Below are 56335 nucleotides of genomic sequence, written 5' to 3'. Positions count from 1 at the left end.
CCGACCGCGTGCGCGGCGACGCGGTCGCGGTCGTCGTCGCGCTGGCCGTCAGCACCACGCTCGCGATCGCGGTGACGGCGCTCGTCACGCGTGCGTTGCTGCGACGCCAGCGCCGCGCGAGCGGCACCGCGGAGGGTGCGCAATGACGGCCTTCCCGAAGCTCGGCGCGATCTGGGTCTATCTCGCCGCGAGCCCGCTGCTCGGCCTGACCATCACGCTGGTCGCGTATCTGTTCGCCCAGGCCGTCTATGCGCGGGCGCGCTTCAACCCGCTCGCGAATCCGGTGCTGATCGCGGTCGCGGTGATCGTCGTGCTGCTGACGCTCACGCATACGCCGTATCCGACGTATTTCGAAGGCGCGCAGTTCGTCCATTTCCTGCTCGGCCCCGCGACCGTCGCGCTCGCGTTGCCGCTGTACCGCCAGTGGTCGAAGCTGCGGCGCACCGCGCTGCCGTTGCTCGTCGGCCTGCTCGCGGGCTCGCTGACCGCGATCGTGTCGGCGGTCGGTATCGCCGCGCTGTTCGGGGCGTCGCACCAGACGATCGCGTCGCTCGCGCCGAAATCGGCGACGACGCCGATCGCGATGGCCGTCGCCGCCGAGATCGGCGGCATTCCGTCGCTCACGGCCGTGCTCGTGATCTCGACTGGGATCTTCGGCGCGGTGTGCGCGCGCGGGATCCTCAATCTGCTGCGGGTCGACGAGCCGGCCGTGCGCGGCTTCGCGCTCGGCGTCGCGTCGCACGGGATCGGCACCGCGCGCGCGTTCCAGGTGAGCGAGGAGGCCGGCGCGTTTGCCGGGCTCGGGATGGGGTTGAACGGCGTGCTGACGGCGTTCGTCGTGCCGATCCTGCTGCCGGTGCTGTCGCGCTGGATCTGAGCGCGCGGCCGCCGGGGTATCGGTTTCCCCGATGGCGCGGACGACAGGCCGACGGGATGGCGCTCGCGGCGCGCATGTATCGTCGGCGTTATCAGGAGAATTCAGGAACGCCCAAGGACATTTGCGCAGCGATCGGCTAACGTTGCATCGGCGCCGTTGTCGCAAGCCGTCGCGTGCACGCCGGTGTCCGACCCACACTCAACAATCGACAAGGAGATCGGCCATGAAGCAGTCTCGCGTGGTTTCGGTGGCAGTAGCGGTAGCGGCGTCGTTCGGTCTGTTGTTGACCGCCGTGCCGACGGCATACGCGCAGGATCCGGCGTCCGCGCCGGCGCAGAAGCAGCTCGACAAGGCGCAGAAGAAAGCGGCACGCAAGGCGGCCCGCGCGCGGCACGCGTCGGACCTGAAGGCGATCGGCACCGGCAGCGGCTACCGGTTGACCAACGACCAGAGCAACTATCCGCAGAACGCCGTGCAAAAGGCGCCCGCGACGAACGCGGCGCCGGCCGCACCGGCTTCGGGCCAGTAACGGTCGAAAGCGTTGCACAGGACGAACGGCGCCGGCCGACCCGGCGCCGTTCGTTCATGTGCGGAACTGCGGGGCCGCGGAGCCGCCGCGTTACGACGCGAGCTTGCTCGCGAGTTCCGCCACGTGCTTGCCCTGGTAGCGCGCGATGTCGAGTTCGTTCGCGCTCGGCTGGCGGCTGCCGTCCGCACCCGCGAGCGTGGTCGCGCCGTACGGCGTGCCGCCGGTGATTTCGTTCATGTTGACGAGCCCGCTGCACGCATACGGCACGCCCACGATCACCATCCCGTGATGCAGCAGCGTCGTGTGGAACGACGTGATCGTCGTTTCCTGGCCGCCGTGCTGGGTGCCGGTCGACGCGAACACGCTGCCGATCTTGCCGACGAGTGCGCCTTTCATCCACAGGCCGCCCGTCTGGTCGAGGAACGTGCGCATCTGGCCGGCCATGTTGCCGAAGCGGGTCGGCGTGCCGAAGATGATCGCATCGTAGTCGGCGAGTTCGTCCACCGTGGCGACCGGCGCGGCCTGGTCGACCTTCACGCCGATCGCGCGGGCCTGGTCGACGGGGATCGTTTCCGGCACGCGCTTGAGCGTGACCTCGACGCCGGGCACCGATTTCGCGCCCTCCACGACGTGCTGCGCCATCGTTTCGACGTGCCCGTAGGACGAGTAGTAAAGAACGAGAACCTTGGCCATGTTGCGAATCTCCGATTAAAGGGGCCCCGCGGTCAGCGGAGCCCGGTTTCCCGAACGGGCATCACGCCCATTCGGCCGTCACTTCGACCGGACGCAGGTCGAACACCAGCACTTCGGCATCCTTGCCGTTCGCGATCGTCAGCGCCTGCTCGCCGCGGATGCGCGCGCCGTCGCCTTCGCCGAGCGTCACGCCGTTGACCGTCACGCTGCCGCGCGCCACATGCACGTAAGCGAAGCGGTTCGGATCAAGTTCCAGCGTAGTGCTTTCGTCGCCGTCGAACAGGCCCGCGTAAATCCGCGTGTCCTGGCGGATCTTCAGCGAACCGGCGTCGCCGTTCGGCGACACGACGAGGGCGAGCTTGCCGCGCTTGTCGTCGGCCGCGACATTCGTCTGCTGATAACGCGGCTCGGCGCCCTTTTCGGCCGGCCCGACCCAGATCTGCAGGAAGTGGACCGGCGCATCCGGCGAATGATTGAACTCGCTGTGGCGCACGCCCGTGCCCGCGCTCATCAGTTGCACGTCGCCCGGCACGATCACCGAACCGGTGCCCATCGAGTCCTTGTGTTCGAGCGCGCCTTCGAGCACGTACGACAGGATTTCCATGTCGCGGTGCGGGTGCGTGCCGAAGCCGCGGCCCGGGGCGACGCGGTCGTCGTTGATCACGAGCAGATCGGAGAAGCCGACTTGCTTCGGATCGTAGTAATTCGCGAACGAAAACGTATGACGGGAGCTGAGCCAGCCATGCTCCGCACGGCCACGTTGGTTTGCTGCACGGATGTCGATCATGATTTTTCCTTCAAGTCGCCGGGCCTCGGAAGTGGGCCCGGCCGTTCGTTGAGATGAATCTTAGGTCAATCGATTTGACAAATAAATCGCTGTAGAGATAATGACTGTCGCTATGGAGTGGACAATATGGAACTCAACGACCTGAGGATCTTCGTCGCGACCGTCGACGCAGGCAGTTTCACGGCGGCGGCCGACCAGCTGATGCTGTCCAAGCAGTTCGTCAGTCGCCGCACGATGGCGCTGGAGGCGTCGCTCGGCGTGCGGCTTCTGCATCGCAATACCCGCAATCTCGCGGTGACCGAGTCGGGGCAGGAGTTTTATGTGCGCGCGCAGCGCATCCTCGCGGAGATCGCCGACGCCGAGCAGGCAATGTCGGTGCGCAGCACCGAGCTGCATGGCTCGCTGAAGATCAGCGCGCCGCTGTCGTTCGGGATCACGCACGTGTCACCGCTGATCGCCGAATTCCTGTCCGCGCACCCTGCCGTGCGGCTGAACCTCGACCTGACCGACCGGCGCGTCGACCTGATCGGCGAAGGCTTCGACCTCGTGCTGCGGATCGGCTCGCTCGAGGATTCGACGCTGATCGCACGACCGCTCGGCGCGTGGCGGATGATCGCGTGCGCGAGCCCCGCCTACCTGAAGCGGCATGGCGCGCCGCAGACGCCGACCGATCTGGCCGGCCATACGTGCGTGCTGTACGGACGCGAGCGGCGGGTCGGCTGGGAATTCCGCGTCGACGGCGCGGCGCGCACGTTCGACGTGCAGGGGCCGCTCGTCGCGAACAACGGCGAAGTGGTGCGCGACGCCGCGATCGCGGGGCTCGGCATCGCGCTGCTGCCGCACTTCATCGTCGGCGCGGCGCTCGACAGCGGCGAGCTCGTGCCGGTGCTCGACGCGTACGCGCCGCCGCCGATCACGCTCAATGCCGTGTTTCCGCAGCACCGGGAGGGGTTCGTCACGCTGCGCACGTTCATCGGGTTTCTCGCGGAGCGGCTCGGGCAGCCGGCGCCGACGGGCGCGAGCGGGGCGGGCCGGGCACGGTAGCCGGCCGCTTTGCGGTGAATGAGGCGATTAATCTCCGTAAAATCTGCGGAGATTGTTGAGTCGTGCGGTGTATCGGTGGATAATCTCCGCATCATGAGCGGAGATTACACCTATATCTGGGAATCGGCCGACTGGCCGGCATGGCGCTTCGATCTTCCGACCCTCGCCACGCCGCTCGCCGACGTCAGCCGTGCGCAAGGCATGCTGGCCGGCCGACTGGCGGATGTCGGCCTGGCGTTGCGCGACGAAGCGAGCTTGGCCGCGCTGACGGACGACGTCGTCAAGACCAGCGCGATCGAAGGCGAGAACCTGAATGTCGCGTCGGTCCGGTCGTCGATCGCGCGCCGGCTCGGCGTCGACATCGGCGCGCTCGCGCCGGTCGATCGCCATGTCGAAGGCGTCGTCGACATGGTGCTGGATGCGACGACCCATGCGGCCGCACCGGTCACAGAAGCGCGGTTATTCGGATGGCATGCCGCGCTGTTCCCGACCGGCTATTCAGGGCTGTCGCGGATCACGGTCGGCGGGTGGCGCTCGGATGCGAGCGGGCCGATGCAGGTCGTCTCCGGGCCGATCGGCCGGCAGCGCGTGCATTTCGAGGCGCCGCCGGCCACCCGCCTGACGCACGAGATCGAGCGCTTTCTCGCGTGGTTCAACGCGCCGCCGGCCGAGCCCTTGCTGATCCGGGCCGGTCTGGCCCACCTGTGGTTCGTCACGCTGCACCCGTTCGACGACGGCAACGGTCGCATCGCGCGCGCGCTCGGCGATCTGGTTCTGGCACGCGCGGACCGAAGCCCGCAGCGTTTCTACAGCCTGTCCGCGCAGATCCAGCGCGAGCGCAACGCATATTACGACGCGCTGGAGCGCACGCAGCGCGGTTCGCTCGACGTCACGGAGTGGCTTGCGTGGTTTCTGAACACGCTGGGCCAGGCCATCGATCACGCGCACACGACACTCGATGCGGTGCTGATCAAGGCGCGCTTCTGGCAGCGATGCGCGGGCGTCGCGATGAACGAACGCCAGGTCAAGGTCATGAATCGCCTGCTCGACGGCTTCGAAGGGAAGCTGACGACCACCAAGTGGGCCGCTCTCGCGAAATGCTCGCAAGACACCGCGCTGCGCGATATCACGGAGCTCGTGGAGCAGGGCATGTTGCGTCGCTCGGCGTCCGGTGGGCGGAGCACGAGTTACGAGCTGGTGCCGTTCGACGGCTGACGTCATTGCCGGCTCGTCTCGTCCTGCGCGCGAAGGCGCCGTGTATGGCCGATGCGGCGAGTGCGATTGCGGCACGCGTGGGGCAGGTCGCCGCGCGGCGCATCCGGCTCCGGTCGATGGAAGACGACGGGCCGACCGGGCGTGACGGCGCTCGGGCGATCGTGTTCATCGGGATCGTCGGTTGCGCGACGAAAGCTGCGTTGCGCGACGGTATCGTGCACCGCGGCACCGCCGCCGACATGGTTGCGACGACATCGAACGTCGATTGATCGGCGTCGGGCATCCGGGTTACGCTTCGGCGGGCGGCGGCATGCGCTGCATGCCGGGCCGGGCGTTTTTACCTCGAATGTCGCGTGCAGGTCGCTTCTACAGGCGCGCGACGCAGCGACGATCAAGCCGATGACCACCGAGAATCGACCGAATGCGCGCGGGCAAGCCGCGATGTCCGCATGTGAAACGTCGCGCACGCAGTTGCCGTCCATCGCGGCGGCCGCGCTGCTGATGCTGGTGCCGGTCGCCGCGCTGGCGGCCGGCTTCGACTGCGGGAAGGCCGCATCGCCCACCGAGAAGACGATCTGCGCGAACCCCGTACTCTCGAAGCTCGACGGCGATCTGTCGGCCGCGTGGAAGAGGACGCTCGCGAAGGGCGGCGATACGGCCGCGCCGAAGGCCGCGCAGTTGAAGTGGCTCAAGCAGCGCGACCAGTGCGGCAGCGATGCGTCATGCCTGGGCGATCGCTACCGCGAACGGCTCGCGAGCCTGAACGGCACGCCGCTCGCTGCCGATCGCTGGCAGCAGACGTGGTACCTGACGAGCGACAACCCGTCGGTCGGCGGCGTGCTGACGTTCACCGGCACGGTGCCGCGCCTGCATTTCGAGCTGAGCGCCAACAACGGCGCGAATACCGGCGGCCTCGACGGCGACATCGTGCTGCACGGCGACAGCGGCATCTACCGCCAGAACCAATGCCGGCTCGACTTCGACCGGAAGGGCGGGCGCATCCGCGTTACGCAACAGGGTGCCGATTTCGATTGCGGCGCCGGTGCGGGCGTCACGTACGCGGGCAACTACGTGGCCGCCGCGCAGTCGCAGGCCAACCCGAAAGCCGACCTGCTGAGCCTCAAGGTCGTCGCCGACGCACGGCAGAACGCGATTGCGCACAAGCTGCTCGGCGCCGATTATCAGACGCTCGTCGACATGGTCAACGTCAGCGCCGACGAGAAGGATCTCGACGGCCTCGGCGCGCACGTGACGTCGTACTGGGTGCGCGGTATCGCGACGACGAACGCGGCGATGGTGATGCGCCGCGGCACCGATCTGTGGATCGGGCTGCTCGTGTTCGATGCAAAGAACCACGTCCGGATGCGTTACTACTCGAACGTGCCCGCGTGGAAGAAAACCGTGCCGAAGACGATCAACGCGTGGCACGACACGCTCGACAAGACGCTGCCGGTCGACGTGATGCAGTAAGCGGAGCGCTGGCCCGCTATTTCTTGCGCGCCGCGTGCGCCTGCGTCCGCGTGGGCGGCGCCGCCGATTCCCGTATGCGCAGCTCGGGCAGGACGGCATGGCCGGGCCCCGTTGCGCCGTTCTCGAGCGCGTTAAGCAATGCACGCGCGGCCTGGCGGCCGATCGCGTCGGTGTCGACCCACATCGTCGTCAGCGACGGCCGGATCTCGCGCGCGAGCGCGACGTCGTCGAAGCCGGTGATCGACAACTGCGTGGGCACGCCGATACCGAGCGCCTGCGCTTCGAGCAACGCGCCGAGCGCGAGCGCGTCGTTGCCGCAGATCACGGCGGTCGGCCGCGTCGCCGCATCGCTGCCGACGATCGCCCGCAGGCTCGCCCGCCCGAACGCGATCGTGGCCGCGCCTTCGTGCTGATGCACGGGACGCACCGCGAGCCCGTGCGCGGCCAGCGTGTCGTGAATGCCGCGCAGGCGGGCCTGCACGCGGTCGTTGTCCGTCGACGGCTGCATGACGATCGCGAAATCGCGGTGGCCGAGGTCGAGCAGGTGCGTGGTGAGCCGTGCGAACGCCGCGCGGTTGTCGAAGCCGATGCAGCAATGCGGGCTGTCGTCGCGGTACGCATACGTGACGACGTACGGCACGCGATGCATCGCGAGGAGTTCGAACAATTCCGGCGGATACGCTTCGCCGACCAGCGACACGGCTTCCACGCCGCGCGACAGCATCGCGCGTACCTGCGCGAGCGCTTGCGCGGGATCGTAGTTCGAGCAGCCGAGGAACAGCGTGATGCCGTGCTCGGCCATGACCGTCTGCATGCCGGCGACCTGCGACGCGAACACCTGGTCGTCGAGGGTCGGAATGATCGCGCCCGTGATGTGAGTGCGCGTGGATGCGAGCGCGCGACCGGCCGCATTCGGGATCCAGTTCAGTGCGAGCGCCGCGTCGCGCACGCGCTGCTGCACGTCGGCCGATACCTTGCCGGGATCGTTGTACACGCGCGAGACGGTCGCGGTCGATACGCCGGCCAGTTTCGCGACGTCGCCGAGCACCGAGCGGCCGCTGCCGCGGCGTGCCCGGGACGTGCTCATCGGCCGTCTCCGCGCGTGGCGGCCGTGCCGCTGCCGTGTGCCGTCAAAAGCGTCATTGTTTACCCTCGATTCGTGATGGCCCCGCTTGCATTCTCGAGCGAGCCTGCGAGAATGTAAGCGCTATCTTGCTGCAGCCTTCCTATTATGTCAGACACCTTCTCGATCCGTATGGCCAAATTTTCCGAGACGACGACCTATCCGGTCATTTTGTCGACCGCGAATGTAAGCGATTACATCAAGCCATGAACGGTCTCCGGTCACCGCATATCGCCGTCGTCGGCAGCGTCAACATCGATCTCGTCACGCGCGCGCCGCGCCTGCCGGTGCCGGGCGAGACGCTGCTCGGTACGACGTTCGAGACCGTTCACGGCGGCAAGGGCGCGAACCAGGCAGTCGCGGCCGCGCGCCTCGGCGCATCGGTCGCGATGATCGGCTGCGTCGGCGACGACGCGTTCGGTGCGCGCCTGCACGGCGCGCTGGCGGCAGAGCGCATCGACGTGACGCACCTGCACCGGATCGGCGGCACGGCGACCGGAGTCGCGACGATCACGGTCGACGACGGCGGCGCCAACAGCATCGTCGTCGTGCCCGGCGCGAATGCGTGCGTCGACGCCGACCGGATCGACGCGGCGCGCGACACGATCGTCGGAGCCGCGCTGCTCGTGTGCCAGCTCGAAATACCGATCGCCAGCGTGGCGCGCGCGATTGCCTGCGCCAGCGCGCACCACACGCCGGTGTTGCTCAATCCCGCACCCGCACAGCCGCTCTTCGATGCGCTGCTGGCGCGGGTCGACTATCTCGTCGTCAACGAAACCGAGGCCGAGTCGCTGACCGGCATCGCCGTGGGCGACGATGCATCGGCCGCGCGCGCCGCCGATGCGCTGTGCGCGAAAGGCGTCGGCAACGTGCTGGTCACGCTCGGCGCGCGCGGCGTTTGCTGGCGCGGCAGCGCAGGGAGCGGCCGCCATCGTGCGATGGCGGTGGTGGCCGTCGATACGACCGCGGCCGGCGACACGTTCGTCGGCGGGTTCGCGGCCGCGCGGGCCGGCGGCGCGTCGATGGACGACGCGATCGGCTTCGGCCAGCGTGCGGCCGCGATCAGCGTCACGCGTCACGGCGCGCAGACGTCGATTCCGACGCTCGACGAAGTAAACCGTATGGATGCCTGAATTCCGCACACGACGGAACGGCCGAACCCGGCCGAGACCAGTGACATGGAGACAATCGACATGAACGACAACCAACCTGTTTCGCACGCGCCGCCACGGATTCGGCGCGGTCAACGCATCGCGCTCGCGCTGTTGATGGCGAGCGGGATCGTCAACTATCTCGATCGCGGCACGCTGGCCGTCGCGAGTTCGGCGATCCGCGGCGATCTCGGCCTGTCGCTCGCGCAGATGGGGCTGCTGTTGTCGGCATTCTCATGGAGCTATGCGCTGTGCCAGTTTCCGGTCGGCGGGCTGGTCGACCGCATCGGCCCGCGCCGGCTGCTCGGTATCGGGCTGATCGTCTGGTCGTTCGCGCAGGCGGCCGGCGGCGTCGTGTCCAGCTTCGGCTGGTTCATCGTCGCGCGCATCGTGCTCGGCATCGGCGAGGCGCCGCAATTCCCGTCGGCCGCGCGCGTGGTGAGCAACTGGTTTCCGCTACGCGCGCGCGGCACGCCGACGGGCATTTTCAATGCCGCGTCGCCGCTCGGTACCGCGCTTGCGCCGCTGCTGCTGTCGGTTCTCGTTGCGTCGTTCAACTGGCGCTGGGCGTTCATCGTGACCGGGGCGCTCGGCCTCGTCGTCGCCGTCGTATGGTTCGCGCTGTATCGCGATCCGGTGCGCGCGCAACTGTCCGCCGCCGAACGCGGTTACCTCGATGCCGATGCGCAAAGCGTCGTCGCGGCGCCGAAGTTGACCTTCGCCGACTGGCGCAGCCTGTTCTCGCACGGCACGACGTGGGGGATGCTGATCGGCTTCTTCGGATCCGTGTACCTGAACTGGGTCTACCTGACCTGGTTGCCCGGCTACCTGACGATGGAGCGGCACATGAGCCTGATCCGAACGGGGTTTGCCGCATCGGTGCCGTTCCTGTGCGGGTTCGTCGGTTCGCTGGCCGCCGGCTGGCTGTCGGATTTCGTCACGCGCCGCAGCCGGTCGCCGGTCGTGAGCCGGCGCAATGCGGTGGTGGCCGCGATGCTCGGGATGGTCGCGTTCACGATTCCGGCCGCACTCGTGCAGAGTAATACGATTGCGCTCGCATGCATTTCGGTGGTGATCTTTCTCGCCAACGCGGCATCGGCATGCTCGTGGGCACTCGCGACGGCGGCCGCGCCGCCGAGCCGCATCGCGTCGCTCGGCGCGATCCAGAATTTCGGCGGCTTTATCGGCGGCGCGCTTGCCCCGATCCTGACCGGCGTCATTGCGCAGAAGTGGTCGTTCGTGCCCGCGCTGCTCACCGCGGCGGCGATCGCGTTCGCCGGTGCGATGGCCTACCTGCTGCTCGTGCGCAAGCCGATTCCCGAACAGGCCGCGAACGCCGCGCCCGGACCGTTGCCGGCGTAATCGTGCAGCCTGCATTCGCATTCACTGAAGGAAGGAGAAACCGATGCAACACTCGCAGCAATCGAACGTGACCATCGAGGGGATCGTGCCGGTGATGCTGACGCCGTTCGACGACGCCGGCTCGATCGACTACGCGGGGCTCGAGCGGCTCATCGAATGGTATCTGGCGCACGGCTCGGATGCGTTGTTCGCGGTCGCGCAATCGAGCGAGATGCAATTCCTGAGTCTGGCCGAACGCGCGGAACTCGCGCGCTTCGTGGTCGAGCGGGTGGCCGGGCGCGTACCGGTCGTCGCGTCGGGCCACATCAGCGACGATATCGACGCGCAGGTCGTCGAACTGTGCGCGGCGGCCGAATCGGGCGCGCAGGGCGTCGTGCTCGTGACCAATCGTCTCGATCCGCAACGCAAGGGCAGCGCCGCGTTGCTCGATCATCTCCGCAGGCTGCTCGCGCGACTGCCGTCGGATCTCCCGCTCGGCCTGTACGAATGCCCGGCGCCTTACCGGCGGCTTCTCTCGGACGACGAGCTGCGCGCGTGCATCGATACCGGCCGGTTCGTGATGCTCAAGGACGTGAGCTGCGATCTCGCCACGGTGAAGCGGCGCGTCGCGCTTGCCGCGGGGTCGCCGCTGAAGATCCTGAACGCGAACGCCGCGATTGCGTGGGACGCGATGAAGGCCGGGTCCGCCGGTTTCAACGGCGTGTTCACGAACTTCCATCCCGATCTCTATCTATGGCTGCGTACGCGAGGCGAGTCGAATCCGGCGCTCGCCGACGAACTGTCGACGTTCCTGGTCGTCTCGGCGGTATCGGAGGCGCTGGGCTACCCGGCGCTCGCGAAGCTCTATCACCAGCGGATCGGCACATTCGGATCGATCAAATGCCGTGCGATCGACTACGACGTGCGCGAACGATTCTGGGCGCTCGACGCGGTGCTCGACAAGATCGTGGCGGGCACCGAACATTTCCGCCGGCGGATCGCTGCGTCGTGACGGAGGACGCGCGCCGCGCCGGCAGCGCGGCGCGTGATCGCATCGCGTGCCGTGCGTGCGGCCGGCACGCCGGTTTCTGCTGAAACGATCCACGTTGCGCGACGCATGCGATTGCGGCGAAATCGTCGCGACGCCCGATCCCGTCGATGGCGGCAACACGTGCCGCCGCGCCGTCCGGCCGTCATCCGGCGGCCATTCACTACGTCACGAACTCGAACCGCCCGCGGTCGGCGAGCGCGGTATCGACGCTCGTCCGGCCATCCTGCCGCGCGTCGCATCGACGATGTCTGGCGGACCGTCGACATGTTTTCTCACACGGCGAGAAAAGCGCACAAATCTGCGCAATTCCGCGCCCGTCCGTCGTAGCGGTTCGTAATACCATGCCGCGGAGTGATTTTTACCGACGAACCGCTGAAGCCGCATTCGCCCATGCAACACGTGACGACGACAAGCCAGCCGCCGATCCTGGCGGCGCCGGTTGATGCCATGCTGCGCGCCGTGATCGACGAGGTCGTCCATCGGAGCGTGTCGGAGGCGACGACGCGCAGCGGCTACATGCGCTGCGCCGACTATGCGATCGTCGGCGCGCAGGTGCTGACGCTGCTGACCGGGAAGCCTTATCGGCCGTTCGCGGGCGGCGAGGTGATGGATTTCGGCGGCGGCAACCTGTATGCGCTGTGCACGACGCGCGCGCGGCGCCGCACCGCGCGGCATCTGTCGCAACTCGCGCGGTATCACTGCTGGGTCGAGGCGCGCCACGACGACGTGGGCGGGCGCACGCGCAAGGAGATCGTCGACTTCACGCTGCGCCACGACGAGACCGTCGCGAACCAGCTGGGCATGCCGTTCGCCCGTGCCTACCAGGCTTATTTCTGGGGCTGGGAAGACGAGCACACGGTACCTGCCGAGTTGCACGACCATCCGGTATTCGCCAAGCGGGGCCCGGTGTGGCGCTGGGCCGAGCGCGAATGCACGTCGCTGCTGCGCGCGTACGAGCACGAACGCCCCGGCTATTTCGGGCGTCAGGTATCGCGTGCAATCGAATTGTTTGCCGACCGTGTCGAAGGTCTCGGCTGACGCGTGCCTGTTTCAAGGACGACTGCGGGCCGGTTGCCGGCCGCGACGAGGCGAAGCCGGCGGGCGCTGGCGCGCTGCCGGGCGTGAACGATGTCGCCGGGCCGCGCACACCGCGCGACCCGCTCACTTCCTGGACAGCGTGCCGCTACTATTCGCACCGCCAAACAATCGCGTCAGGTATTGCGAGTGGGTGTTCATCCGGGTCATCAGCGTGTTGAGCGCGGTGAATTGCGCCTGATACTGCCTGGTCAGTTGCACGGCATAGTCGGACAGATCCGACTGTTGTTGCGCGACACGTTTCAGATCGGCGCTCAGTGCGGTCGTGCGCACGTCGATCATCCCGTTCTTCTTCGTGAACTGCGTGACCTGCTCGGCCAGGCGCGTGCCGATCCCGTTCTCCGGATTGAACAGGCGCGCGACCCCGGACGGATTGGCGGACAGCGCGCTGTCGAGCTTCGCGCCGTCGACGTTCAGCGTGCCGTCTCGCTCGAGCTTGATGCCGATCGACAACAGGTTCGCGTGTCCGTTGCCCTTCTCGGCGACGCCGCCGCTGTCCACCCCGCGCGCGACGATCGACGCCAGCGCGTTGCGGATCGTGTTCAGCGTCGAATCGCCGATCAGCGTGCCCTGCGAGCTTGCGCCTGCCGTGTAGCTCGACAGCGCGCCCATCGTCTTGACGACCGTGTTGTACAGACTCACGAAATGCGTGATCGTCGCGGCCTGCGACTTCGTGTCGGTGCTGATCGTCAGCGTCTGTGTATCGGTCGCGCCGACCGCGGCCGCCGACAGGTTCAGCGTGATGCCGGTCAGCACGCCCGACACGGCGTTGCTCGCGCTGGTCGATGCGATCCCGTTGAGCGTGAACTTCGCATCCTGCGCGACGGCGCTCTGCCGCCAGGCGGCCGCACTGTTCGCCGAATCGATCGTCGACGCGCCGCCGGACGGGGCGACCGTCGACGTGACGCCGAGATTCGACAGGCCGGCGTCGTTGGACACGTTGCCGACCGCGACGCTGATCGCATTCGCCGCGCCCGTCTTCGACGACGCGAGCACGAGGTGCGCGCCGTCCGTGCCGTTGATGACCGTCGCACTGATCCCCGGGTTGCCCGACGCGCCGTTGATCGCCGCCGCGATGCCCGCCAGCGTGTTGTTGGCGTTGCCGATTTCGACCTTGAACGACTGGCTGCCGAGCGACAGCGTCAGCGTGCCGGTGCCGAGCGCCTTGCTGCCGTTGAAGCCGGCGGACGACAGCGCCTGCGCGGTCGCGATCTGTGTGACGCCGACCGTGTAGGTGCCGGCGACCGCGCCCGCGCCGGCTGTCGCCGTCAGGCCCTTGCCGCTCGCGACGGCGTTGAACGTCGACTGCAGTGCGCCATTCTTCAGCGGCGTCAAACCTGCCTCCAGCGCGCCGAGCGCCGACGACAACGCGCCGAACGCGGAAATCCGCGTGTTGCCGTTCGTTTGCGAAGCGGCGAGCATCGCGGCCCGCCCGGCCGTTTTCGCGTTCACGAGCGTCTTGACGAGCGAGCCGACGTCCATCGCCGGATTGCCGGTCGAGCCGTTGATGATCGATTGCGCCGCCTGTTGCATCAGGCTGTTCGCGTTCGCGCCGCTGTTGACGGGCGTGTTCGTTGGCATGGGTGAGCTCCGGTTGAAAGACGATTCAGTGGCGAACGGCGGTCGAGTCGGCCCGCGGCGATCGGGCGGGACGCATGGCGATTCGCGTGCATGCCGCTTTCTCGTATGGCGCGGGGCGTGGGTCGCGGACGTGTCGGGAAAACGGGCGAGCGAATCGGTGCGCTATCGTATTCTCAAATCGGTATTAATTAGTCGTTTTTTGTAAAGATTCCTGGGAGGATCGTGAATGGATGAGTGGAAAGTGCGGAGCGTGCTGTAAATGCGTGCCGTTTCCTCTCAGCACATAATATTTGTCGTATTTATTAAGGAATTTTAGGCGGAGTAGAAGTTTGCGAAGGCAGGAATGTTTGGCGACATGCTCTTTCGTCGATTTCGCTGAACGGCAGGTGGACGAGACGTGTGATGGTGGATTCCAGGCGTTTCTGTCGGGAAGAGAATTTCGGGTGCCATGTTCTTGAACTCGAAAAATGAAACGAGGGGTGCGGGTAAAACGGGCGATTAACAGGAATGACGGATGAATTGAGGCGTTGCGTGCTATCGGACGCGGATGAATCACTGGCGCAATGCGCCGTTTTGATGACTGCGTTCCAGTTCAATTCGAAAATATCGCCGATTCCCGTAACGTAAAGAAACGAGCATCTTTCGTGTTGCCGAAACAGGGAGGCCGGCGGTTTGCATGGCCGCCCAGGCATCGCATAACGGGGCGGCCTTCCGTGATTGTCAACTCATTCGAGACAGCGAATCATATTTGGACGGATTGATGATTTGCGACGGGACAGTAGACTGCACCCGTGCTTCGCGGGAACCGATCCCGAACCCGCCGCCACTCGCGGCGTTACCGGACGGATGTTGCGGCGGCAGGTCACGCGGCTTGCCGTCCGATCGAGCGAAGAGTGGTCCGTAGCCGGCATGGCGTGCCGATTGGGCGCGTCGCGGCACCGGATGCATCGAACCGTCAATTCAAGGGTGATTGCTATGCGTTACGTTTCGCTGGAGTCGAAGAAGGACGAGCTGCTGCTGGCGGCTCGCGTACTGATGATGATCCTGTTCGTGCTGTTCGGCTGGCAGAAGCTGAACGGTTTCTCGGGCACGGTCGCGTATATGGCGTCGACGGGGAACCCGGCGCCCGAGCTGGCGGCCGCCATCGCGGTGGCGGTCGAACTGGTGGGCGGCGTGCTGATCGCGATCGGTTTCTATACGCGTCCGCTCGCACTGGCGTTCGCCGCTTATACGCTCGCGACCGCGCTGATCGGCCATCGCTACTGGGCGCTGCAGGGGATGGAGCAGTACATGGCGATGATCAACTTCTACAAGAACGTGAGCATCATCGGCGGGCTGTTGTTGCTCGCGTTGATCGGGCCGGGGCGGTATTCCGTTGACCGGAAGTAACGCGGAACGGCGTTTCCGTTCGGTATTGGGAGCCCGGTGCGCGTACGCGTGCCGGGTTTTGTTTTTGCGGGCGACGGTGGAGTGAGGGCGTGTGCCGAAGCGCAGCACGCGGCGCAGCCGGTCGCGGCCGGAATCCTCATCGTCGATCGCGTACTGCACGAAGCCGTTGGTCGGCGCGATATGGACGACGAACTGGGCGAAGAACGGAGTCGATCCTGTTCCCGACCCGACGCGAGCCGCTCATGTCATCCAATAAGCCCGATAATCCACGCGTTTCCGTGATTCATCGCCACCATGCCAAATCGATCGTCGGTACGCAAAACCATCCTCCTCATCGGCGCTTCGGGCCTGCTGGGCCGCGCGGTCGCCGCGTCTTTGTTCCGCGAACCGTCGCTGACGTTGCTCGCCACCATCCGGAACCCGCAAACCGCCGGCGCGAAGCTGCTCGCATTGCCAGCCGAGAACATCGCCGAACTCGATGTTCTCGACCAGCCGTCGCTCGAACGCGTTTTTGAAACCCACCGGCCCGCAGCGGTGATTCTCTGCGCCGCCGAGCGCCGCCCCGACGTCTGCGAACGCGACCCGGCCGCGGCCCGCGCGATCAACGTCACCGCACCGGCCCGCATCGGCGCGCTCGCCGCGCGATACGGCGCCTGGACGCTCGGCATCTCGACCGACTACGTCTTCGACGGCCGGGCCGCCCCCTACCGCGAAGACGCGATCCCGAATCCGCTGAACATCTACGGCCGTACCAAGCTGGAAGGCGAGGCCGCGCTCCTCGTCGCGTCGCCGCTGTCGTGCGTGCTGCGCCTGCCACTGCTCTTCGGCCCGATCGCCGACTGGCGCGAATCGGCCGTCACGAGCCTCGCGCCGGCCGTCGTCGCGTCGGCGCGACCGGGTGCCGATGCGGTCGGCATGGACGCATGGGCGATTCGTTACCCGACCTATACGCCCGACGTCGCGCAGGTCATCCGCGACCTGACGCTGCGTCATCTCGCGGGCGAAACCGTCACGGGGATCCGCCACTGGTCGAGCGAGGAGCCGATGACGAAGTACGAGATCGCGCAGCGAATCGCTGCCGCGCTCGGCATCGCCGCGTCGCTCGCGCCGATCGACCAGCCGACCGACGCGACGCCGCGCCCGTACGACTGCCATCTGGACGCGGCGCGCGTGCGCGCGCTCGGGATCGATTACGCGACGCCGTTCGATACGGCGCTGCGGACCGTGCTGCGCGATGCGCCGCAGTCGCCGTAGGATCGATACCGCGCGCGGCTCGCGGCGTCCCGCCGACATCGACGAGCCCATTCGCCGAGGATCGTACAGCCGTTCACCGCTCGCTCGGGGGCCAGGCCGTGCTCGACAGCGCCGCGCGCTTCCCGCTGCACGCGGGCGTCGTCGCGCGCGACGATGTCGCGGCGTTTCCGACGCAAGCCGCGCCGGTGCGGCGGAAGTTCGTCGAGATCACGGAGCCGGTCGCCGCGCGCCCGATGGATTTTCGGTTCCCGCGGCCGTTCACGGGGCTCGGCGTGAGCGCGAAGGCGGGCAACGAGATCGCCCGCGACGGCGACGACGCGATCGTCACGCTTCACGACGACTGCACGATCGTGCAGCCGTCGATGCGCCGCCTCGACGAGAACGTCGCGATGAGGCGGCGGATACAGCCATCCGTCCCGGACGAACCGGCGGACATCGACGCGGGCGAGAAACGCAAACGACGTGACCCACCTGGCGATCGAATTCAGAATTTGTCTAGTCATCCTTGAGATTCGGCCTGCCGAGCTGCACCAAACGTGTGCCGAAATTCCCTGCAACGAGGCACGTCAAAGCCCTTTAATTAGGGGATTTCCCGCGTTTCCCCGGTTTTTATTGATCGCTGCTTGTCTCGCTGTTTTTCTTCTTGCATGCTTGTATAGACAAATTCCTGAGGCGGCTTGCTGGCACCGAAGGGATGGCGAACCTCAACGCAAGGAGAAAGCTCGTGAACGGCAAGCGCATCAAATGGGCAATCAGGACGATCGGCGTCATCGCGGCAGCGGCGGCAACGCTTGCGGCACCGGTGCAGGCAAAGGAATGGAAGACGGTGACGGTCGCGCTCGAAGGCGGCTACGCGCCGTGGAACCTCACGCTGCCGGGCGGCAAGCTGGGCGGTTTCGAACCGGAACTGCTCGCCAACGTGTGCGAGCGCATCAAGGTGCAGTGCAACATGGTCGCGCAGGACTGGGACGGGATGATTCCCGGCCTGCAGGCCGGCAAGTTCGATATCCTGATGGATGCGATTTCCATCACGCCGGAGCGCGAAAAGATCCTGCTGTTCTCGCGTCCGTATGCGGCGACGCCGGCGACGTTCGCCGTCACCGATACGAAGATCCTGCCGAAGGCCGCGCCCGGCGCGCCGATCGTCAAGCTGACGGGTGACGCCAATACGGACAAGCCCACCGTCGACACGCTGCGCAAGCAATTGAAGGGCAAGACGATCGGGATCCAGTCGGGCACCGTCTACACGAAATTCATCAACGACAGCTTCAAGGACATCGCGTCGATCCGCGTGTACAAGACGTCGCCGGAGCGCGATCTCGACCTGGTCGCCGGGCGCATCGATGCCTCGTTCGACGATGTCACGTACTACGCGGCGAACAACGCGAAGAAGGACAACGCATCGATCGTGCTCGCGGGGCCGAAGCTCGGCGGCCCGATCTGGGGGCCGGGCGAGGGGCTCGCGTTTCGCAAGCAGGATGCCGACCTGAAGACGAAGTTCGATACGGCGATCGCCGCGGCGCTCGCGGACGGCACCGTGAAGAAGCTCGCCGACAAGTGGTTCAAGACCGACGTCACGCCGTAAGCGCGCGTTCGGCCGCCGCGTAAGTTCGTCGAACGGCGCGCGGCGGCACGCATCCAGCGGATTCACTCAACGCATGCCGGGAGGCACGCATGGCGATTCTTGAAATGCTCGGCTTCGGATCCGAAGGCTGGGGCGGTGTGCTGCTGCTCGCCGCGCTGATGACGGTCGCGCTGACGCTTGCCGCGCTCGCGGTCGGCGCGGCGATCGGCGCGGCGATCGCGGCCGCGAAGCTGTCGCGCTACCGCACCGCGCGCCTGCTCGGCGATCTGTATACGACGGTATTTCGCGGCGTGCCCGAACTGCTCGTCATCTATCTGTTCTACTTCGGCGGCTCGACGCTCGTGACGACCGTCGGCCAGTGGTTCGGCGCGGAAGGGTTCATCGGCGTGCCGCCGTTCGTGATCGGCGCGCTCGCGGTCGGGATGATCTCGGGCGCCTATCAGGCCGAGGTCTATCGCGCGGCGGTGCTCGCCGTCTCGAAAGGCGAGCTCGAAGCGGCACGCTCGATCGGCATGCCGCGCGCGATGGTGCTGCGGCGCATCCTGGTTCCGCAGGTGCTGCGCTTCGCGTTGCCCGGTATCGGCAACGTGTGGCAACTGAGCCTGAAGGACTCCGCACTGATCTCGGTCACCGGTCTTGCCGAGCTGCTCCGCACGAGCCAGATCGCCGCCAATTCGACGCACCAGTACTTCGTATTCTTCGTCGCGGGCGGTGCGTTGTATCTGCTGATGACGGGCTTGTCGAACCGCGTGTTCAACCGGGCGGAAGCGATCGTCGGCCGGTCGTTCCGCCGCAATTTCGCGCGCAACTGACGGAGAACGGGCATGTCCATCGATTTCGATTTTCTCGTCGATACGCTGCGCCAGCTGCTCGCGGCCGTGCCGACCACGCTCGGTCTGTTCTTCGCGTCGCTCGTGCTCGGCGGCCTGCTGTCGCTCGTGATCGTCACGATGCGCGTGTCGCCGCACTGGCTGCCGAACCGCTTCGCGCGCGCCTACATCCTCGTGTTTCGCGGCTCGCCGCTGCTGATCCAGATGTTCCTCGTGTATTACGGGCTCGGCCAGTTCGGCGTGATCCGCGAGAGCTTCATGTGGCCGGTGCTGCGCGAGCCGTACGTATGCGCGGTGCTGTCGCTTGCGCTGTGCACCGCCGGCTATACGGCCGAAATCCTGCGCGGCGGGTTGATGGCCGTACCGGTCGGGCAGATCGAGGCCGGGTATTCCATCGGCCTGTCGGGTTTCTCGCTGCTGCGGCGCGTGATCGGCCCGATCGCGCTGCGCCAGTGCCTGCCGGCGTACTCGACCGAGGCCGTGCTGCTCGTCAAGTCGACCGCGCTCGCGAGCCTCGTCACGGTGTGGGAAGTGACGGGCGTGGCGCAGCAGATCATCCAGCAAACCTATCGGACGACCGAGGTGTTCGTCTGCGCGGCCATCATCTATCTGTGCCTGAACTTCATCGTCGTGCGCCTGCTCGGCGCGCTCGAATGGCGGCTCTCCGCGCACCTGCGTGCGCCGAAGCCGTCCGGTGCGCCCGCCGCGGCGACTCCCAATCCCCGGCGCGCCGCATCCTGAGCGTTCCCCGTCCTTTCAGAGAGAATCCGATGAACACCCCAGCTCCCGTTGCGCTGTCGGTCAGAAACATCCACAAGTCGTTCGGCGATCATCATGTGTTGAAGGGCATTTCGCTCGACGCGCACGAGGGTGACGTCATCTCGATCCTCGGCGCGAGCGGCTCGGGCAAGAGCACGTTCCTGCGCTGCCTGAACCTGCTCGAGACGCCCGACGACGGCTCCGTCGCGCTCGCGGGCGAAGCGCTGGCGATGAAGCGCGCGCGCGACGGCAAGCTGCATCCGAGCGACCGGCGCCAGGTCGACCGGATCCGCTCGCAGCTCGGGATGGTGTTTCAGAACTTCAACCTGTGGTCGCACATGACGGTGCTCGACAACCTCGTCGAGGGGCCGCTGCGCGTGCAGAAGCGCAGTCGCGCGGAAGCGGTGGAGGAAGCGGAGGCGCTGCTCGCACGCGTCGGTCTCGCGGACAAGCGCGGCTACTATCCCGCGCACCTGTCGGGCGGCCAGCAGCAACGGGTCGCCATTGCCCGCGCGCTGGCGATGCATCCGAAGGTGATGCTGTTCGACGAACCGACGTCGGCGCTCGACCCCGAGCTGGTCGGCGAGGTGCTGCGCGTGATGCGCTCGCTGGCGGAGGAGGGGCGCACGATGCTGGTCGTCACGCACGAAATGGGTTTTGCGCGCCACGTGTCGAATCGTGTGATGTTCCTCCATCAAGGCGAGGTCGATACGGACGGGACGCCCGACGACGTGTTCGGCGGGCAGACCTCCGAGCGCTTCCGGCAATTCGTGTCGAGCCATCACGACCGCACCGCGAACTGAGGCTGCCATGACCCTATTCCGTGCGGCGCAGCCGCTCGACTGGCGACAGGTTGCGGCCGTGGCGGCCGGCGAGCCGCTGGCGTTGGCCGACGATGCGCGCACGCGCGTCGTCGCCGCTCGCGAACTCGTCGACGAGATCGTCGCGCGCGGGATTCGCGCATACGGCGTCAATACCGGCGTCGGCGCGCTATGCGACGTGATCGTGTCGCCGGCACAGCAGAGCACGCTGTCGCACAACATCCTGATGAGTCACGCGGTGGGCGTCGGCATGCCGCTCGGCGCAGCCGAAACGCGCGCGATCATCGCGGCCGCGATCAACAACTATGCGCACGGGCATTCGGGCGTCCGCGCCGACGTCGTCGAACAGCTCGTCGCGCTGCTCGAGCACGATTGCCTCCCCGAAGTGCCGGCGCATGGCTCGGTCGGGTATCTGACCCACATGGCGCACGTCGCTCTCGTGTGCGTCGGGCACGGCCATGCGCGCCATCGCGGCGAACGCGTGCGCGGCGACGAGGCGCTGCGGCGCATCGGCCGCGAACCGCTGGTCCTCGGCGCGAAGGAAGGGTTGAGCCTGGTCAACGGGACGCCGTGCGTCACGGGGCTGGCGGCGTTGGCGCTGGCCCGCGCCGAGCGGTTGCTCGACTGGGCCGACTGGATCGCGGCGATGAGCTTCGAGAACCTGGGCGGGCAACTCGCCGCATTCGATTCGGCTTCGCTCGCGTTGCGGATTTCGCCCGGTATCGGGCAGGTCGGCGCGCGTTTGCGCGCGCTGCTGGCGGACAGCGGCATGCTTGCCGCGGCGAGCGGCCGGCATACGCAGGATCCGCTCAGCCTGCGCACGATTCCGCACGTGCACGGCGCGGCGCGCGACGTGTTCGACGTCACGGCGGAGGTCGTCGATCGCGAACTCGCGTCCGTTACCGACAATCCGATCGTGGCCGGCACGCGAGAGGCGCCGGCCGTGCATTCGCAGGCGCATGCGGTCGGCGCGGGCATCGCGCTCGCGATGGACAGCCTCGCGGCGGCGATGGCCCAGGTCGCGGCGATCGCCGAGCGGCGTCTCGACCGGCTCGTGAATCCGCTGGTCAGCGGGCTGCCGGCGTTTCTTGCCGCGCCGGGAGGCAGTTGTTCGGGTTTCATGATCGCGCAGTACACGGCGGTCGCGCTGGTCGCGCAGAATCAGCGGCTTGCCGCGCCGGCGAGCCTCGACGGCGGCATCACGTCGGGGCTGCAGGAAGATCACCTGTGCCATGCGACGCCGGCCGCGCTGAAGGCGCTCGACATCATCGAGAATACGACGCGCGTGCTCGCGATCGAGCTGCTGGCCGCCGCGCAGGCGTACGACCTGCAGCCGGACGAAACGGGGCGGGCCGCATCGACCGACGCGCTGTGGCGGCATGTGCGCGCCCGCGTGCCGGCTTATCACGACGACCGGCCGCTCGCGGACGATATCGCGATCGCGGCCGGCATCGTCGCCGGTGTGCCGCCGCCGTTGCAGTGACGACGGTCGAGGACAGGCCGATCACCCACCATTCATTCGGTCGAGGGCGCATGAGCGAAACGGAACGCAAACTTTCCGCACGGCCGGCGTTGGCGTCGGCCGACACCATACCGGCGCGGGCGTTGCCCGCCTATCAGCAGATCAAGCGCTACGTCGTCGAGCGGATCGCGAAGGGCGACTGGAAGCCCGGCGCCGCGATCCCGACCGAGGCCGAACTGGTCAAGGAATTCGGCGTGGCCCGGATGACGGTGTCGCGCGCGCTGCGCGAACTGACGGCCGAGCGCGTGCTGACGCGCATCCAGGGGGCCGGCACGTTCGTCGAGCGCCGGCATTACGAGTCGACGGTGCTGGAGATCCGCAACATCGCGGACGAGATCGCCGAGCGCGGCCATCGGCACAGTGCGCGCGTCCTGCTGATCGAGCGCAGCGTCGACCCGGACGCGATCGATGCGCTCGGCCTGCGCACCGGGCCCGTGTTTCATTCGCGTATCGTGCATTACGAGGAGGACGAACCGATCCAGTTCGAGGATCGCTACGTCAATCCGGCGTTGTTTCCCGCGTATCTGGAGCAGGACTTCACGATCGAGACACCGAATCATTACATGGTGCGCCTGGCGCCGATCCAGCGTGCGGAGTTCCGGATTTACGCGGAGAAGCCCAATGCGCAGGTGCGTCGGCATCTCGTGATGGAAATCGGTGAGCCGTGCTTGCTGCTGCGACGCCGTACGTGGGTCGGCGAGCAGGTCGCCACGTCGGTCAGACTGTGGCATCCGGCGTCGCGGTTTCATCTGGCGGGCACGATGTAGGGAAGCGGGGCGAACCCGGGCGGAGCGGACCGTTTGCCGTTTCAGCCGGCGATGGCCGATGCAGTCGCATGGGTCGTGATGGAACCCTGCCGTACCTGCATCGAAAGGCGATACACTGCGCGAGTTCCCGGCGGCCATAAGCGCGGCGCCACCGCGCATCGTCCGGCTCGGTTTGACACCGGGCAGCGCCGGCCGTTAAAGTCGCCGACGCGGGGCGGTGGGTCAAGCACACGCCCGGAACAGGCAGCCGATGTTCCAGGACCACGGGGCTACCCCGTGGATCGGATCGATACGCCGATGCGTCGCAAGCGCGCAGGTTGCGCGTTGCGCAACGACTGCTCTCGCAGCACCAGCCACGTTGACTCATCGTCCCGCCTCTCGTTTGCCATGCACTCATCCCTGCGCGACACCACCCGCACGATTGCCGAGGCGATGCTCGCCGGTCCGCCCGAACGCGACGGCGTCGTCGCCCGGCTGGCCGCCGTGCTCGGCGAAGCGCCGCCGTGGACGCACGAATGCGCGAGCCTCGCACTCGTGCGCTTCGGCACGAACTGGGCCGATACCGACACCGACGTGCTCGCGGCGACCCTGGCCGAGGCGCCCGCATTCGTGCGCGCATGGTATGGCGACCGCCGGCCGGCGGTGATCCGCATCGTGCGGCGACCGCTGGTGCAGCGACCGTTGCCGGCGCCGCTCGCCGGCTGCGACGTGCCGCAATGGCCGACGCCCGGCGATCTCGCCGGCTGGCTCGGGGTGAGCACGCCGGAACTCGACTGGCTGTCCGATCATTGGCGCGTCGACGCGCGCGGCAGCGCCTCGCCGCTGCATCATTACACGTACGTCGCGGTCGACAAGCGCAGCGGCGGGTGTCGCCTCGTCGAAATCCCGAAGGGGCGGCTGCGTGAAGCGCAACGCCGCATCCTGCACGGGCTGCTCGATCGCATCGCGCCGCACGGCGCGGTACACGGTTTTCGCAAGGGGCACGGGATCGTGTCGTTCGCGGCGCCGCATGCGGATCGCGATGTCGTCGTGCGCTTCGATCTCGCGGATTTCTTCGTGTCGGTGCGCGCCGCGCGCGTCCATGCGCTGTTCGCGACGCTCGGGTATCCGGCCGAAGTCGCGCGTGCGCTCACCGGGCTGTGCACCAATCGCGTGCCGTCGGCGCGGCTGCTCGCGCCGGACTTGCGCGACCGCCTCGACTGGATCGGCCGCCAGCGCTATCGCGAACGGCATCTGCCGCAGGGCGCGCCGACGTCGCCGGCGCTCGCGAACCTGTGCGCGTTCCGCTTCGACATGCGGCTTGCCGCGCTCGCGCGTTCGCTCGATGCGACCTACACGCGCTATGCGGACGATCTCGCGTTTTCCGGCGGCGGCGCGCTCGCGCGTGACATCGAGCGATTGCAGGTCCGGGTCGCCGCGATCGCACTCGAGGAAGGCTTCGCGCTGCAATTGCGCAAGACCCGTGTGATGCGGCGCGGCACGCGCCAGCAACTGGCCGGCGTGGTCGTCAATCGTCATCCGAACCTGCCGCGCGACGCGTTCGATCGCCTGAAGGCCATCCTGACCAACTGCATCCGGCTCGGCCCGGCGTCGCAGAATCGCGACGCGCATCCGGATTTTCGTGCGCATCTGGCCGGGCGCGTCGCGCATGCGACGGCGCTGAATGCGGCGCGCGGCGCGAAGCTGCGCGCGCTGTTCGACCGGATCGCGTGGGAGCCCGGCGGCGCGGACCGCTGAAGCGTCGGCGCTCGCGTCGATTCCGGTCGGCGACTTCTGCATCGCGACGCCGCGCACTGCTATCATTCGCGCCATGCCGCGCCCGTGCCATGGCGCGGCGAATCATTTGCCGCCACCGCTCGCCCGTGCATGCGTCGCGGCGTGCCGCCCGCTGCCGGTCTGGTCCTGTCTGTCGGTGACGCACGACGTCGTTTCGTGCGCATCGCGCAAATCATGCCGGCTCAGGTGGACGATTCACCTATTTGACAGCCCCGATCGGCGTAACTTCGTGGTAGGTTCGGCCATCGGAGCTTTTTGCAAAAACATGCCCAAAGAGGATGAATACATGACCCAGGCCCTGCAGGAACTCGAAGCACAACTTCGGGACCTGAACATCAAGCTGTCAGAGGCAAAGCAGAAGGAGAAGCAAGCTGCGCTCGCGGCTTTCAAGGAACAGGTCGAGCTGTTGGGAATTTCGCAGCAGGAAGTGCTGAGCGCGCTCGGCTACATCGTTCAGCGCAAGCGCAAGGCGCCTGCCAAGTACTACGATCCGTCGACCGGCCGCTCATGGTCGGGGCGCGGCCCGCGGCCGAAATGGCTCGATGGCAAGGATCTCGAAGCGCTCGCCGTCGACCGCGGGGCCAAGACCTGGTGGCCGGGGGACGATCAGGGCTGAAGCCCGCCGCGCCGCAAGGCCATCCGGCGCCGTCCGGTTCGCGCACGCGGGCCGGCCGGCAATTCCCCGCCGGCCGGCCGTCTTTCATCCGGTGTCCGGCCCGATCGCGACATCGCCGGCCTCGCCGCCGCACCGGATCCACGTTTTTCCTTTCTCTTTCCACGCATTTTCCGCCGTTTTCCCGCCAGCCGTCCGGCCAGCGCGGGCACGACGCGTCGCCTCCGTCGTTCGCGGGCACAGGCCTTAGAATGTCGCCGGACATTCGTGGCAGGACACCATGGCAGCAAACATGAAATCTTCGACGCTCGGCGGCCCGTCGGCCCCGCGCGTGGAGCGGGTCGGCGCGTACGCGTGGAAAGCGCTGGCCGGGTCGGCGATCGGCTATGCAATGGACGGCTTCGACCTGTTGATCCTCGGCTTCATGCTGCCGGCGATCACGGCGGCGCTGCACCTGACGCCCGGGCAGGCCGGCGCGCTGGTCACGTGGACGCTGATCGGCGCGGTCGCAGGCGGCATCGTGTTCGGCGCGCTGAGCGACCGCTACGGGCGCGTGCGCGTGCTGACCTGGACGATCCTGCTGTTCGCGATCTTCACCGGCCTGTGCGCATTCGCGCAAGGCTTCCAGGATCTGCTCGTCTATCGCACCATCGCGGGCATCGGCCTCGGCGGCGAGTTCGGGATCGGCATGGCGCTCGCGGCCGAAGCGTGGCCGGCAAACAAGCGCGCCCGCGTGTCGTGCTACGTCGCGCTGGGGTGGCAGGCCGGCGTGCTGCTGGCCGCGCTGCTGACACCGTTTCTGCTTCTGCACATCGGCTGGCGCGGCATGTTCGTGGTCGGCGTGCTGCCCGCGCTGCTCGCCTGGGCGATGCGCAACAAGCTGCACGAGCCGGAAGCGTTCGTGCAGCGCGCGACGCAGCCGAAGCCCAACGCGTTCCGCATGCTCGTCGCCGACGGCCGCACCGCGCGCACGAGCCTCGGCATTGTGATCCTGTGTTCGGTCCAGAATTTCGGCTACTACGGAATCATGATCTGGCTGCCGACCTTCCTGTCGAAGCAGATGGGTTTCTCGCTGACGAAATCGGGGCTGTGGACGGCGGCGACCGTCGTCGGGATGATGATCGGCGTCTGGGTGTTCGGCCAACTGGCCGACCGCATCGGCCGCAAGCCGACGTTCCTGCTGTATCAGCTCGGCTCGGTCGTGACGGTCGTCGCGTATGCGCGGCTGTCGGACCCGACGGCGATGCTGTGGGCCGGCGCGCTGATGGGCATGTTCGTCAACGGGATGGTCGGCGGCTACGGGACGCTGATGTCGGAAGGCTATCCGACGGCCGCACGCGCGACCGCGCAGAACGTGCTGTGGAACATCGGCCGTGCGGTCGGCGGCTTCGGTCCGGTCGCGGTCGGCGCGCTCGCCGCGCACTATTCGTTCCAGACGGCCATCGCGCTGCTCGCCGGCCTCTACGTGCTCGACATGGTCGCGACGCTGTTCCTGATCCCCGAGCTCAAGGGCGTCGAGCTCGAATGAGCACGGTGCGCGCACGCGCCGCCACGATTTCACCGGAAACCACGATGCAACGGCACAACAGGACGATCGGCGTGATGGGCTCGGGCAAGGAGCCGTGGCTCGCGTTTTCGGAGCCGCTCGGCGTGTGGCTCGCGCAGGCCGGGTTCAACCTGCTGACGGGCGGCGGGCAGGGCGTGATGCTGGCGGTCGCGCGCGCGTTCGCCGGCGTGCCCGGCCGGGCCGGCCGATCGATCGGCATCCTGCCGACGCAGGCCGATCCGGTCGCGGGCTTCGTGCCGCTCGACGGCTATCCGCATCCGTTCGTCGACATTCCGGTCCTCACGCCGCTGCCGCGCCGCGAACCGGGCGCGGCCCCGCACACGATCAACCGCAACTACGTGAACGTGCTGAGCAGCGACCTGATCGTCGCGCTGCCGGGCGGGCACGGTACGGCCGAGGAGATTGCGCTCGCGCAGCGCTGGCGCAAGCCGCTCGTCTGCTTCGGGCCGGACGGTGCGTTTCGCGAGCTTGCCGCGGACGCAGTGTGCACGTCGTCGCTCGACGACGTGATCCGGTTCGTCGGCGATACGTTCGCCGTGGAGCAAGCGCAAGCGGGCCGGTAGTTCACGGGATCGCCGCGATTGCTTTCGTCGGGATGCGCGTATGCGGCGACCGGCGTGCCTAGCGGCTCCGTCGGGTAAATCGCTGCATGGATGTTTCCGGTTTTTCCGGCGAGTCGCGGGTCGAATCCGGTCACGCGGTGCGGGAACGACGGCGACAGGCGACGCGATGGCCGGCCGCCGATCTCAACTGCCGGACGGCCCGGGCCGGCTGAAGCGCTGCTCGACTACCTCGGTTCCCCACTGCGTACCCGGGCACTCGCTCGTCAGCGCAAAGCCGAACGACTCGTACAGATGGCGCGCGGCATCGAGCCCCTTGAAGGTGCACAGATAAGTCTCGCGAAACCGGTGATCGTCGACGAAGCGCATCGCCAGCGTCATCAGCTGGCGTCCGACGCCCGAGCCGCGCAATGCGTCGTTGACGATGAACCAGCGCAGGTGCGCGACGCCCGTCGCCGGGTCGCCGTCGATCGCGAGCGACGCGAGCGTGCGACCGTCTTCCTGGCATAGCCACAGCGCCTTGCCGTCGGCCGGCAGCGCGCCCGCGAACGCGGCCAGCTCGGTCGCCACGCGTTGTTCGAAGAAGGCGCCGAAACCCCAGTGTTCCGCGTAGAAGCGTGCATGCAGGCTGGCGATGTCGCCGATGCAGCCCGGCTGATAGCCCTCGCGAATCGACGGCGCGTCGGCGGGCGCGACGGGCGCCCTGGCCGCGTTGTCCTGGGCGAGCGCATCGGCATACAGCGCGAGCGAACGCAGCAGCGCCTGCTGGTCGGCCGGCATCATGCGGCGCAGCGCATTCGACACCTGGTCGGTCGCGAACGTGTCGATTCGTTTCCGGAGCTTTTTGCCTTCGGCGGTCAGGTACAGCTCGATCGCACGTGCATCCTCGCTCGACACGCGCCGCTCCACGACCCCGGCCGCTTCGAGCCGCGCGAGTTGCCGGCTCGTGTTCGATTTGTCGAGCCGCAGGATGGCGCCGAGATCCTTCGCGTTGATGCCGGGCGCCATCCCGATCTCGAGGATCGCGTGCACGGCCGACGGCGCCCAGTCGCTGTCGGCCAGCGTCGCCCGCATGAAGCCGAGCTCGCGCACCAGTTTGCGCGAGAAGTCGCGCAGCTCGAGGATGGTCGCGTCGCGCGGCTTGGCCGGCGCGTCGATGAGGTCCATGGATGGCTCCTGAAAGGTTGCGTATCGCAATCAATAATAGTTGCGGGCCGCAACCTTGGCAAGGCGGATTTTGAGGGGGCGCCGGTGTTTCGGGGGCGGTGCTTCCGTGCGGTCGACGGTCAACCGGACGAGGCGCGGGGGGGCGAACCGGGGCGGGGCGCGACTGGTATTGAAGCGGATGGCCGGGCATGGAGAAGCGGCCGCATACTGGGCGGACCGGTCGATCTGCGGGCAGGATCGCCGGCCGATCGTCGATCGACGACCGCGGACTACGGAGATCACCATGAACAAGCTGTTGCCGACGATGATCGCGTTGCTTGCCGGGGGCGGCATCGGGGCGCCGCCGCTCCACGCGGCCGGCACCATGGATGCGCCGCCGTGCAGCGCCGCGCATGCGGCGGATCGCGGTGGCGGGAACGTCGCGATGCCGGGCGCGTCGGTCCGCAGCTTCTCGACCGCCGGCTGTTCGGGCGCGGTGTTGCAGGGCGACCGGGCCACCGCGATCGTCGACGGCGACCGGGTCGAGTTGCGCGACGGGGTCGTCTATGTGAACGGACGATCCTACGGCGCGGTCACGCCCGCGGAGACGGTCGAATACGAGGCCGCGCGCGAGCGGCGCACGTTGAAGGTCGACGGAAAGATCCGCGCGCCGCTGCGCTGACGTTTGCCGATTCGGCGCGCCGGCGTGGGGTTTCCCGATCGGCGCGCGACTGCAACGGGCGGCATCGATTCGGTTCGTTTCCCGAGACCGGTGCGACGCAGCGCCGGCCCGGGCGCGACTCAGGACGTGGCGACCGCGGCCGCCGCATTGGCCGGGCTGCCCGGCGGCTGGCCGGTTTGCCGGCGCGACCGGCCCGAGCTCAGGTATGCGGCGATCGAATCCTGCGTGATCTCGCCGAGCCACGCACCGTCGGCGTCGAGCACGGGCATCCACGACATGCTGTACTGGTACATCTTCGACAGCACGATGCGCAGGTTGTCGTCCGCCGCGACGCCGGCCGGGAACGGCGTCACGCGTTCGCCGCACACGCCGCCGTCGGTGCGTGCCGCGCGGCGCGTCACGTAACCGAGCGCCCGGCCCGCATCGTCGAGCACGGTCAGGTAGCGGCAGTCGGTTTCGTCCATCACCGCCAGCGCGTGCGCGAGCGGCGTATCGACGCGCGCCGTTTCGGGCTGCGTGGCGGCGTCGCCGGCCTTCACGAGCAGCAGGCGCTTGAGCGTGCTGTCCTGACCGACGAACTGCGCGACGAACTCGTCGCGCGGGCGGGCGAGCAGCGTGTCGGGGTGATCGTACTGAACGAGCTGGCCGCGCCGGAACACGGCGATGCGATCGCCCAGCTTGATCGCTTCGTCGATGTCGTGGCTCACCATGATCACGGTCTTGTTCAGTTGCCGCTGCATCTGGAAGAACTCGTTCTGGATCGATTCGCGATTGATCGGATCGACCGCGCCGAACGGCTCGTCCATCAGCAGCACGGGCGGATCGGCGGCCAGCGCGCGAATCACGCCGATGCGCTGCTGCTGCCCGCCCGACAGCTCGCGCGGATAGCGTTTCAGGTACAGCTTCGGATCGAGCGCGACCATCGACATCAGGTCGCGCGCGCGTTCGGCGCAGCGCTTCTTGTCCCAGCCGAGCAGGCGCGGCACGACGGTGATGTTCTCCTCGATCGTCATGTTCGGGAACAGCCCGATCTGCTGGATCACGTAGCCGATGTGGCGCCGCAGGTCGACTTCGTCGAGCTGCGCCGTATCCTCGCCGTTGATGAGCACGCGGCCCGACGTCGCGGGGATCAGCCGGTTGATCATCTTGAGCGTGGTGGTCTTGCCGCAGCCCGACGGGCCGAGGAACACGCAGATTTCCCCTTCGGGCACCGACAGGCTCACGGAGTCGACCGCGCGCACGGCCTGGCCGTCCTTGCGCGTGAAAGTCTTGGTCAGTTTGTCGAGTTCGATCATGTCTTCTGCACTCCCTTCGGTGTCAATGCACGTTGCAGCATCTGCAGCAGCCGGTCGGCGACGATCGCGAGCAGGCTCACGAGCACCGCGCCCACCAGCAGTTTCATCATGCTGCTCTGCCCGATCGCACGCAGGATCAGCGTGCCGAGGCCGCCCGCGCCGATCACGGCGGCGATCGTCATCACGCCGATGTTCATCACGACGGCGGTGCGCACGCCCGCGAGAATCACGGGCACCGCCAGCGGCAAGTCGACGAGACGCAGGCGCTGCCACGACGTCATGCCGATGCCGGTGCCGGCTTCCTTGATCCCCGCATCCACGTTGTGCAATGCGAGGTAGGTGTTGCGCATGATCGGCAGCAGCGAGTAGAGGAACACGGCGGTGATCGCGGGCGCGGCGCCGATACCCTGGCCGAAGCGCGAGAAGAACGGGATCATCAGGCCGAACAGCGCGATGGACGGCAGCGTGAGCACGAGCGTGGCGAGGCCGAGCAGCGGGCCCGCGAGCCAGTCGTGACGATTGATCAGGATACCGAGCGGTACGCCGGCGACGATCGCGCAGCCCACGGCGATCGCGACGAGCCATACGTGCTGCAGCGTGAGCTGCAGCAGCTCGGGCCAGCTCGAAGCGAGATAGTCGAATACGCTCATCGGTCCTCCTTCAAGGTAGCGGGTGGGCGCGCAGGAACGCATCGGCGACGTCGCGCGGCGATCGGCCGTCGAGATCGACCGCCTTGGCCATCGCCTGCATCGCGTCGTTGTCGAGCACGGCCGACAGCGCGTTGAGTTGCGTCGCGAGCTTCGGATTGCGCTCCAGCGTGGCCTGGCGGACCACGGGCGTCGCGTTGTACGGCGGGAAGAAGTGCCTGTCGTCCTCGAGCGGCACGATGCCGAAGCCCTTCACGCGTCCGTCGGTCGTGTAGACGAGGCCGATCTGCAACTGGTCGTTGTGCAGGGCCGTATAGACGAGCCCCGGATCCATCTGCTTCAGTTGGGCGCGGCTGAACTGCATGCCGTAGGCGGCGAGCAGCGGCTTCAGGCCGTCGGGGCGGTTCGCGAATTCCGCGTCCATGCCGAATACGTAATGCTTCGCGGCCGGATCGTGCTTCAGGTGCTCGGCGAGCTGCGACACCGTCCGGATGCCGGTAGCCTGCGCGAGCCGGCTCGGCAGGCCGATCGCGTAGGTATCGTTGAGCGGCGACGCATCGAGCCACACGAGCCCGCGCGGCACGTCGAGCGCCTTGACGCGCCGGTACATTTCGTCGGGCGACAGCTTGTCCTGGATCTTGTTGTAGACGAGCGCCGCGGTGCCCGTGTAATCCCACATCAGGTCGAACTGGCCGTTCTCCAGCGCGCTGCGCGCGAGCGTACTGCCGAGGCCGGCGCGGACTTCGACGTCATAGCCGCGCGAGCGCAGGTATTGCGACGTGAGTTCCGCCAGCACGTATTGCTCGGTGAAGTTCTTCGCGCCCAGCACGAGCTTCGCGGCGAATGCCGGGGTGCCGGCTGCGACGCACAGCGCGCCGGCGACGCCCAGGCGCGCGAGCGATCGAAGGATGCGTCGAAGCGTCATGCGGCGCCTCCGTGGCGCGCAAGCCAGTGACGGCTGCCGGCCGCGACGACGCCGTCCAGCACCAGTGCGAGGATCGCGGTGAGCGACGCGCCGAGCAGCAGCAGCGGCTGGTTGTCGAGGTAGATGCCGGGGAAGATCAGCGAGCCGAGGCTGTCCGCGCCGATCAGATACGCGAGCGGCGCCGTCCCGACGTTGATCGCGAGCGCGGTGCGCACGCCGCCGACGATGATCGGCAGCGCGTGGGGCAGTTCCACGCGAACCAGCGACTGCCAGCCGGTCATGCCGATGCCCTTGGCGGCTTCGCGCAGCGCGGCCGGCACGTTCTTCATGCCTTCGTACGCATTGCGCGTGACGGGCAGGAGCGACGCGAGGAACAGCGCGACGATCGCGGGCACGTCGCCGATGCCGAAGATGCCGAGCGCGATGGCCAGCACGGCGAGCGACGGGATCGTGTTGCCGATGTTGAAGACCTGCATGAAACGCTCGGCCTGATGCCGGAATCGCGGCCGGCTCAGCAGCACGCCGGCCGGCACGCCGACGGTGATGGCCAGTGTCATCGAATAGGCGACCAGCAGCATGTGCTGGCCCGCGTAGTAGGCGAGATCGTCCGAGCGCTGATGGAACGTGTCGGCGCCGATGCCGCGCGCCAATGCCCATCCCGCTGCGATGATTGCCACCAGGCTGCCCACCAGCTGGACAGTGCGTCGAGTCATGAAGATACGCCTCCTCAATCCGGTGCGGCGCGCGCACGCGCACGCCGCGATGACGCCGAATGGCGTCGCGATGGAAGTTCGTGATCCCGGCATGGCCGCGATTGAACTGACGGAAACAGTGCTGCCGGCTGCACCGAGGTGCGGCTGGCGGTCGGGTGAACGCGACGACGCGTTCGTCTGATTGTCAGGTTCAGCCCGGCGGCGCCGTAACGACGAGGCGCGTTCGAGCAGGGCGCCGCCTCGTGAAGGCGGCATGGATGCGGGCGGCTCGATGCCGACCGCTGGGGCCGGTGGCCCCTTTGACGTGGCGAAACGGATGCATGCGCAACGAAGTGCGAAATGACATCACGTTGCGCACGAGATCATGCGTTTTGTGATGAAGTTGAGGCGAGTATAGAGCAATCAAATAATTGCGTCTACCGTGGGGAACGATCGCGGCGATGCGTCGCCGGTCGTGCGATAGGGTGGCGCGACGTGCATGGAAATTGATTCGAAGACCGAATCAGTGGGCGAAACCTGCGTCGCGACGGGCGATGTGCGCGAGCGGTCTTGCTACATGAAATCGTTATCGCGCGATGCCGGGCTCGTCGTTGCGGCCGGCAGTGCGTTCACCGAAGCGTGATGCCGAATCCTCGAAAGCCGGGCGAAGCGGTAGCGCATCGGGTCACGCGTCGACATCCGACGCCGACCGCGGCGTCTTGCCGGTCCAGCGCCGGTACGCGTGACGAAAGCTGCGCGGCTCGCTGTAGCCGAGCCGCTCGGCGATCGCGGCGACGGTCAACGCTTGATCGTCGAGCAACCGCACGGCTTCGTCGCGACGCACGTCGTCGAGCAGCGACTGGAACGTGATGCCGTCCTTGCCGAGCCGCCTGCGTAGCGTGCGTTCGGTCAGGTGCAGCGCACTGGCGAGCGCCGTCATCGACTTGAAACGCGCGAGGTCGCGCGCCATCAGCTCCTTCGCGCGATCGGCGAAACGCGTGCCGACCGATGCGGCCCACTGCCGTTCGAGCACCTCGCACTGGCCGTGCAGCGCATTGAAGCTGACTTCGTTCGCCAGGCGCGGCGCTTCGGTGCCGTTCACCGACGTGAACACGAGCCGGTTGTCGGCCGCATTGAAGACGACCGGGCAGCCGAAGTGGCGCGCGTAGTCGGCCGCATTGCGCGGCGTGCGGCGCGCGAGCTGCACCTGCTCCGGCCACACCGGCTTGCCGACGAGATCGGACACGATCAGGCGCAGGCTCGACAGGCACATGTCGACCTGAAACACCTCGAGATCGGGCTCGCCGTTGTAGCGGCCGATGGTCACGCTCATGCCGCCGGCATGCGTGTCGATGCGCACGTCGAAATACAGCCCCATGAACAGCGGAAACTGGCCCATGCAGCGGAACGCTTGCATCACGGAGCCGCTGATCAGCATCGCGTAGCCGGCGAGACCCAGCGTCGACACATGCAGCCGCGCGCCGATCGACAGCCCGATCGACGGCACGCCGCTGCAACGCAACAGGTTGCGAAAGCAACGTTGCTCCTGGCCGCGATTCACGTGCAGGTTCGGCGACGCGACTTCGTCCGCGCCGAGCCCGGTGCCTTCGAGCAGCGCGGCGCCGTCGATGTGCCGCACGCGGCACTCGTCCAGCGCGACCGCGATCGCGTGAACCGTGGCGGGAATGTCCTCCTGGCGTCCGGCCGGGCGCGCGAGGCCGAGCGCCGAACGCAGGCTGCGTTCGGCGCGGCTCTGGTTTCGTTGGGAACGACTGTTCATGGTGCCGATGCGGTGACGGGGTCGCACCGAACATAGCCGGATTGTCCGCGAAACGCCAGTGCCGCACAGCAGCATGCAGGGCGGCGCGGCACGATGCCCGACCGTGTGTCCGGAAATATCCCTCGATTACGTCCGCTTTTCTCATTCGTCGTCGATTTTTTGGCGCACCACACTTTCTTCCAGTCGTGCTCCGCCGGCCGCGCCGGACGCACGCGTGTTGAAGTCATGGACGCCACCCACGTGAGGACAGCATGGACAACGACAGGCCAGGTCGAACCGCATCAGCCGCCGCGACGCACGTGTTCGAGGCGTACGTGGAGCGCGGCCACACGGACGCACGCAAGCCTCACCAGCTTGGACTCGTGACGCTGGTGATCTTCGGCCTCGCGTACATGCTGCCGATGACGGTGTTCACGACCTACGGCCTCGTCACGAGCGAGACGAACGGGCATCTGACGGCCGCGTATGCGATCACGCTGATCGCGATGCTGTTCACCGCGCGCAGCTACGGCCACATGGCGCGGCTGATGCCGAGCGCCGGGTCGGCCTACACGTTCGCGAGCCGCAACTTCGGCACGTCGGCCGGCTTCATGGTCGGCTGGGCATTGCTGATGGACTACCTGTTCATCCCGATGATCAGCTACCTCGCGATCGGCATCTACATGAAGCAGATCTTTCCGACGGTGCCGGCCAGCGTGTGGATCGTCGGCAGCATCGCGCTGATCACCGGGCTGAACATCGTCGGCATCCGGCTCGTCAATCGCGTGAACCTGATTCTGATCGCAAGCCAGCTCGTGTTCATCGCGGTGTTCGTCATCGCGTCGGCGCACGTCGCGGCGGGCGAAGGGCTGTCGATGGCCGTCGCGTTGCCGTCGTCCGGCGATGCGCGCGCGATCTTCGCCGGCTCCGCGATCCTGTGCCTGTCGTTCCTCGGCTTCGATGCGGTCACCACGCTGTCGGAGGAAACGCGCGAGCCGCGGCGCACGGTGCCGCGCGCCATCCTGCTCTGCACGCTCGTAAGCGGCCTGCTGTTCATGCTGATCGCGTATGTCGGTCAACTGGTGTTTCCCGACTGGCACACGTTCAAGGATCTCGATTCGGCGAGCCTCGACCTGATGCGGCGGGTCGGCGGCCGCACGCTGTCGGCGTTCTTCGTCGCGGTATACGTGGCCGGCTGCTTCGCGAGCGCGATGGCCGGGCAGGCGAGCGTGACGCGCGTGCTGTTCGCGATGGGCCGCGACCGCGTGCTGCCCGAATGCGTGTTCGGCCATCTGCATGCGCGGCTGCGCACGCCGGTGCGCGCGACGCTCGCGGTCGGCGTCGTGTCGTTGTCCGCGCTGTTCATCACGCTCGATCTCGCGTCGACGATGATCAGCTTCGGCGCGCTCGTCGCGTTCGCGATCGTGAACCTGTGCGTGATGCGCAGCTATCTGGGCCGGCCCGAGCATCGCCATGCCGCGGGCTGGATTGCATACGGCCTGATGCCGGCGATCGGCTTCGCGATGAACGTGTGGCTCTGGTCCGGGCTGTCGCGCCAGACGTTCTACGTCGGCATCGGCTGGCTCGCGCTCGGGCTCTGCCAGCTCGTCTGGCTGACGCGCGGCTTTACGCGCCCGGCGCCGACGTTGTCGATGAACTGAATGACCGGCTGCGCGATGCCGGTTTTGAAACCCTGAAGGAGGAGTGATCCATGAATGCCGTTGACGTCAATCTCGATGCGGACCTGCAGGCGCTCGGCAAGCGCCATCTGCTGATGCACTTCACGCATGCCGATGCATACCGCGAGAACGCGCTGACCGTGTTCGAGCGCGGCGAAGGCTGCTGGCTCGTCGACCGCAACGGCAAGCGCTATTTCGACGGGCTGGCCGGGCTTTACTGCGTGCAGGTCGGCTACAGCCACGGCGCGGAGATCGGCGATGCGATCCGCGAGCAGATGGTGCGGCTGCCGTTCGCGACCAACTGGGGCGTCGGCCACGAACCGGCGATTCGGCTTGCGCACCGGCTCGCGGCGCTCGCGCCCGAGGGCCTGAACCGCGTGTTCTTCACGTCGAGCGGCTCGGAGTCGAACGAATCGGCGATCAAGCTGGTGCGCCAGTATCACCAGTCGCGCGGCGAGCCGCAGCGGCGCAAGTTCATCGCGCGGCGCGTCGCGTATCACGGCACGTCGTTCGGCGCGCTCGCGTTGAACGGAATGACGAATTTCCGCAAGCATTTCGAGCCGCTGATGTCGGGCGTGCGGCACGTGGGCAACACGAAGCGCTACGGCCGACCGGCCGGCGAGACGGAAGCGCAGTTCACACGCCATCTGCTCGACGAGATCGAATCGCTGATCGTGCAGGAAGGGCCGGACACGGTCGCCGCGATCGTCGTCGAACCGTTGCAGAACGCGGGCGGCAGCCTGACGCCGCCGGCCGGCTACGCGGCCGGGCTGCGCGACATCTGCGACCGGCACGGCGTGCTGCTCGTGGCCGACGAGGTGATCTGCGGGTTCGGGCGACTCGGCGAGTACTTCGGGTCGGCGCGCTACGGGCTGAAGCCGGACATCATCACGTTCGCGAAAGGCATCGCGTCGGGCTACGTGCCGCTCGGTGGCGTGATCGCGAGCGATGCGGTCGTCGACACGGTGCTCGACGGGCCGCAGCAGATGTTCCTGCACGGCGCGACCTACGGCGGCCATCCGGTCGCGTGCACGGCCGCGCTCGCGAACCTCGCGATCATGGAGCGCGAAGGCGTGCTCGCGAACGTTCGCGACAACGAAGCGGTGTTTCGCCGGACGCTCGACGAGCTGCTGGAGCTGCCGTGCGTGGGCGACGTGCGCGGCGACGGCTATCACTACTCGCTCGAACTCGTGACGGACAAGGCCGCGCGCCGCTGGGCGGCCGGCATCGGCGCGCAGGCATTCGTGTCGACGATGCTCGCGCCGGCGATCTTCGACGCGGGGCTGCTGTGCCGCGCGGGCGTCGATCACGAAGGCACGCCGATCGTGCAGTTTTCGCCGCCGCTCGTGATGTCGCGCGACGAGATCGTGTGGTTCGTCGCGCGGATACGCGACATCCTCGTCGAGACCTACGCGCGGGCGACGCGCTGAGTGCGGCATCCTTCATTTCAGGAGCATTCGATGCGAACGTCACAACAGTCCTATATCGACGGCAAGTGGCGCGATCCGGCCGATGCGCGATCGATCGACGTGATCGATCCGGCCACCGCGCGGCCGTATGCACGGCTCGCGATCGGCGGCGCGGCCGATGTCGACCATGCGGTCGACGCGGCGAAGCAGGCCTTCGACACGTACTCGCGCTGGTCGGTGGACGAGCGCGTCGCGTTGCTGACGCGCGTGCTTGAGATCTACCGGCGCCGCTACGAAGAAGTCGCGCAGACGATCAGCCAGGAGATGGGTGCGCCGATCGCGTTCGCGCGCGCGATGCAGGCCGCGGTCGGCACCGCGCATCTCGAGCACACGATCCGCGCGCTGCAGTCGTTCCGTTTCAGCACGCAGACCGGTTCGCTGCTGGTGTCGCACGAGCCGATCGGCGTGTGCGCGCTGATCACGCCGTGGAACTGGCCGATCAACCAGATCGTGTGCAAGGTCGCGCCGGCGCTCGCGGCCGGCTGCACGATGGTGCTCAAGCCGAGCGAGATCGCGCCGTTCAGCGCGATCCTGTTCGCGGAGATCCTGCATGAAGCCGGCGTGCCGCCCGGCGTGTTCAACCTCGTGCACGGCTACGGACATGAAGTGGGCGACGCGCTGTCGCGGCATCCGGACGTCGACATGGTGTCGTTCACGGGCTCGACACGCGCGGGCGTCGAGGTCGCGAAGGCGGCGGCCGATACCGTGAAGCGCGTGCACCAGGAACTCGGCAGCAAGAGCCCGAACCTGATCCTGCCCGACGCGGACATCGAGGATGCCGTCACGCGCGGCGTGCGCAGTTGCTTCAGCAACAGCGGCCAGTCGTGCAACGCGCCGACGCGCATGCTGGTGCACGTCGATCATCTGGCGCGGGCCGAGCAGGCGGCGCGCCGGGAAGCGGAACGCACGGTCGTCGGCGATCCGCGTTCGACGGAAACCGGCATCGGGCCGGTGGTCAGCCGCACGCAGTTCGATCGCATCCAGCATTTCATCCGGCTCGGGATCGAAGAAGGCGCGACGCTCGTGGCCGGCGGCCCCGGCAGGCCGGAGGGGCTCGCGGACGGGTTCTACGTGCGGCCGACGGTGTTTTCGAACGTCGCGCCGGGCATGGCGATCGCAACCGAGGAAATCTTCGGGCCGGTGTTGTCGATCATGACCTACCGGACCGAGGACGAGGCCGTCGCGCTCGCGAACGATTCGGTCTACGGGCTCGCGGCCTACGTGCAGTCGAAGGATCTCGAACGCGCGCGCCGGGTCGCGGCGCGCTTGCGCGTCGGCAACGTTCACATCAACTACCCGGCGTGGAACCCGGCCGCGCCGTTCGGCGGCTACAAGCGTTCGGGCAACGGCCGCGAGTATGCGGAGTTCGGCCTTGTCGAGTATTTGGAAACGAAGGGCACGACCGGGTACACGGAAGGCGACGCGCGATGACGTCCTGAGCGCCTGGGAGAGCGGCGCGGCGAACGCGTCACCGCCAGTACTAGCGCTGCTCGCGGCGTTCGGACGCGACGGCCTGGCGCATCGCCGTCACCTTGGCGCGGCGGAAGGCCGTGGACCGCCGCGAAACGGTCGGCCTTGCGTTCACGCCGCGTTTGCCGCCGCTCAGCGTTCTTCCGGATCCGTTGCGGCCGCATCGAATCCCGAAACGGAAGCGGCGGCCCGCCTGCGGATCTCGGAGTCGAGGATCAACCGCCCGCGCAGCTTCCCTTTCATCCGCTTCACATGCTTCGGCGCCTCGGTCATGTGCTCGACCATCAGCGCGCGGACGCGCTCGGTGTCGCGCTCGCGCGCGGCCTGCAGGATCGCCTTGTGGATCGACACGTTCGCTTCGCCGAAACGCTTGTGCTCGACGAGCGGTGTATCGTTCCGGAACTCGATCAACTGCCGGATCATCTCGTTGATCAGTTCGCAACTGAAGCGCAGGAACGGATTCGGGTTCGCGGCCGCGAGGATGTCGTGGAACGTCGTGTCCTCCTGCCGCTGACGCAGCATGTGACCGCGATCGTGCACGCCCGACGCGCCGTCGCAGCACGCGATGTTCGCTTCCAGCGCCGCGAAGTCGCGCTCCGTCAGGTGCGGCACTGCGCCGGCGGCCAGCTCGGGTTCGAGCAGCTTGCGCACCGTATAGATGTCGTCGATCGTCACGTCCTTGAAGAACAGATAGTTCTGCAGAAGCTGAAGCGTGCGGTCGAGCGGCACCTCGACGACCATCCCGCCGCCCGACGGCCCCGTCGTGACCTTGATGAGCCCCTGCACCTCGAGCGACTTCAGCGCTTCCCGGATCGTGCTCTTGCTCACCGCATACAACTGCTGCAGCTCGGCTTCGCGCGGCAGGCGGTCGCCCGGCTTCAGGTCCTTCTCGGTGATCAGCCGCTTGATCTCCTCGGCGACGAGATCGGCCCGCTTCGGCTGCTTGATTTCGACCGCGAGGCCCGCCCTGGCTCGGTCCATGACCATCTTCACGACTCCTTTGTCTGACCGCGCGCCGCGTCATCGTCGACGACCGGCCCCGCGCGGGTACGGAATTTTGCCTGATTGACACCAATTTTGATCAACTCTAGCATCAGGTTGATCCTATTTATCATGATAAATAGGATCAACCGGCGGCGCGCATCCGGCAGGGGCGTGGGCACGGTTTGGCAGTCGGTCGTATCGCGTGTGTCCCCCATCATGAGGAGCGTCAACTTGAATCGCCGAGAACTGTTGAAACTGGCCGCGCTGTCGGCCGTGCCGGGCGCGCTCGGCAGCATGTCGTCCCGTGTCGCGTTCGCGCAGGGCTCGCCCATCCAGCTCGCCTGCCCGGTGCCGATGTCCGGCCCGTTCGCCGCCAACGGCAAGTACGCCGATCTCGGCATGCAGTTGGTCGTCAAGCAATACGGCAAGGTGCTCGGCGCGCCGCTCGCCTATACGGCGCTCGACACCGAGGGCAAGCCCGCGACCGCCGTGCGGCGCGTGCAGGAGATCGCGCAACAGAAGGGCGTGCGCTTCTTCGCGGGCGGCATCCTGTCGTCCGAATCGCTGGCGATGGGCAAGGAAGTCCAGAAGGCGGGCGGCGTGTTCATCACCACGGCCGGCGCGGACGAGATCACCGGCAAGGATTGCAACGCGGCGACCTTCCGCTGGTCGGTGCCGACCTTCGGCGCGATCGAGCAGACGGTCCGCCCGTTGATCCAGATGCTGCCGAAGGCGAAGCGCTGGTACACGATCACGCCGCAATACGTGTTCGGCGACGGGCTGCTGTCGGCCGCGAAGGCGATCTTCAAGGAAAAGGGCATCGAGCACGTCGGCAACAGCTACCACTCGCTCGCCGAAAAGGAGTTCAGCGGCTACCTGACGAATGCGGCCGCCGCGCAGCCCGACGTGCTGCTGATCCTGAACTTCGGCTCGCAATCGTCGGACACGCTGCGCCAGGCCGTCAGCTTCGGAATGAAGCGCAACTGCACGATCCTGCTCGCATGGGCGTCGGGCCTCGAGCAGTTCGAGGCGCTCGGCCCGGACATCTGCGACGGCGTGTATTTCGGCGCGCAGTACTGGCACGGCATCGATTCGCCGCTGAACCGCGACCTGGTGAAACGCGCGAACGCCGCGTTCAACGCGAACCCGAACTACAGCCTCGCGGGTTCGTACATTTGCTCGAAGATCCTGATCGACGCGATGGTGAAGGCCGGCAGCGCCGATCCGAAGAAAGTCGTCGCCGCGATGGAAGGGTTGAAGTACGACGGCCTGACGGGGCCGGAGGAAATCCGCAAGGGCGACCACCAGGTGCTGAAGAACTACTACCTGCTGAAAGGCAAGCCGAAGGGCCGGATGAAGAACGCGGACGACTACGCCGACATCGTCAGCTCGGGCCAGTCGTTCCTGCCGCTCGACAAGACGGGCTGCAAGCTCGCGTGACGCCGTGCATGCGTTCGCGGCGCATCGCGCGCCGCGGGCGTCCGTTACCTTCCTTTCCGACACGGAAGCCATGAACGTCTATCTGCTGCAGATCGTCAACGGCATCGGCGTGGGCATGCTGTATTTCCTGCTCGCCGTCGGCCTGTCGATCGTGTTCGGCCTGCTGCGCTTCGTGAATTTCGCTCACGGCGCGTTCTACCTGCTCGGTGCGTATCTCTGCTACCAGGCGCTGCAATGGTCGGCGAATTTCTGGGTCGCGCTCGCGATCGTGCCGCTCGTGGTCGGCGCGTTCGCGTGGGGCGTCGAAAAGCTCGTGCTGCGCCACGTGTACGCGCAGCAGCATGAATTCCACATTCTCGCGACGGTGGGGCTCGCGCTCGTGCTGCAGGAGTGCGTGATCCTCGCGTGGGGGCCGCTCGGCGACAACGTGCCGCCGCCCGACGCACTGAACGGCGTCGTGATCTGGGGCGGCTTCGTCTATCCGAAGTACCGGTTGTTCGTGATCGGGTTCACGGCCGTGCTCGCGGCGCTGCTGTGGTGGGTGCTCGAAGGCACGCGGCTCGGCAGCACGGTGCGCGCGGGCAGCGAGTCGACGGAGATGGTGTCGCTGCTCGGCATCAACGTGACGCGCGTGTTCAGCCTCGTGTTCGCGCTCGGCGCGGCGACCGCGGCGCTGGCCGGCGTGCTCGCCGCCCCGATCCGCGGCGTCGATCCGTTCATGGGCATCGAGGCGCTCGGCGTCGCGTTCGTCGTGGTCGTCGTCGGCGGGATGGGGAATTTTCTCGGCGCGCTCGTCGGCGGGCTGCTGGTCGGCATCGTGCAGAGCCTGATGAGCACGCTGTGGCCGGAAGGCGCGCGGCTGATGATCTATGTCGCGATGGCGGCCGTGCTGCTGCTGCGTCCGAACGGTTTGCTGGGGAGGGCCGCATGATCGAATCGTCGAAACCGCTGCCGCCGGGCGCGGCGGCGTCGCAACGCCCGCAGCCGTGGCGCGGCGTGCTGCAGCGGCCGGAAGGCTGGCTCGCGGTGGTGGCCGCGTGCGTGTTGCCGCTCGTGTTGAGTTCGGGCTCGCTCGCGACCGAAGTACTGGTGTTTGCGCTCGCCGCGCTCGGCTGCAACCTGCTGCTCGGCTACACGGGGCTGCTGTCGTTCGGGCAGGGCATCTTCTTCGGGCTCGGCAGTTACGCGGCGGGGCTGGTGCTGACGCGCGGCGTCGCGTCCGTGACGGCCGCGTTGGTCGCGGCCGCGGTGCTCGGCGCGATCGCGGCCGCGCTCGTCGGCTGGTTCTCGATCCGGCAGCGCGGCACGTATTTCGTGATGCTGACGCTCGCGTTCGGGCAACTGTTCTACTTCCTCGCGTATACGACGCCGGATGTGACGGGCGGCGACAACGGGCTGCTCGACATCCCGCGCCCCGCGCTGTCCGCGTTCGGCCATCCGCTCGTCTCGCTCGATTCGCCGTGGCGCTACTACGGCTTCGTCGCGGTGCTGTTCGTCGCGGTGTTCTGGCTGCTGCTGCGCGTGTCGCGCTCGGTATTCGGCCGGACGCTGCTCGCGATCCGCGACAACGAGGCGCGCGCGGCGGCGGCCGGCTACGACGTGAAGCGCTTCAAGCTCGCGGCGTTCGTGATCTCGGGCGCGGTCACGGGCCTGGCGGGGGCGCTGCACGCGCTGATGACGGGCATCGCGCCGCTGTCGAACATCGACTATCACACGAGCGAGATGATCCTCGTGATGACGGTGATCGGCGGCACGGGCAACCTGTTCGCGTCGGTGCTCGGCGCGGCGTTCTACGTACTGTTCGCGGACTGGTTGTCGACGCTGTGGCCTCGGTGGCTGCTGCTGCTCGGCCTCGTGCTGATCGCGGTCAGCCTGTTCATGCAGCGCGGGTTGTGGGGGCTGGGCGAACGCATCGTGGCGTCGCTGCGGCGTAGCGATCGCACGGCGGCCACGGACAAGGAGCGGCAATGAGCGAAGCGATTCTCGAAGCGCGCGGCATCGTCAAGCGCTACGGCAAGTTCACGGCGCTGGGCGGCGTCGATCTGCGCATCATGCCGCGCACCGTGCATTCGGTGATCGGCCCGAACGGCGCGGGCAAGACGACGTTGTTCCATACGCTAACCGGCACGCTGCCGATCACGTCGGGCTCGATCCTGTTCGACGGTCACGACGTGTCGCACGAACCCGATCACAAGCGCGTGCGGCGCGGCATCGCCCGCTCGTTCCAGGTGACGAGCCTGTTTCCGAACCTGAGCGTGCGCGAGAACCTGCGCGTCGCCGCGCAGGGCGTCGAATCGCGCCGGGCGCTCAATCCGTGGGCGCCGCCGCGCGGCGCGCTCGCGCACGACGGCATCATCGACGACGTACTCGAGCGGCTCGGCCTGCAGCGCTTCGCCGACACGGCGTCCGGTGTGCTGTCGCATGGCCAGCAGCGCCGGTTAGAGGTCGGGATGGCGCTGGCGGCACGGCCGCGCGCGATCTTCCTCGACGAGCCGACGTCGGGCATGGGCATCGACGATCTCGACGACATGAAGACGCTGATCCGCGGCCTGCGCGACGACTACACGGTCGTGCTGATCGAACACAACATGGGAATCGTGATGGACATCTCGGACACGATCACGGTGATGCAGCAAGGGTGCGTGCTGGTCGAAGGCCGACCCGACGCGATTCGCGGCGACGCGCGCGTGCGCAGCGCCTATCTCGGCAACATGATCACGGGAGGCCGCGCGTGATGCTCGACGTGAAGGAGGTGCACGCCTGCTACGGCAAGAGCCACGTGCTGCAGGGCATTTCGCTGAACGTGAGCGAAGGGGAGACGGTGACGCTGCTCGGCCGCAACGGCGCGGGCAAGTCGACGACGCTCAAGACGATCGCGGGCGTGGTCGCGCCGACCGGCGGCACGGTGACGTTCGCGGGCCGGCCGGTGTCCGGGCAGCCGGCGCACCGGATCGCCGCGCGCGGCCTGTGCTTCGTGCCCGAGCATCGGGGGATTTTCCGGCTGCTGTCGGTCGAGGAAAACCTGCGGCTCGGCGCGCGTCGCGATTCGCCGTGGCAGCTCGACGACATCTACCGGATCTTTCCGCGCCTGAAGGAGCGTCGCCGCAACGGCGGCGCTCAGTTGTCGGGTGGCGAGCAGCAGATGCTCGCGATCGGCCGCGCGCTGATGAATCATCCGCGGCTGCTGATGCTCGACGAGCCGGTCGAAGGGCTCGCCCCGGTGATCGTCGAGGAAATCGTCGCGCAGTTGAAGCAGATCAAGGCGGCCGGCGTCGCGATCCTGCTCGTCGAACAGAACCTCGAAGTGTGCACGCAGCTCGCGGACCGCCACTTCGTGATCGAACAGGGCGTGATCGTCTACGAAGGCAGCAACGCGGCATTCGCGGCCGATCACGACGTGAAGGACCGCTACCTGGGCGTCGGTGTCGTATGAGCACCCGGCCCTTTCAATGCGAGGAATGGCAACGATGCAAGTACAGGATGTGACTCCGGGCGTCGCGGCGTCCGGCTTGCGCGTCGATGGCGCGCGGCTGTGGGACAGCCTGATGTGCCTCGCGCGGATCGGTGCGACCGACAAGGGCGGTGTGTGCCGCCTCGCGCTCACGGACCTCGATCGCCAGGCACGCGACTTGTTCGTCGCCTGGGCCAAGGAAATCGGCTGCACCGTGCGCGTCGATGCGATCGGCAATATCTTTGCGCGGCGCGCGGGCGAACGGGACGACCTGCCGCCCGTGGCGACGGGCAGCCATATCGACACGCAGCCGACCGGCGGCAAGTTCGACGGCAACTACGGCGTGCTGGCCGGCCTCGAGGTGCTGCGTACGCTCGATGACGCCGGGGTGCGCACGCGCGCGCCGCTCGAGGTGGCCATCTGGACCAACGAAGAAGGGTCGCGCTTCGTTCCGGTGATGATGGGGTCCGGCGTGTTCGCGGGTGCGTTCACGCTCGACCATGCGCTCGCGCAACGCGACCGCGATGGCGTGTCGGTGCGCGATGCGCTGGCCGCGATCGGCTATGCGGGCGGCGCGGACGACGGGCACGGCGCGCATCCGGTCGGCGCGTATTTCGAAGCGCATATCGAGCAGGGGCCGGTATTGGAGGCGCACGACACGACGATCGGCGTGGTCGAAGGCGCGCTCGGGCAGCGCTGGTACGACGTGACCGTACACGGCATGGAGGCGCATGCGGGCCCGACGCCGATGGAACTGCGCCGCGATGCGCTGCTGGTCGCGGCCGATCTCGTGCGTGCGGTGAACGGCATCGCGCGTGCGCATCCGCCGCACGGACGCGGCACGGTCGGCTGGGTCGACGTGCACCCGAATTCGCGCAACGTGATTCCCGGCCGCGTGACGCTGACCGTCGACCTGCGCGCGGCCGACGACGCGACGCTGGCGTCGATGGACGCGCAACTGCGTGCGACATGCGCCGACCTGGGCGCGGCGGCCGGGATGCGGATCGACATCGAGCCGGTCGTGTATTTTCCGCCGCAGCCGTTCGATCCGGCGCTGATCGAGCAGGTCCGCGCCGGGGCGCACGCGCTCGGGCTGTCGTCGATGAACGTGATCAGCGGCGCGGGCCACGATGCGGTGTATCTCGCGCGCGTGGCGCCGACCGCGATGATCTTCGTGCCGTGCAAGGACGGCATCAGCCACAACGAGATCGAAGACGCCGATCCGGTGCATCTGGAAGCCGGCTGCAACGTGCTGCTGCATGCGATGCTGGGCGCGGCCGGGATCGCGGAGGGCCGTGCGCGATGAAGATCCTGATCGCCCGGATGAACCACGAGACCAACACGTTCTCACCGGTACCGACGCCGCTTGCCGCGTTCGGCCGCAACGGCCCCGACTGGGGCGACGACGCGTATCGCGCGAATCGCGGGATGCGCACCGCGATGGCCGCGTTCATCGACGCGGCCGAGGGCGAAGGCGCCGATATCGTGACGCCCGTGTCGGCGGCCGCGAACCCGAGCGGGCCGGTCGCGGCCGACGCGTATGCGGCGATCTGCGATGCGATCGTCGCCGCCGCGCCCGGCTGCGATGCGGTGATGCTCGACCTGCACGGCGCGATGGTCGCCGAGCAGAGCGTGGACGGCGAGGGCGACCTGCTCGCGCGCGTGCGCGCGGCGCTGCCCGGTGCGCCGATCGCGGTCGCGCTCGATCTGCACGCGAACGTCACGCAGAAGATGATCGATCACGCGGACGTGATCGTCAGTTTCAAGACGTATCCGCACGTCGACATGTACGAGACCGGCGAGCATGCGGCGCGGCTGCTGCTCGACCGGCTTCACGGCCGCGCGCGGCCCGTGCTCGCGTGGCGGCAGCCGCCGCTGATGACGTCGACGCTGCGCAGCGCGAGCGCCGAAGGCGCGATGCGGCGCGCGGTGGAGGCCGCGTGCGCGGCCGAGGCGGACGGAATGCTGGCGGCATCGATCCTGCCCGGCTTCTCGCTCGCGGATATTCCCGCGCCGTGCATCAGCGTGGTCGTGGTGGCCGACGGCGACCGCGCTGCCGCCGACGCCGCGGCCGAACGCATTGCGCGGCAGATCTGGGACGCGCGCGACGAATTCGTGTATCGCAGCGCGCCGCTCGCCGAATCGGTCGCGCAGGCCGCCGCGCTCGCCCACGGCGCGGATCGCCCGGTGCTGATGCTCGATCACGGCGACAACTGCATGTCGGGCGGCCCGTGCGACACGATGGACCTGCTCGAAGCCGCGCTCGCGCACGGGCTCGACGGGATCGTCAGCGGGCCGTTGTGCGATCCCGAAGCCGTCGCGGCGCTGATCGACGCGGGCGTCGGCGCCACCGTCACGGTGCCGGTCGGCAACCGGCTGCCGTCGCACGGCGGCGTGCGGCGCGAACCGTTCCGCGCGACGGGCATCGTGCGCGCGATCACCGACGGCGAATACGTGATCACGGGGCCGACGTATACCGGGCAGCGTGCGTACATGGGCCGCGCGGCGGTGCTCGACATCGGCACGGCCACGCTCGTCGTCACCGAGCGCACGCAGGAGCCGTGGGATCTCGGCGTGTTCGAGAGCGTCGGCGTCGATCCACGCCGTGCGCGCTTCCTGCTGCTGAAGTCGCGGATGTATTGCCGGCCGGTGTTCGTGCCGATTTCGTCCGCGCTGGTCGAATGCGACAGTCGCGGCGTGACGGGCTCGGACTTCGGACTGTTCCGCTACGAGCGGCTCGCGCGGCCGGTGTATCCGCTCGACGACATCGAGCGGTGGGAGCCGGGCGCGCGTTCGACGGGCTGACGGAAACGGGGCGCAAGGCGCCGGGGGCGCGCGCTTTCGGGCATCATGCGATGGCGCCGGCCCGTCGGGCAGCAGGGTCGGGCAATCCATTGCGTCCGCAACCGATCCGGAGAACCGACCGCCATGCATTCGAATCCCTTCCGCCCGCGCAGCGCGCGCCTGCTCGCCGCGCTGGCCTTCGCCACGACGGCCGTTGCCGTGCACGCCGCCGACTGGATCGTGTCCGGCAACGACGGCAAGTACCAGCGCGTCGAGGGGCGCGACACCTATCTGCCGTCCCCGCCCGCGGATACGCTGACGCTTCTCGACGCGAGCATCTTTCCGCCGAAGGTCGCGCTGCAGGTCGACGTCGAGAACGGCATCCAGGGGCCGCCGCAGGCCGTCGCGATCACGCCCGACGCGAAGCTCGCGCTCGTCGGTGCGCCGACGCGCTATGACACGGCCGCGAAGCAGCTCGTGTTCGACACGTTCCTGCAGGTCGTGAATCTCGACACCGCGCCGCCCGCGATTACGCGCGTCGAGCTCGGCACGCATCCGCAAGGGATCGCGATCGACCGCTCGGGCCGGCTCGCGCTCGTCGCCAACGTCGATGGCAGCGTGTCGATCCTGCGCATCGACGGCACGCACGTGACGCTCGACGGCACCCTGAAAATCGGCAAGAAGCGGTTGGCCGGGATCAGCTTCACGCACGACGGCAAGCATGCGCTCGTGTCGCTGCGCGACGAGCAGGGCGTCGCGGTGCTGAACGTCGACGACGGCAACGTGACCGACAGCGGCACGCGCCTGAGCACGGGCGTTGCGCCGTACACGATCGACGTGTCGAGCGACAACCGCTGGGCCGTCGTCAGCAACGTCGGGCTCGCCGGGCTGCCGGGTTACACCGGCACGCTCGCGGGCGACGCCGATTCGGTCGCGTTGATCGACGTATCGCGCGTGCCGTTTCGCACGGTCCAGTATTTGACGGTGCCGTCGCTGCCGGAAGGCGTCGCGATTTCGCCGAACGGCAAGTGGATCGCCGTGCAGGCGATGGACGGCTCGAACCTGACGGCTGACAACCCGGGTCGCCACAAGCTCGGCAGGGTGCTGCTGTTCGAAATCCGCGACGGGCAGGCGGTGAAGGTGAGCGAGGCGCTGGGCGGCGAAGCCGCACAGGGCATCGTGTTTACCGCCGACAGCCGGCACGTGATCGTGCAGTTCAACGTCGAACGGCAGCTTGCGCTGTATGCGGTCGAGGGCGGCAAGCTGCGCGACACGGGCAAGCGGATCGCGCTGACGGCCGGGCCGTCTTCGTTGAGGACGTTGCCGCGCTGACGCGCGTGGCGGGCTCCGTTCGCGGCTTGTCGATCAGCCATGAGATGGCGGAAAACATCATCGAGCGGCTCGGCGAAGCGTTGTCGATCGCGCAAGTCGGCGACGCGCACGCGAGGATGCCAAGGACGGAAGCGCCCGGTACGCCCGCACCGGCTTGCAAGGCCGCGCGGTTACGGACGCAGCAGATCGAACCCGCCGAATACCACGACACCGCTGAGCACGATCATCGCGACGGAGTGCTGGCCGAAGTAGAGAATCGCGGCGGCGAGCCACGTCGTGATGCAGAAGGCGCCGATGCGGGCCATCGTGTGTTCCTCGAATGCGGGATGAAATGAATGTGTGCCGCACGGCGTTCGCCGCTCGAGCAGTGAGCGGGGCACGCACGCAGCCGAACGGAAAAGGCGCTCCGGGAAGCCGCGATGCCGGTGTCGGCACACGTTGCATGCCGGCCCGGAGTCGCAGCCGGCGGCATCGGCGATCGGGCCTGGAAAGAGGACTCCGACATGCGCATCCCGGCCGGCGAAGCGGCGATTTTACCAGCGCCATCGTGCCGCCAATCTGGCCCTTTCGCGATCGATTGCGGTCATCGTCGAGCAATCCAACCGACCCCGATATTCAAGTTTCGTGTGACGAATGCCGTAAACAATTGAAAGGCGATTTCCGCCCCTGTCATTTGGTTTACCGACACGACTCACGGACCGACACGATGCAGATCGATTTCTCCACGACCCCGCGATCGCCGCTCGCGGACAGCGGCGTGACCGCGAACCCGCCCGCCGCGACGTCGTCCACCGGCGGCGCAACGGATGCCGCGAGCGCCACGAGTTCGAGCGGCACCACCGGCACCACCAGCACTACCGGCGCGAAGGATTCGACGGGTGCCGCCGGCGCCACGTCCGGCGCGGCGGGCGCATCGTCGGAAGACCCGGCGGTTGCCCAGTTGAAGGCGCTGATCGAGCGGCTGCAGAAGCAGCTCGCGACATTGGAGCGGCAGATGGCCACCGCGGCCCAGCGCGCGAAGGACGACCCGGTCGCGGCCGTCGAACAGCAGTCGCTGAGTGCGGAAGCCAGCGCGATTTCAGCCGCGCTGGCGACGGCGATCTCGCAACTTGCCGCGGCGCTCGAAAAATCCGGCGGCTCGCCGTCGGGCGGGCTGGTGTCGACGCAAGCCTGAGCGGCGACGGCGGCGTCGGCCGCACGCATTACAATCGCAAGCGCGTCTCCCTCTCGAGGACGACTGAACGATGAATGCGGAATTCGACGACGACGAACTCGTCCGCTTCGACGCGCACGGCGGCACGCCGCTGCCGGCGGCCGATGTCGAAGGATGGCTCGACCACGACGGCGCGCGCATTTGGCACGCGTCGTTCGGCCAGGGGCCGGCGGTCGTGCTGCTGCACGGCGGCCTCGGCCATGGCGGCAACTGGGGCAACCAGGTACCGGCGCTGCGCGCGGCCGGCTACCGCGCGATCGTGATCGACAGCCGCGGCCACGGCCGCAGCACGCGCGACGACCGACCCTACTCGTACGAACGCATGGCATCGGACGTGCTGGCCGTGCTCGACGCGCTGCAGGTCGACCGTGCACGTTTCGTTGGCTGGAGCGACGGCGCATGCATCGCGCTCGTGCTGGCCGCCCGTGCGCCGGAACGCGCGGCCGGCGTGTTCTTCTTCGCGTGCAACATGGATCCGGGCGGCACGAAGGACATGGTGCCGAGCCCGCTGATCGACCGTTGTTTCGCGCGACATCGCAAGGACTATGCGCACCTGTCCGCGACACCGGACCAGTTCGACGCGTTCGTGGCCGCCGTCAGCGAAATGATGCGCACGCAACCGAATTACACCGCGCAGGATCTCGCGGCGATCGCCGTGCCGGTTGCGATCGTGCAGGGCGAGCACGACGAATTCATCCGGCCCGAGCATGCGGCGTACCTCGCGCGAACGATTCCCGGCGCGACGCTGACGATCCTGCCCGGCGTGAGCCATTTTGCGCCGCTGCAGCGGCCCGTGCGGTTCAACGCGGCGATGCTGGCGTTTCTCGACCGGCTGCCGGGGTGATGCGCGCACGGGCCGGCGATGCGCAGGCGTGCGTCGGCCGCGTTTTCGCATGTCGAGCGCCATCGCGCAGGTGACGCGTTGCAGTTGCCGGGCGAGCCGCGTGCCGGCGCGCGAGCGCAGGAATTCGGCGCGCACGCGTTCGCGGGCGATCGGCTGCATGTGCCCGGATTCGATGCCGTCAAACCCGGCCGGTTTTCCTGAAAAAAAACAGGCATGCGCCGCCGACGTCGTCGCGGCCTCGTCCGGCATGTCGCGCACTTCATAAGTTTTTCTTTCGGCTCGCGCAACATATCGTCGATTGTTGGCGACCGGGCGGTAGCGGATAGTCCTGCTTCGACAGGTCGGCCGCCGCCCGCTCCGCGCAGCGCGGCCAGATCTGTTGTCCATGCAACCATCTGGAATCGAAAGGAACCGCACTCATGCGATTCAATGCGACACGCTTCGCCGCGACCCTGTTCGTCGCCGCCTGCGCGACCGCCGCGGCCGGTCGTGCGGCCGCCGTCACGCAGGACGACCTCCACGACACCGTCACCCGCCATATCGCGCCGCTGATGAAGCAGTATGCGATCCCCGGCATGGCGGTCGGCATCGTCGCCGACGGCAAGCCCTACGTGTTCGACTACGGCGTGATGTCGAAGCAAACCGGCAAGCCGGTGACCGGCGACACGCTGTTCGAAATCGGCTCGGTGAGCAAGACGCTGACCGCGACGCTCGCCGCCGACGCGCAGGAGGGCGGCGAACTATCGCTCGCGGACCCCGCGGCCAAATATCTGCCCGAGGTGCAGGGCAAGCCGTTCGGCGTCGTGACGCTGCTTCAGCTCGGCACGCACACGCCCGGCGGGACGCCGCTGCAGGTACCGGACGGCATCCGCGACGACGCGGGCCTGATCCGCTATCTCGGCGCGTGGCGGCCCGACTATGCGCCCGGCACGCACCGCAAGTATTCGAACGTCGCGATCGGCATGCTCGGCTGGCTCACAGCGAAGGCGATGCACCGGGATTTCGCGACGCTGATGGAGCAGCGGCTCTTTCCCGCGCTCGGAATGACGCACACCTACATCGACGTGCCCGACGCACGCATGGCCGACTATGCGCAGGGCTACACGAAGGACGGCAAGCCGACCCGGATGACGCAAGGCATGCTGTGGCAGCAGGCGTACGGCGTGCGGACCACGGCGGCCGACCTGCTGCGCTTCGTGCAGGCGAACATGGGGATGATCCAGACCGCGCCGCGCCTGCAGCGCGCGATCGAACGCACGCACACCGGCTACTTCCGCGCAGGCCCGCTGACGCAGGATTTGATCTGGGAACAGTATCCGTACCCGGTCGCGCTGCCCACGCTGCTCGCGGGCAATGCGCCGAAGATGCTGTTCGATGCGGTGCCGGCCAGCGCGATCCAGCCGCCGCTCGCGCCGAACCCCGCGACCTGGATCAACAAGACGGGTTCGACCGGCGGCTTCAGCACGTATGTCGCGTTCGTTCCCGCGAAGCGGATCGCGATCGTGATGCTCGCGAACGGCAACGTGCCGATCGAGGACCGCGTGAAGGTCGCGTACCGGATCCTCGGATCGCTCGGCGACGGGCGGTAACGCCGCCGCGCGCGCCCGTCGGGAAATGCTTATGATGGCGGGCAATCCGGTGCGCGGCGAGCGACGCACCGGGCGACGGAGGAGAACCGATTGAGCATCGCATGGGACGGAATCACGGGCGCCGACGTGCTCGACGACGCGCAACTGGCGAGCAGGCACGCATTGGCCGATGCGGCGCGCGACGGCGCATGGGCGACACTGATCGAGCGTGTCGCGCAACAGCCCGCGCTCGTCAACGCGACGCGGCCGGGCGGCACGTCGCTATACGCGCCGCTGCATCAGGCCGCGTATGGCGGCGCGCCGCAGGAAGTCGTCGCGGAATTGCTGCGGCTCGGCGCGTGGCGCATGCTGCGGGACGCGCGAGGCGAGCGCGCGGTCGACATTGCCGCGTCGCGCGGGCATCGGCATCTGGTCGCGCTGTTGACGCCGCAGCCGCGGCGCGTCGTGCCCGACGGCACGTTGTGCGCCATCCAGCGTCATTTCCACGACATGATCGGTGGCCGCATCGCGCACCTGCGGGTCGACGCACTGCGTTTTCCCGAACTCGAAACGCTGCTCGAATTCGACGCGCAAGCCGGGCGCATGTGGTTCGCGGTGCCCGGCATGTATGGCGGATTCCGTTACGCGCTGCGTACGGACGGCGATGCCGCGGTGCTCGTGTCCGAGAGCTGGAGCCGCGTGGTCGGCGGCTCGGGCCAGCGGCACGAGATCACGGCCCACGGCTGCACGCTGGTCGAAGAGGGCTTCGTCTGATCCGGCCGATCGTCTCGCCGGGCGCAAGACCGCACCACGTCGAAGTCGCCGAGCCCGTCCCGCATCCTGCCGCGCGCGTCGCGCACACAAGTGCGTCGCGCGGCGGGCCGACCTGCGCGACGCATCGTTCGTCTCGTTTCCGCCGGGTTTCGACGCGCGCAGCGCGATCGAGCGCGTGGTCGTTCAAGCGATAGCCGTGCCGTCCGCTTCGACGACCGCCGGCGCAGCAGCAGCGGCGCCCGCCAGCCGCCGGTAACGCGCGAGCGCCCACAGCGGGAAGTACGCGGTATAGCCGTGATACTTCAGGTAGAAGATGCGCGGAAAGCCCGGCGCATTGTGCGAACGGTGCCACCAGAAGCCGTCTTCCTGCTGCACCGACTGCAGATACGCGATGCCGCGTTTCACCGAATCGGATTCGCAGTCGCCGAACGCCATCTGCGCGAGCAGCGCCCACGCGGTGCAGTTCGACGTGCTTTCGCCGCCGTTCGTGCCGGCCAGCTTCGGGTCGATGTAGCTGTCGTTCGTCTCGCCCCAGCCGCCGTCCGCATGCTGCCGCGCGCGCAGCCAGTCGAGCGCGCGTGCGATATAGGGTTGCGACTTGTCCTCGCCGGCGAGCGCGAGGCCGGCCAGCACGCTCCACGTGCCATACAGGTAGTTCGTGCCCCAGCGGCCCCACCAACTGCCGTCGGGTTGCTGCGTGCGCTTCACGTAGTCGATGCAGCGCGCGAGCGACGCGCGGTCTTCCGCGCGCTTCGTCACGCCGAAGCACAGCAGCACGCGGCCCGATACGTCCTCGGTCGGCGGATCGAGCAGCGCGCCATGATCGGCGAACGGGATCGCGTTCAGGTACATGCGGTCGCAGTCCGCATCGAACGCCGCGAAGCCGCCGTTGCGCGATTGCAGCCCGCGCATCCAGTCGAGCGCGCGCGCGACGCGCGACGCATACGGGTGCGTACCGTCCGCATGGCGGTGCGTACGGCCGCGTCGATCGAGCATCGCGGTGACGACCGCGCTGTCGTCGATGTCCGGGTAATACGGGTTCGCGTACTGGAACGCCCATCCGCCCGGCTCGACGTCGGCCGGGACGTTCTCGACCCAGTCGCCGCGCAGGTCGTTCACCTGCCGCTCGGCCAGCCAGTCGTACGCGCGGGCGATGCGTGCATCGAGTTCGCGCAGCGCGCCGGCCGACTCGCCGGTTTCCGGCGCCGCGACACCGCGCGCCTGCTCGAGCGCCATCGTGCTCCACGCGGTGTCCCACACCGGCGACAGGCACGGCTGGCAATACACACTGCCGTCCGGCCGCGTGACCAGCAGCTTCTCCAGCGCGTTTTCGCAGTCGCGCCGCAGCGGATGGTCGTCCGGGTAGCCGAGCACCTGCATCATCTGATAGCTGTACACGATCGGCGGGAAAATGCCGCCGAGCCCATCCTCGCCGTTCATCCGTTCCGCACACCACGCTTGCGCATGCCGGATCGCGCGCTGCCGCAGGCGCTTCGGTATCAGCGGCTCGATATGGCGGACCGTGCGGTCGAGCGCGAGGAACAGCCGGCGCATGCCGCGCGCGGGCGGGAAGTACCGGCGTTCTTCGTCCGGCGGCGTGACGAACAGTTCGCGGATCGAGACGTTGCGCGGATTGCGCGCCCGCGCCTTCAGCGAGCACAGCACGAGCAGCGGCACCATCGTCGTGCGCGCCCAGTACGCGACCTTGTACATCGAGATCGGCACCCACTTCGGGAACAGCACGAATTCGACCGGCATGAACGGCGTTGCGCGCCACGGCACCTGGCCGAACGTCGCGAGCAGGATGCGCGTGAACACGTTCGAGCGTGCCGCGCCGCCGAGCTTCAGGATCGCGTCGCGCGCGCGGATCATGTGCGGCGCCTGTTCGCTGTCGCCGGCCGCCTTCAGCGCGAAATACGCCTTCACGCTGCACGACACGTCCGGCGCGCCGTCGACGTACAGCGCCCATGCGCCGTGCGTGTCGAGCCGCTGGTTCGCGCGCAGGTAGCGCGCCATCTTCTCTTGGCGCACGTCGTCGATCCGGTCCATGAAATGCATCATCAGGATGTATTCCGCGGTGATCGTCGCGTCGGATTCGAGTTCGAAACACCAGCTGCCGTCGGGCTGCTGAAGGCGCACGAGTGCGTCGCGTCCACGGGCGATGGCAGTGTCGAGCGCGGACCAGGGGGAGGGGGCCGATTTGTTCATGCGGCGGATCATACCATCCAGCCGGAATGTTTATATCGAGACGCGCGGTGCTACCATCCGCACCATGAAAAAACGCCTCGAACCCGCGCCGCGCGACGTGTCCGCGCCCGTCGAACCGGCTGAAACGCCCGCTGCACCGGCGCTTGAAGGATCATCGGCGCCGGCTGCAGCCGCGACCGGCGTGCGGCGAAAAAAAGCACCGGATCAGGTGCGTGCGCAATTGCTGGCGGCCGCGTCGGAGATCGCGACGCATCACGGCGTGGCCGCGTTGACGCTCGACGCGGTGGCCGAGCGCGCCGGCGTGACGAAAGGCGCGCTGCAATATCACTTCGCGAACAAGCAGGGGTTGCTGGACGCGCTGTTCGGGCAGGCGACCGAGCGGTTCGGCGCGCAACTGGCCGCGCGGCTGGCGGCGGATTTCGACGGCGACGGCGCGGCGGCGCGCGCGTATCTGCATGCGGTGCTCGATGCGGCCCATCCGGCCGCGAGTACCGACGTGCTGCGCGTGCTGGTCGCGTCGATGATCACCGAGACGGACACGCGCGCGCGATGGTCGGTGCCGATGCGCGAATG

The 56335-nt window shown here is 67.8% G+C and carries 56 protein-coding genes (2 of these 56 cut by a window edge); 42 read left to right on the top strand and 14 right to left on the bottom strand.

Annotation, left to right across the window (positions count from 1 at the left end; all coding sequences use genetic code 11):
• The 3 genes from WT53_RS09255 to WT53_RS09245 all read left to right on the top strand — a co-directional run.
• A protein-coding gene (locus WT53_RS09255) for a CidA/LrgA family protein (protein ID WP_059826881.1) crosses the window boundary here: on the top strand, nucleotides 1-146 show its final stretch. It extends 226 nt beyond the left edge of the window; only the last 146 of its 372 coding nucleotides appear in the window; the start codon falls outside the window, past its left edge; it ends in the stop codon at nucleotides 144-146.
• Nucleotides 143-877: an LrgB family protein gene (locus tag WT53_RS09250; protein WP_034208881.1), complete on the top strand. Its 735-nt coding sequence runs from the start codon at nucleotides 143-145 to the stop codon at nucleotides 875-877. The genes WT53_RS09255 and WT53_RS09250 overlap by 4 nt, the downstream gene beginning before the upstream one ends.
• Nucleotides 878-1100: 223 nt before the next feature.
• Nucleotides 1101-1406 carry a hypothetical protein gene (locus WT53_RS09245; protein ID WP_060259387.1) on the top strand — a complete coding sequence of 102 codons (306 nt, stop codon included), beginning with the start codon at nucleotides 1101-1103 and terminating at the stop codon, nucleotides 1404-1406.
• 90 nt (nucleotides 1407-1496) lie between these two features.
• On the opposite strand, the gene wrbA is transcribed toward WT53_RS09245, so the two are convergent.
• Entirely contained in the window at nucleotides 1497-2099 is a 603-nt protein-coding gene (gene wrbA, locus WT53_RS09240; RefSeq protein ID WP_034208883.1) for an NAD(P)H:quinone oxidoreductase, read from the bottom strand.
• 61 nt (nucleotides 2100-2160) lie between these two features.
• Nucleotides 2161-2886, bottom strand: a complete 726-nt coding sequence (locus WT53_RS09235) for a pirin family protein (RefSeq protein WP_034208884.1) — start codon at nucleotides 2884-2886, stop codon at nucleotides 2161-2163.
• A 126-nt stretch (nucleotides 2887-3012) separates the two neighbouring features.
• Between WT53_RS09235 and WT53_RS09230 the strand changes: the two genes are divergently transcribed.
• The 4 genes from WT53_RS09230 to WT53_RS09215 all read left to right on the top strand — a co-directional run bounded on the left by WT53_RS09230 (nucleotide 3013) and on the right by WT53_RS09215 (nucleotide 6615).
• Nucleotides 3013-3930, top strand: coding sequence for a LysR family transcriptional regulator (locus WT53_RS09230; protein ID WP_060259382.1), 918 nt, complete (start codon nucleotides 3013-3015; stop codon nucleotides 3928-3930).
• Nucleotides 3931-4023: 93 nt separating this feature from the next.
• Nucleotides 4024-5145 carry a Fic family protein gene (locus WT53_RS09225; protein WP_179949003.1) on the top strand — a complete coding sequence of 374 codons (1122 nt, stop codon included), beginning with the start codon at nucleotides 4024-4026 and terminating at the stop codon, nucleotides 5143-5145.
• A gap of 44 nt (nucleotides 5146-5189) precedes the next feature.
• Complete coding sequence (locus WT53_RS09220; protein WP_060259379.1) at nucleotides 5190-5414, top strand: hypothetical protein; 225 nt, start codon at nucleotides 5190-5192, stop codon at nucleotides 5412-5414.
• A gap of 130 nt (nucleotides 5415-5544) precedes the next feature.
• Complete coding sequence (locus WT53_RS09215) at nucleotides 5545-6615, top strand: lysozyme inhibitor LprI family protein (RefSeq protein WP_373558444.1); 1071 nt, start codon at nucleotides 5545-5547, stop codon at nucleotides 6613-6615.
• 16 nt (nucleotides 6616-6631) lie between these two features.
• Here the strand turns inward: WT53_RS09215 and WT53_RS09210 are convergent, their stop codons facing one another.
• Nucleotides 6632-7702, bottom strand: coding sequence for a LacI family DNA-binding transcriptional regulator (locus WT53_RS09210; RefSeq protein ID WP_034208887.1), 1071 nt, complete (start codon nucleotides 7700-7702; stop codon nucleotides 6632-6634).
• Between the two features lie 242 nt (nucleotides 7703-7944).
• On the opposite strand from WT53_RS09210, the gene rbsK reads away from it, so the two are divergent.
• The 4 genes from rbsK (at nucleotide 7945) to WT53_RS09190 (ending at nucleotide 12319) form a co-directional block, all read left to right on the top strand.
• Nucleotides 7945-8871, top strand: coding sequence for a ribokinase (rbsK, locus tag WT53_RS09205; protein ID WP_060259375.1), 927 nt, complete (start codon nucleotides 7945-7947; stop codon nucleotides 8869-8871).
• Nucleotides 8872-8931: 60 nt separating this feature from the next.
• Nucleotides 8932-10251, top strand: coding sequence for an MFS transporter (locus tag WT53_RS09200; RefSeq protein ID WP_034209451.1), 1320 nt, complete (start codon nucleotides 8932-8934; stop codon nucleotides 10249-10251).
• A gap of 43 nt (nucleotides 10252-10294) precedes the next feature.
• Complete coding sequence (locus WT53_RS09195; protein WP_060259370.1) at nucleotides 10295-11242, top strand: dihydrodipicolinate synthase family protein; 948 nt, start codon at nucleotides 10295-10297, stop codon at nucleotides 11240-11242.
• A gap of 429 nt (nucleotides 11243-11671) precedes the next feature.
• A complete protein-coding gene (locus WT53_RS09190; RefSeq protein WP_060259427.1) occupies nucleotides 11672-12319 on the top strand; it encodes a hypothetical protein in 648 nt (215 codons plus the stop codon).
• A 123-nt stretch (nucleotides 12320-12442) separates the two neighbouring features.
• Here the strand turns inward: WT53_RS09190 and fliD are convergent, their stop codons facing one another.
• A complete protein-coding gene (gene fliD / locus WT53_RS09185; protein WP_034208891.1) occupies nucleotides 12443-13957 on the bottom strand; it encodes a flagellar filament capping protein FliD in 1515 nt (504 codons plus the stop codon).
• Nucleotides 13958-14932: 975 nt separating this feature from the next.
• Between fliD and WT53_RS09180 the strand changes: the two genes are divergently transcribed.
• The gene (locus WT53_RS09180) at nucleotides 14933-15346 is read left to right on the top strand and encodes a DoxX family protein (protein WP_034208892.1); all 414 of its coding nucleotides are present in this window, start codon (nucleotides 14933-14935) and stop codon (nucleotides 15344-15346) included.
• Nucleotides 15347-15640: 294 nt separating this feature from the next.
• Nucleotides 15641-16600, top strand: coding sequence for an SDR family oxidoreductase (locus tag WT53_RS09175; protein ID WP_034208893.1), 960 nt, complete (start codon nucleotides 15641-15643; stop codon nucleotides 16598-16600).
• Here the strand turns inward: WT53_RS09175 and WT53_RS33425 are convergent.
• A complete protein-coding gene (locus WT53_RS33425; RefSeq protein WP_155294494.1) occupies nucleotides 16537-17103 on the bottom strand; it encodes a hypothetical protein in 567 nt (188 codons plus the stop codon). The genes WT53_RS09175 and WT53_RS33425 overlap by 64 nt on opposite strands.
• Nucleotides 17104-17324: 221 nt before the next feature.
• Here WT53_RS33425 and WT53_RS09165 point away from each other — a divergent pair, with 221 nt between their 5' ends.
• The 10 genes from WT53_RS09165 (at nucleotide 17325) to WT53_RS09120 (ending at nucleotide 27403) form a co-directional block, all read left to right on the top strand.
• Nucleotides 17325-18185 (top strand): transporter substrate-binding domain-containing protein, encoded by an 861-nt coding sequence (locus WT53_RS09165; protein ID WP_034209453.1) that lies wholly within the window; start codon nucleotides 17325-17327, stop codon nucleotides 18183-18185.
• Nucleotides 18186-18274: 89 nt separating this feature from the next.
• Nucleotides 18275-18997 (top strand): ABC transporter permease, encoded by a 723-nt coding sequence (locus tag WT53_RS09160; RefSeq protein WP_034208895.1) that lies wholly within the window; start codon nucleotides 18275-18277, stop codon nucleotides 18995-18997.
• Between the two features lie 12 nt (nucleotides 18998-19009).
• The gene (locus WT53_RS09155; RefSeq protein WP_034208896.1) at nucleotides 19010-19756 is read left to right on the top strand and encodes an ABC transporter permease; all 747 of its coding nucleotides are present in this window, start codon (nucleotides 19010-19012) and stop codon (nucleotides 19754-19756) included.
• 29 nt (nucleotides 19757-19785) lie between these two features.
• Nucleotides 19786-20577 carry an ABC transporter ATP-binding protein gene (locus WT53_RS09150; RefSeq protein ID WP_034208897.1) on the top strand — a complete coding sequence of 264 codons (792 nt, stop codon included), beginning with the start codon at nucleotides 19786-19788 and terminating at the stop codon, nucleotides 20575-20577.
• Nucleotides 20578-20584: 7 nt separating this feature from the next.
• Nucleotides 20585-22078 carry a histidine ammonia-lyase gene (gene hutH, locus WT53_RS09145; RefSeq protein WP_034208898.1) on the top strand — a complete coding sequence of 498 codons (1494 nt, stop codon included), beginning with the start codon at nucleotides 20585-20587 and terminating at the stop codon, nucleotides 22076-22078.
• A gap of 50 nt (nucleotides 22079-22128) precedes the next feature.
• Entirely contained in the window at nucleotides 22129-22884 is a 756-nt protein-coding gene (gene hutC / locus WT53_RS09140) for a histidine utilization repressor (protein ID WP_034208899.1), read from the top strand.
• 387 nt (nucleotides 22885-23271) lie between these two features.
• Nucleotides 23272-24621 carry a reverse transcriptase family protein gene (locus tag WT53_RS09135; RefSeq protein WP_034208900.1) on the top strand — a complete coding sequence of 450 codons (1350 nt, stop codon included), beginning with the start codon at nucleotides 23272-23274 and terminating at the stop codon, nucleotides 24619-24621.
• A gap of 325 nt (nucleotides 24622-24946) precedes the next feature.
• Nucleotides 24947-25276 carry an H-NS family nucleoid-associated regulatory protein gene (locus WT53_RS09130; RefSeq protein WP_034208901.1) on the top strand — a complete coding sequence of 110 codons (330 nt, stop codon included), beginning with the start codon at nucleotides 24947-24949 and terminating at the stop codon, nucleotides 25274-25276.
• Nucleotides 25277-25553: 277 nt separating this feature from the next.
• Complete coding sequence (locus WT53_RS09125; RefSeq protein ID WP_034208902.1) at nucleotides 25554-26801, top strand: MFS transporter; 1248 nt, start codon at nucleotides 25554-25556, stop codon at nucleotides 26799-26801.
• Nucleotides 26798-27403 (top strand): hypothetical protein, encoded by a 606-nt coding sequence (locus tag WT53_RS09120; RefSeq protein WP_060259367.1) that lies wholly within the window; start codon nucleotides 26798-26800, stop codon nucleotides 27401-27403. Before WT53_RS09125 ends, WT53_RS09120 begins: the two co-directional genes overlap by 4 nt.
• A 183-nt stretch (nucleotides 27404-27586) precedes the next feature.
• Here WT53_RS09120 and WT53_RS09115 read toward each other — a convergent pair whose 3' ends face one another.
• On the bottom strand, nucleotides 27587-28567 hold the full coding sequence (locus tag WT53_RS09115; protein ID WP_060259364.1) for a helix-turn-helix domain-containing GNAT family N-acetyltransferase: 981 nt from the start codon (nucleotides 28565-28567) through the stop codon (nucleotides 27587-27589).
• A 169-nt stretch (nucleotides 28568-28736) separates the two neighbouring features.
• Here WT53_RS09115 and WT53_RS09110 point away from each other — a divergent pair, with 169 nt between their 5' ends.
• Complete coding sequence (locus WT53_RS09110; RefSeq protein WP_373558443.1) at nucleotides 28737-29228, top strand: sugar ABC transporter ATPase; 492 nt, start codon at nucleotides 28737-28739, stop codon at nucleotides 29226-29228.
• Between the two features lie 119 nt (nucleotides 29229-29347).
• Here the strand turns inward: WT53_RS09110 and WT53_RS09105 are convergent, their stop codons facing one another.
• Genes WT53_RS09105 through WT53_RS09090 form a run of 4 tightly spaced genes read right to left on the bottom strand, consistent with a single transcriptional unit; the run spans nucleotide 29348 to nucleotide 32808 of the window.
• Nucleotides 29348-30523: a betaine/proline/choline family ABC transporter ATP-binding protein gene (locus WT53_RS09105; RefSeq protein ID WP_060259355.1), complete on the bottom strand. Its 1176-nt coding sequence runs from the start codon at nucleotides 30521-30523 to the stop codon at nucleotides 29348-29350.
• Nucleotides 30520-31173, bottom strand: coding sequence for an ABC transporter permease (locus WT53_RS09100; RefSeq protein ID WP_034208907.1), 654 nt, complete (start codon nucleotides 31171-31173; stop codon nucleotides 30520-30522). The genes WT53_RS09105 and WT53_RS09100 overlap by 4 nt, the downstream gene beginning before the upstream one ends.
• 10 nt (nucleotides 31174-31183) lie before the next feature.
• A complete protein-coding gene (locus WT53_RS09095) occupies nucleotides 31184-32095 on the bottom strand; it encodes a glycine betaine ABC transporter substrate-binding protein (protein WP_060259352.1) in 912 nt (303 codons plus the stop codon).
• The gene (locus tag WT53_RS09090; RefSeq protein WP_060259349.1) at nucleotides 32092-32808 is read right to left on the bottom strand and encodes an ABC transporter permease; all 717 of its coding nucleotides are present in this window, start codon (nucleotides 32806-32808) and stop codon (nucleotides 32092-32094) included. The genes WT53_RS09095 and WT53_RS09090 overlap by 4 nt, the downstream gene beginning before the upstream one ends.
• Between WT53_RS09090 and WT53_RS09085 the strand changes: the two genes are divergently transcribed.
• The gene (locus tag WT53_RS09085; RefSeq protein WP_059498731.1) at nucleotides 32807-32989 is read left to right on the top strand and encodes a hypothetical protein; all 183 of its coding nucleotides are present in this window, start codon (nucleotides 32807-32809) and stop codon (nucleotides 32987-32989) included. The two genes, WT53_RS09090 and WT53_RS09085, sit on opposite strands and share 2 nt — an antisense overlap.
• Before the next feature lie 483 nt (nucleotides 32990-33472).
• Here WT53_RS09085 and WT53_RS09080 read toward each other — a convergent pair whose 3' ends face one another.
• Nucleotides 33473-34567, bottom strand: a complete 1095-nt coding sequence (locus WT53_RS09080; protein ID WP_060259346.1) for an AraC family transcriptional regulator — start codon at nucleotides 34565-34567, stop codon at nucleotides 33473-33475.
• Nucleotides 34568-34818: 251 nt separating this feature from the next.
• Here WT53_RS09080 and WT53_RS09075 point away from each other — a divergent pair, with 251 nt between their 5' ends.
• Genes WT53_RS09075 through WT53_RS09065 form a run of 3 tightly spaced genes read left to right on the top strand, consistent with a single transcriptional unit; the run spans nucleotide 34819 to nucleotide 39125 of the window.
• A complete protein-coding gene (locus WT53_RS09075; RefSeq protein WP_034208911.1) occupies nucleotides 34819-36207 on the top strand; it encodes an APC family permease in 1389 nt (462 codons plus the stop codon).
• A 50-nt stretch (nucleotides 36208-36257) separates the two neighbouring features.
• Complete coding sequence (locus tag WT53_RS09070; RefSeq protein ID WP_034208912.1) at nucleotides 36258-37655, top strand: aspartate aminotransferase family protein; 1398 nt, start codon at nucleotides 36258-36260, stop codon at nucleotides 37653-37655.
• Nucleotides 37656-37685: 30 nt separating this feature from the next.
• Entirely contained in the window at nucleotides 37686-39125 is a 1440-nt protein-coding gene (locus WT53_RS09065) for an aldehyde dehydrogenase family protein (protein WP_060259342.1), read from the top strand.
• Between the two features lie 171 nt (nucleotides 39126-39296).
• On the opposite strand, the gene WT53_RS09060 is transcribed toward WT53_RS09065, so the two are convergent.
• Both WT53_RS09060 and WT53_RS09055 read right to left on the bottom strand, forming a co-directional pair.
• Nucleotides 39297-40151 (bottom strand): FadR/GntR family transcriptional regulator, encoded by an 855-nt coding sequence (locus WT53_RS09060; RefSeq protein WP_034208914.1) that lies wholly within the window; start codon nucleotides 40149-40151, stop codon nucleotides 39297-39299.
• Between the two features lie 2 nt (nucleotides 40152-40153).
• Entirely contained in the window at nucleotides 40154-40378 is a 225-nt protein-coding gene (locus WT53_RS09055; protein WP_034208915.1) for a hypothetical protein, read from the bottom strand.
• Between the two features lies 1 nt (nucleotide 40379).
• On the opposite strand from WT53_RS09055, the gene WT53_RS09050 reads away from it, so the two are divergent.
• The 13 genes from WT53_RS09050 (at nucleotide 40380) to WT53_RS08990 (ending at nucleotide 53554) form a co-directional block, all read left to right on the top strand.
• On the top strand, nucleotides 40380-41588 hold the full coding sequence (locus WT53_RS09050; RefSeq protein ID WP_034208916.1) for an ABC transporter substrate-binding protein: 1209 nt from the start codon (nucleotides 40380-40382) through the stop codon (nucleotides 41586-41588).
• A gap of 70 nt (nucleotides 41589-41658) precedes the next feature.
• Nucleotides 41659-42519 carry a branched-chain amino acid ABC transporter permease gene (locus WT53_RS09045; RefSeq protein ID WP_034208917.1) on the top strand — a complete coding sequence of 287 codons (861 nt, stop codon included), beginning with the start codon at nucleotides 41659-41661 and terminating at the stop codon, nucleotides 42517-42519.
• The gene (locus WT53_RS09040) at nucleotides 42516-43559 is read left to right on the top strand and encodes a branched-chain amino acid ABC transporter permease (RefSeq protein ID WP_034208918.1); all 1044 of its coding nucleotides are present in this window, start codon (nucleotides 42516-42518) and stop codon (nucleotides 43557-43559) included. Before WT53_RS09045 ends, WT53_RS09040 begins: the two co-directional genes overlap by 4 nt.
• On the top strand, nucleotides 43556-44323 hold the full coding sequence (locus WT53_RS09035) for an ABC transporter ATP-binding protein (protein WP_034208919.1): 768 nt from the start codon (nucleotides 43556-43558) through the stop codon (nucleotides 44321-44323). The genes WT53_RS09040 and WT53_RS09035 overlap by 4 nt, the downstream gene beginning before the upstream one ends.
• Nucleotides 44320-45021 (top strand): ABC transporter ATP-binding protein, encoded by a 702-nt coding sequence (locus tag WT53_RS09030; RefSeq protein ID WP_034208920.1) that lies wholly within the window; start codon nucleotides 44320-44322, stop codon nucleotides 45019-45021. Before WT53_RS09035 ends, WT53_RS09030 begins: the two co-directional genes overlap by 4 nt.
• A 34-nt stretch (nucleotides 45022-45055) precedes the next feature.
• The gene (locus WT53_RS09025) at nucleotides 45056-46345 is read left to right on the top strand and encodes a Zn-dependent hydrolase (RefSeq protein WP_034209454.1); all 1290 of its coding nucleotides are present in this window, start codon (nucleotides 45056-45058) and stop codon (nucleotides 46343-46345) included.
• Nucleotides 46342-47844: a M81 family metallopeptidase gene (locus WT53_RS09020; RefSeq protein ID WP_060259338.1), complete on the top strand. Its 1503-nt coding sequence runs from the start codon at nucleotides 46342-46344 to the stop codon at nucleotides 47842-47844. Before WT53_RS09025 ends, WT53_RS09020 begins: the two co-directional genes overlap by 4 nt.
• Nucleotides 47845-47967: 123 nt before the next feature.
• Entirely contained in the window at nucleotides 47968-49155 is a 1188-nt protein-coding gene (locus tag WT53_RS09015; protein ID WP_060259335.1) for a beta-propeller fold lactonase family protein, read from the top strand.
• 26 nt (nucleotides 49156-49181) lie between these two features.
• Entirely contained in the window at nucleotides 49182-49490 is a 309-nt protein-coding gene (locus WT53_RS33820; protein ID WP_179949000.1) for a hypothetical protein, read from the top strand.
• 371 nt (nucleotides 49491-49861) lie between these two features.
• Complete coding sequence (locus tag WT53_RS09010) at nucleotides 49862-50329, top strand: hypothetical protein (protein WP_060259332.1); 468 nt, start codon at nucleotides 49862-49864, stop codon at nucleotides 50327-50329.
• A gap of 70 nt (nucleotides 50330-50399) precedes the next feature.
• Nucleotides 50400-51212, top strand: coding sequence for an alpha/beta fold hydrolase (locus WT53_RS09005; RefSeq protein ID WP_060259328.1), 813 nt, complete (start codon nucleotides 50400-50402; stop codon nucleotides 51210-51212).
• Between the two features lie 419 nt (nucleotides 51213-51631).
• On the top strand, nucleotides 51632-52801 hold the full coding sequence (gene ampC / locus WT53_RS08995; RefSeq protein WP_059781884.1) for a class C beta-lactamase: 1170 nt from the start codon (nucleotides 51632-51634) through the stop codon (nucleotides 52799-52801).
• A 90-nt stretch (nucleotides 52802-52891) separates the two neighbouring features.
• Nucleotides 52892-53554, top strand: a complete 663-nt coding sequence (locus WT53_RS08990; RefSeq protein ID WP_034208927.1) for an ankyrin repeat domain-containing protein — start codon at nucleotides 52892-52894, stop codon at nucleotides 53552-53554.
• Nucleotides 53555-53737: 183 nt separating this feature from the next.
• Here WT53_RS08990 and shc read toward each other — a convergent pair whose 3' ends face one another.
• Nucleotides 53738-55774, bottom strand: a complete 2037-nt coding sequence (gene shc, locus WT53_RS08985; protein WP_060259325.1) for a squalene--hopene cyclase — start codon at nucleotides 55772-55774, stop codon at nucleotides 53738-53740.
• Nucleotides 55775-55826: 52 nt separating this feature from the next.
• On the opposite strand from shc, the gene WT53_RS08980 reads away from it, so the two are divergent.
• On the top strand, nucleotides 55827-56335 hold the 5' portion of the coding sequence (locus WT53_RS08980) for a TetR/AcrR family transcriptional regulator (RefSeq protein WP_060259323.1). Its footprint extends 175 nt past the window's final position; only the first 509 of its 684 coding nucleotides appear in the window; its start codon is at nucleotides 55827-55829; its stop codon lies off the right edge, out of view.

It is taken from the genome of Burkholderia sp. MSMB2157WGS, assembly GCF_001532755.1.
In the GTDB taxonomy this organism is placed as follows: domain Bacteria; phylum Pseudomonadota; class Gammaproteobacteria; order Burkholderiales; family Burkholderiaceae; genus Burkholderia.
This window is presented reverse-complemented; position numbering and strand designations above follow the sequence as displayed.

Coding starts and splice junctions, on each gene's coding strand:
- WT53_RS09080 (WP_060259346.1), bottom strand. CDS start 34,567: ATGAACAGTCGTTCCCAACGAAACCAGAGCCGCGCCGAACGCAGCCTG.
- WT53_RS09060 (WP_034208914.1), bottom strand. CDS start 40,151: ATGGTCATGGACCGAGCCAGGGCGGGCCTCGCGGTCGAAATCAAGCAG.
- WT53_RS09015 (WP_060259335.1), top strand. CDS start 47,968: ATGCATTCGAATCCCTTCCGCCCGCGCAGCGCGCGCCTGCTCGCCGCG.
- WT53_RS09105 (WP_060259355.1), bottom strand. CDS start 30,523: ATGATCGAACTCGACAAACTGACCAAGACTTTCACGCGCAAGGACGGC.
- WT53_RS09075 (WP_034208911.1), top strand. CDS start 34,819: ATGGACAACGACAGGCCAGGTCGAACCGCATCAGCCGCCGCGACGCAC.
- WT53_RS09235 (WP_034208884.1), bottom strand. CDS start 2,886: ATGATCGACATCCGTGCAGCAAACCAACGTGGCCGTGCGGAGCATGGC.
- WT53_RS09210 (WP_034208887.1), bottom strand. CDS start 7,702: ATGAGCACGTCCCGGGCACGCCGCGGCAGCGGCCGCTCGGTGCTCGGC.
- WT53_RS09195 (WP_060259370.1), top strand. CDS start 10,295: ATGCAACACTCGCAGCAATCGAACGTGACCATCGAGGGGATCGTGCCG.
- WT53_RS09035 (WP_034208919.1), top strand. CDS start 43,556: ATGAGCGAAGCGATTCTCGAAGCGCGCGGCATCGTCAAGCGCTACGGC.
- WT53_RS09225 (WP_179949003.1), top strand. CDS start 4,024: ATGAGCGGAGATTACACCTATATCTGGGAATCGGCCGACTGGCCGGCA.
- shc (WP_060259325.1), bottom strand. CDS start 55,774: ATGATCCGCCGCATGAACAAATCGGCCCCCTCCCCCTGGTCCGCGCTC.
- WT53_RS09090 (WP_060259349.1), bottom strand. CDS start 32,808: ATGACTCGACGCACTGTCCAGCTGGTGGGCAGCCTGGTGGCAATCATC.
- WT53_RS09045 (WP_034208917.1), top strand. CDS start 41,659: ATGAACGTCTATCTGCTGCAGATCGTCAACGGCATCGGCGTGGGCATG.
- WT53_RS09150 (WP_034208897.1), top strand. CDS start 19,786: ATGAACACCCCAGCTCCCGTTGCGCTGTCGGTCAGAAACATCCACAAG.
- WT53_RS09010 (WP_060259332.1), top strand. CDS start 49,862: ATGCAGATCGATTTCTCCACGACCCCGCGATCGCCGCTCGCGGACAGC.
- WT53_RS09135 (WP_034208900.1), top strand. CDS start 23,272: ATGCACTCATCCCTGCGCGACACCACCCGCACGATTGCCGAGGCGATG.
- WT53_RS09155 (WP_034208896.1), top strand. CDS start 19,010: ATGTCCATCGATTTCGATTTTCTCGTCGATACGCTGCGCCAGCTGCTC.
- WT53_RS09180 (WP_034208892.1), top strand. CDS start 14,933: ATGCGTTACGTTTCGCTGGAGTCGAAGAAGGACGAGCTGCTGCTGGCG.
- WT53_RS09005 (WP_060259328.1), top strand. CDS start 50,400: ATGAATGCGGAATTCGACGACGACGAACTCGTCCGCTTCGACGCGCAC.
- WT53_RS09085 (WP_059498731.1), top strand. CDS start 32,807: ATGAAGATACGCCTCCTCAATCCGGTGCGGCGCGCGCACGCGCACGCC.
- WT53_RS09215 (WP_373558444.1), top strand. CDS start 5,545: ATGACCACCGAGAATCGACCGAATGCGCGCGGGCAAGCCGCGATGTCC.
- rbsK (WP_060259375.1), top strand. CDS start 7,945: ATGAACGGTCTCCGGTCACCGCATATCGCCGTCGTCGGCAGCGTCAAC.
- WT53_RS09230 (WP_060259382.1), top strand. CDS start 3,013: ATGGAACTCAACGACCTGAGGATCTTCGTCGCGACCGTCGACGCAGGC.
- WT53_RS09200 (WP_034209451.1), top strand. CDS start 8,932: ATGAACGACAACCAACCTGTTTCGCACGCGCCGCCACGGATTCGGCGC.
- hutC (WP_034208899.1), top strand. CDS start 22,129: ATGAGCGAAACGGAACGCAAACTTTCCGCACGGCCGGCGTTGGCGTCG.
- WT53_RS09120 (WP_060259367.1), top strand. CDS start 26,798: ATGAGCACGGTGCGCGCACGCGCCGCCACGATTTCACCGGAAACCACG.
- ampC (WP_059781884.1), top strand. CDS start 51,632: ATGCGATTCAATGCGACACGCTTCGCCGCGACCCTGTTCGTCGCCGCC.
- hutH (WP_034208898.1), top strand. CDS start 20,585: ATGACCCTATTCCGTGCGGCGCAGCCGCTCGACTGGCGACAGGTTGCG.
- WT53_RS09130 (WP_034208901.1), top strand. CDS start 24,947: ATGACCCAGGCCCTGCAGGAACTCGAAGCACAACTTCGGGACCTGAAC.
- WT53_RS09160 (WP_034208895.1), top strand. CDS start 18,275: ATGGCGATTCTTGAAATGCTCGGCTTCGGATCCGAAGGCTGGGGCGGT.
- WT53_RS09245 (WP_060259387.1), top strand. CDS start 1,101: ATGAAGCAGTCTCGCGTGGTTTCGGTGGCAGTAGCGGTAGCGGCGTCG.
- WT53_RS09115 (WP_060259364.1), bottom strand. CDS start 28,567: ATGGACCTCATCGACGCGCCGGCCAAGCCGCGCGACGCGACCATCCTC.
- WT53_RS09095 (WP_060259352.1), bottom strand. CDS start 32,095: ATGACGCTTCGACGCATCCTTCGATCGCTCGCGCGCCTGGGCGTCGCC.
- WT53_RS33425 (WP_155294494.1), bottom strand. CDS start 17,103: ATGACTAGACAAATTCTGAATTCGATCGCCAGGTGGGTCACGTCGTTT.
- WT53_RS09070 (WP_034208912.1), top strand. CDS start 36,258: ATGAATGCCGTTGACGTCAATCTCGATGCGGACCTGCAGGCGCTCGGC.
- WT53_RS09065 (WP_060259342.1), top strand. CDS start 37,686: ATGCGAACGTCACAACAGTCCTATATCGACGGCAAGTGGCGCGATCCG.
- WT53_RS09190 (WP_060259427.1), top strand. CDS start 11,672: ATGCAACACGTGACGACGACAAGCCAGCCGCCGATCCTGGCGGCGCCG.
- WT53_RS09025 (WP_034209454.1), top strand. CDS start 45,056: ATGCAAGTACAGGATGTGACTCCGGGCGTCGCGGCGTCCGGCTTGCGC.
- WT53_RS09175 (WP_034208893.1), top strand. CDS start 15,641: ATGCCAAATCGATCGTCGGTACGCAAAACCATCCTCCTCATCGGCGCT.
- WT53_RS09040 (WP_034208918.1), top strand. CDS start 42,516: ATGATCGAATCGTCGAAACCGCTGCCGCCGGGCGCGGCGGCGTCGCAA.
- WT53_RS09250 (WP_034208881.1), top strand. CDS start 143: ATGACGGCCTTCCCGAAGCTCGGCGCGATCTGGGTCTATCTCGCCGCG.
- WT53_RS09220 (WP_060259379.1), top strand. CDS start 5,190: ATGGCCGATGCGGCGAGTGCGATTGCGGCACGCGTGGGGCAGGTCGCC.
- fliD (WP_034208891.1), bottom strand. CDS start 13,957: ATGCCAACGAACACGCCCGTCAACAGCGGCGCGAACGCGAACAGCCTG.
- wrbA (WP_034208883.1), bottom strand. CDS start 2,099: ATGGCCAAGGTTCTCGTTCTTTACTACTCGTCCTACGGGCACGTCGAA.
- WT53_RS09125 (WP_034208902.1), top strand. CDS start 25,554: ATGGCAGCAAACATGAAATCTTCGACGCTCGGCGGCCCGTCGGCCCCG.
- WT53_RS09100 (WP_034208907.1), bottom strand. CDS start 31,173: ATGAGCGTATTCGACTATCTCGCTTCGAGCTGGCCCGAGCTGCTGCAG.
- WT53_RS09020 (WP_060259338.1), top strand. CDS start 46,342: ATGAAGATCCTGATCGCCCGGATGAACCACGAGACCAACACGTTCTCA.